The organism is Dyadobacter sp. CECT 9275 (genome assembly GCF_907164905.1).
GTDB lineage: Bacteria > Bacteroidota > Bacteroidia > Cytophagales > Spirosomataceae > Dyadobacter > Dyadobacter helix.
In genome coordinates, this window is record NZ_CAJRAF010000002.1 from 3,287,277 (window position 1) to 3,344,947 (window position 57,671).

Annotated in this window: 53 protein-coding genes (2 of these 53 cut by a window edge); 19 read left to right on the forward strand and 34 right to left on the reverse strand. The window is 45.6% G+C overall.

The window, feature by feature from the left end; genetic code table 11:
• Nucleotides 1-2,544 carry the 5' portion of a protein translocase subunit SecDF gene (gene secDF, locus KOE27_RS21300; RefSeq protein ID WP_215240806.1) on the reverse strand. Its footprint begins 429 nt before the window's first position, so the window shows 2,544 of its 2,973 coding nt (coding positions 1-2,544); its start codon is at nt 2,542-2,544; the stop codon falls past the left edge of the window.
• Nucleotides 2,545-2,716: 172 nt separating this feature from the next.
• On the reverse strand, nt 2,717-3,088 hold the full coding sequence (locus KOE27_RS21305) for a hypothetical protein (protein WP_215240807.1): 372 nt from the start codon (nt 3,086-3,088) through the stop codon (nt 2,717-2,719).
• 303 nt (nt 3,089-3,391) lie between these two features.
• Between KOE27_RS21305 and KOE27_RS21310 the strand changes: the two genes are divergently transcribed.
• Nucleotides 3,392-4,798 carry a sensor histidine kinase gene (locus tag KOE27_RS21310; RefSeq protein ID WP_215240808.1) on the forward strand — a complete coding sequence of 469 codons (1,407 nt, stop codon included), beginning with the start codon at nt 3,392-3,394 and terminating at the stop codon, nt 4,796-4,798.
• Between the two features lie 13 nt (nt 4,799-4,811).
• Here KOE27_RS21310 and KOE27_RS21315 read toward each other — a convergent pair whose 3' ends face one another.
• The 7 genes from KOE27_RS21315 to KOE27_RS21345 form a co-directional block, all read right to left on the reverse strand.
• Nucleotides 4,812-5,930 (reverse strand): DmpA family aminopeptidase, encoded by a 1,119-nt coding sequence (locus KOE27_RS21315; RefSeq protein WP_215240809.1) that lies wholly within the window; start codon nt 5,928-5,930, stop codon nt 4,812-4,814.
• A 155-nt stretch (nt 5,931-6,085) separates the two neighbouring features.
• Nucleotides 6,086-7,009, reverse strand: coding sequence for a DUF4249 domain-containing protein (locus KOE27_RS21320; protein WP_215240810.1), 924 nt, complete (start codon nt 7,007-7,009; stop codon nt 6,086-6,088).
• Between the two features lie 70 nt (nt 7,010-7,079).
• On the reverse strand, nt 7,080-9,455 hold the full coding sequence (locus KOE27_RS21325; protein ID WP_215240811.1) for a TonB-dependent receptor: 2,376 nt from the start codon (nt 9,453-9,455) through the stop codon (nt 7,080-7,082).
• Nucleotides 9,456-9,711: 256 nt separating this feature from the next.
• Entirely contained in the window at nt 9,712-10,203 is a 492-nt protein-coding gene (gene folK, locus KOE27_RS21330; RefSeq protein ID WP_215240812.1) for a 2-amino-4-hydroxy-6-hydroxymethyldihydropteridine diphosphokinase, read from the reverse strand.
• A 91-nt stretch (nt 10,204-10,294) separates the two neighbouring features.
• Nucleotides 10,295-10,534: a 50S ribosomal protein L28 gene (rpmB, locus tag KOE27_RS21335; RefSeq protein WP_215240813.1), complete on the reverse strand. Its 240-nt coding sequence runs from the start codon at nt 10,532-10,534 to the stop codon at nt 10,295-10,297.
• Nucleotides 10,535-10,638: 104 nt separating this feature from the next.
• Nucleotides 10,639-11,325, reverse strand: a complete 687-nt coding sequence (locus tag KOE27_RS21340) for a response regulator transcription factor (RefSeq protein WP_215240814.1) — start codon at nt 11,323-11,325, stop codon at nt 10,639-10,641.
• A gap of 38 nt (nt 11,326-11,363) precedes the next feature.
• Entirely contained in the window at nt 11,364-12,635 is a 1,272-nt protein-coding gene (locus KOE27_RS21345) for a sensor histidine kinase (protein WP_215240815.1), read from the reverse strand.
• Nucleotides 12,636-12,818: 183 nt separating this feature from the next.
• On the opposite strand from KOE27_RS21345, the gene KOE27_RS21350 reads away from it, so the two are divergent.
• Entirely contained in the window at nt 12,819-13,799 is a 981-nt protein-coding gene (locus KOE27_RS21350; RefSeq protein WP_215240816.1) for a matrixin family metalloprotease, read from the forward strand.
• Between the two features lie 9 nt (nt 13,800-13,808).
• Nucleotides 13,809-16,601, forward strand: a complete 2,793-nt coding sequence (locus tag KOE27_RS21355; protein ID WP_215240817.1) for a CHAT domain-containing protein — start codon at nt 13,809-13,811, stop codon at nt 16,599-16,601.
• Between the two features lie 7 nt (nt 16,602-16,608).
• Here KOE27_RS21355 and KOE27_RS21360 read toward each other — a convergent pair whose 3' ends face one another.
• The 5 genes from KOE27_RS21360 to KOE27_RS21380 form a co-directional block, all read right to left on the reverse strand.
• Nucleotides 16,609-16,767 carry a hypothetical protein gene (locus KOE27_RS21360; RefSeq protein ID WP_215240818.1) on the reverse strand — a complete coding sequence of 53 codons (159 nt, stop codon included), beginning with the start codon at nt 16,765-16,767 and terminating at the stop codon, nt 16,609-16,611.
• A 157-nt stretch (nt 16,768-16,924) separates the two neighbouring features.
• Entirely contained in the window at nt 16,925-17,083 is a 159-nt protein-coding gene (locus KOE27_RS21365; protein WP_215240819.1) for a hypothetical protein, read from the reverse strand.
• 157 nt (nt 17,084-17,240) lie between these two features.
• A complete protein-coding gene (locus KOE27_RS21370; RefSeq protein WP_215240820.1) occupies nt 17,241-17,399 on the reverse strand; it encodes a hypothetical protein in 159 nt (52 codons plus the stop codon).
• A 158-nt stretch (nt 17,400-17,557) separates the two neighbouring features.
• On the reverse strand, nt 17,558-17,716 hold the full coding sequence (locus KOE27_RS21375; RefSeq protein ID WP_215240821.1) for a hypothetical protein: 159 nt from the start codon (nt 17,714-17,716) through the stop codon (nt 17,558-17,560).
• 157 nt (nt 17,717-17,873) lie between these two features.
• Entirely contained in the window at nt 17,874-18,032 is a 159-nt protein-coding gene (locus KOE27_RS21380) for a hypothetical protein (RefSeq protein ID WP_215240822.1), read from the reverse strand.
• Between the two features lie 159 nt (nt 18,033-18,191).
• Here KOE27_RS21380 and KOE27_RS21385 point away from each other — a divergent pair, with 159 nt between their 5' ends.
• The 7 genes from KOE27_RS21385 to KOE27_RS21415 all read left to right on the forward strand — a co-directional run bounded on the left by KOE27_RS21385 (nt 18,192) and on the right by KOE27_RS21415 (nt 24,106).
• Nucleotides 18,192-18,779: an RNA polymerase sigma factor gene (locus tag KOE27_RS21385; protein ID WP_215240823.1), complete on the forward strand. Its 588-nt coding sequence runs from the start codon at nt 18,192-18,194 to the stop codon at nt 18,777-18,779.
• Between the two features lie 49 nt (nt 18,780-18,828).
• Nucleotides 18,829-19,509 (forward strand): outer membrane protein assembly factor BamD, encoded by a 681-nt coding sequence (locus KOE27_RS21390; RefSeq protein ID WP_215240824.1) that lies wholly within the window; start codon nt 18,829-18,831, stop codon nt 19,507-19,509.
• 50 nt (nt 19,510-19,559) lie between these two features.
• Nucleotides 19,560-20,810 (forward strand): sigma-70 RNA polymerase sigma factor region 4 domain-containing protein, encoded by a 1,251-nt coding sequence (locus KOE27_RS21395; RefSeq protein ID WP_215240825.1) that lies wholly within the window; start codon nt 19,560-19,562, stop codon nt 20,808-20,810.
• Nucleotides 20,756-21,406, forward strand: a complete 651-nt coding sequence (locus tag KOE27_RS21400; protein WP_215240826.1) for a hypothetical protein — start codon at nt 20,756-20,758, stop codon at nt 21,404-21,406. Before KOE27_RS21395 ends, KOE27_RS21400 begins: the two co-directional genes overlap by 55 nt.
• 33 nt (nt 21,407-21,439) lie before the next feature.
• A complete protein-coding gene (locus tag KOE27_RS21405) occupies nt 21,440-22,849 on the forward strand; it encodes a M48 family metalloprotease (RefSeq protein ID WP_215240827.1) in 1,410 nt (469 codons plus the stop codon).
• A 236-nt stretch (nt 22,850-23,085) separates the two neighbouring features.
• Entirely contained in the window at nt 23,086-23,520 is a 435-nt protein-coding gene (locus tag KOE27_RS21410) for a lipocalin family protein (protein ID WP_215240828.1), read from the forward strand.
• 55 nt (nt 23,521-23,575) lie between these two features.
• The gene (locus KOE27_RS21415) at nt 23,576-24,106 is read left to right on the forward strand and encodes a hypothetical protein (protein WP_215240829.1); all 531 of its coding nucleotides are present in this window, start codon (nt 23,576-23,578) and stop codon (nt 24,104-24,106) included.
• Nucleotides 24,107-24,208: 102 nt separating this feature from the next.
• Here the strand turns inward: KOE27_RS21415 and KOE27_RS21420 are convergent, their stop codons facing one another.
• Nucleotides 24,209-25,066, reverse strand: coding sequence for an N-acetylglucosamine kinase (locus tag KOE27_RS21420; RefSeq protein ID WP_215240830.1), 858 nt, complete (start codon nt 25,064-25,066; stop codon nt 24,209-24,211).
• A 54-nt stretch (nt 25,067-25,120) separates the two neighbouring features.
• On the reverse strand, nt 25,121-25,378 hold the full coding sequence (locus KOE27_RS21425; RefSeq protein ID WP_215240831.1) for a cytochrome b5 domain-containing protein: 258 nt from the start codon (nt 25,376-25,378) through the stop codon (nt 25,121-25,123).
• Nucleotides 25,379-25,509: 131 nt separating this feature from the next.
• Here KOE27_RS21425 and KOE27_RS21430 point away from each other — a divergent pair, with 131 nt between their 5' ends.
• Both KOE27_RS21430 and thiL read left to right on the forward strand, forming a co-directional pair.
• Nucleotides 25,510-25,965: a hypothetical protein gene (locus tag KOE27_RS21430; protein WP_215240832.1), complete on the forward strand. Its 456-nt coding sequence runs from the start codon at nt 25,510-25,512 to the stop codon at nt 25,963-25,965.
• Nucleotides 25,966-26,081: 116 nt separating this feature from the next.
• Nucleotides 26,082-27,113 carry a thiamine-phosphate kinase gene (thiL, locus tag KOE27_RS21435; RefSeq protein ID WP_215240833.1) on the forward strand — a complete coding sequence of 344 codons (1,032 nt, stop codon included), beginning with the start codon at nt 26,082-26,084 and terminating at the stop codon, nt 27,111-27,113.
• 114 nt (nt 27,114-27,227) lie between these two features.
• On the opposite strand, the gene KOE27_RS21440 is transcribed toward thiL, so the two are convergent.
• The gene (locus tag KOE27_RS21440; protein WP_215240834.1) at nt 27,228-28,718 is read right to left on the reverse strand and encodes a hypothetical protein; all 1,491 of its coding nucleotides are present in this window, start codon (nt 28,716-28,718) and stop codon (nt 27,228-27,230) included.
• Between the two features lie 286 nt (nt 28,719-29,004).
• Between KOE27_RS21440 and KOE27_RS21445 the strand changes: the two genes are divergently transcribed.
• Nucleotides 29,005-29,847 (forward strand): hypothetical protein, encoded by an 843-nt coding sequence (locus tag KOE27_RS21445; RefSeq protein ID WP_215240835.1) that lies wholly within the window; start codon nt 29,005-29,007, stop codon nt 29,845-29,847.
• An 89-nt stretch (nt 29,848-29,936) separates the two neighbouring features.
• On the opposite strand, the gene KOE27_RS21450 is transcribed toward KOE27_RS21445, so the two are convergent.
• Complete coding sequence (locus tag KOE27_RS21450; protein ID WP_215240836.1) at nt 29,937-30,767, reverse strand: aminotransferase class IV; 831 nt, start codon at nt 30,765-30,767, stop codon at nt 29,937-29,939.
• 224 nt (nt 30,768-30,991) lie between these two features.
• Between KOE27_RS21450 and KOE27_RS21455 the strand changes: the two genes are divergently transcribed.
• Together KOE27_RS21455 and KOE27_RS21460 are read left to right on the forward strand one after the other, a co-directional pair.
• Nucleotides 30,992-31,966, forward strand: a complete 975-nt coding sequence (locus tag KOE27_RS21455) for a polyprenyl synthetase family protein (protein WP_215240837.1) — start codon at nt 30,992-30,994, stop codon at nt 31,964-31,966.
• 56 nt (nt 31,967-32,022) lie between these two features.
• On the forward strand, nt 32,023-32,652 hold the full coding sequence (locus KOE27_RS21460; protein ID WP_215240838.1) for a rhomboid family intramembrane serine protease: 630 nt from the start codon (nt 32,023-32,025) through the stop codon (nt 32,650-32,652).
• A 59-nt stretch (nt 32,653-32,711) separates the two neighbouring features.
• Here KOE27_RS21460 and KOE27_RS21465 read toward each other — a convergent pair whose 3' ends face one another.
• The 3 genes from KOE27_RS21465 to secA all read right to left on the reverse strand — a co-directional run bounded on the left by KOE27_RS21465 (nt 32,712) and on the right by secA (nt 37,173).
• Nucleotides 32,712-32,912 (reverse strand): hypothetical protein, encoded by a 201-nt coding sequence (locus KOE27_RS21465; protein WP_215240839.1) that lies wholly within the window; start codon nt 32,910-32,912, stop codon nt 32,712-32,714.
• A 73-nt stretch (nt 32,913-32,985) separates the two neighbouring features.
• On the reverse strand, nt 32,986-33,648 hold the full coding sequence (locus KOE27_RS21470; protein WP_215240840.1) for a phosphatidylserine decarboxylase family protein: 663 nt from the start codon (nt 33,646-33,648) through the stop codon (nt 32,986-32,988).
• Nucleotides 33,649-33,837: 189 nt separating this feature from the next.
• Nucleotides 33,838-37,173, reverse strand: coding sequence for a preprotein translocase subunit SecA (gene secA / locus KOE27_RS21475; protein WP_215240841.1), 3,336 nt, complete (start codon nt 37,171-37,173; stop codon nt 33,838-33,840).
• A gap of 393 nt (nt 37,174-37,566) precedes the next feature.
• Here secA and KOE27_RS21480 point away from each other — a divergent pair, with 393 nt between their 5' ends.
• A complete protein-coding gene (locus KOE27_RS21480; RefSeq protein ID WP_215240842.1) occupies nt 37,567-38,001 on the forward strand; it encodes a DoxX family protein in 435 nt (144 codons plus the stop codon).
• An 11-nt stretch (nt 38,002-38,012) separates the two neighbouring features.
• Here KOE27_RS21480 and KOE27_RS21485 read toward each other — a convergent pair whose 3' ends face one another.
• The 11 genes from KOE27_RS21485 to KOE27_RS21535 all read right to left on the reverse strand — a co-directional run bounded on the left by KOE27_RS21485 (nt 38,013) and on the right by KOE27_RS21535 (nt 53,840).
• Nucleotides 38,013-38,885 (reverse strand): AraC family transcriptional regulator, encoded by an 873-nt coding sequence (locus tag KOE27_RS21485; RefSeq protein WP_215240843.1) that lies wholly within the window; start codon nt 38,883-38,885, stop codon nt 38,013-38,015.
• A 129-nt stretch (nt 38,886-39,014) separates the two neighbouring features.
• Nucleotides 39,015-40,202: a sialidase family protein gene (locus tag KOE27_RS21490; RefSeq protein ID WP_229252868.1), complete on the reverse strand. Its 1,188-nt coding sequence runs from the start codon at nt 40,200-40,202 to the stop codon at nt 39,015-39,017.
• 84 nt (nt 40,203-40,286) lie between these two features.
• A complete protein-coding gene (locus KOE27_RS21495) occupies nt 40,287-41,960 on the reverse strand; it encodes a SusD/RagB family nutrient-binding outer membrane lipoprotein (protein WP_215240844.1) in 1,674 nt (557 codons plus the stop codon).
• A gap of 13 nt (nt 41,961-41,973) precedes the next feature.
• A complete protein-coding gene (locus KOE27_RS21500) occupies nt 41,974-45,609 on the reverse strand; it encodes a SusC/RagA family TonB-linked outer membrane protein (protein WP_215240845.1) in 3,636 nt (1,211 codons plus the stop codon).
• A 191-nt stretch (nt 45,610-45,800) separates the two neighbouring features.
• Nucleotides 45,801-46,880 carry a FecR family protein gene (locus KOE27_RS21505; protein ID WP_215240846.1) on the reverse strand — a complete coding sequence of 360 codons (1,080 nt, stop codon included), beginning with the start codon at nt 46,878-46,880 and terminating at the stop codon, nt 45,801-45,803.
• Between the two features lie 75 nt (nt 46,881-46,955).
• A complete protein-coding gene (locus tag KOE27_RS21510) occupies nt 46,956-47,543 on the reverse strand; it encodes an RNA polymerase sigma factor (protein ID WP_215240847.1) in 588 nt (195 codons plus the stop codon).
• A 341-nt stretch (nt 47,544-47,884) separates the two neighbouring features.
• On the reverse strand, nt 47,885-48,424 hold the full coding sequence (locus KOE27_RS21515) for an RNA polymerase sigma factor (RefSeq protein WP_215240848.1): 540 nt from the start codon (nt 48,422-48,424) through the stop codon (nt 47,885-47,887).
• 38 nt (nt 48,425-48,462) lie between these two features.
• A complete protein-coding gene (locus KOE27_RS21520) occupies nt 48,463-50,463 on the reverse strand; it encodes an SUMF1/EgtB/PvdO family nonheme iron enzyme (RefSeq protein WP_215240849.1) in 2,001 nt (666 codons plus the stop codon).
• A 6-nt stretch (nt 50,464-50,469) separates the two neighbouring features.
• Nucleotides 50,470-51,441: a dihydrodipicolinate synthase family protein gene (locus KOE27_RS21525; protein WP_215240850.1), complete on the reverse strand. Its 972-nt coding sequence runs from the start codon at nt 51,439-51,441 to the stop codon at nt 50,470-50,472.
• A gap of 66 nt (nt 51,442-51,507) precedes the next feature.
• Nucleotides 51,508-53,100: a sodium:solute symporter gene (locus KOE27_RS21530; protein ID WP_215240851.1), complete on the reverse strand. Its 1,593-nt coding sequence runs from the start codon at nt 53,098-53,100 to the stop codon at nt 51,508-51,510.
• Between the two features lie 125 nt (nt 53,101-53,225).
• On the reverse strand, nt 53,226-53,840 hold the full coding sequence (locus KOE27_RS21535; RefSeq protein ID WP_229252870.1) for a VTT domain-containing protein: 615 nt from the start codon (nt 53,838-53,840) through the stop codon (nt 53,226-53,228).
• A gap of 323 nt (nt 53,841-54,163) precedes the next feature.
• Between KOE27_RS21535 and KOE27_RS21540 the strand changes: the two genes are divergently transcribed.
• Nucleotides 54,164-54,514, forward strand: a complete 351-nt coding sequence (locus KOE27_RS21540; protein WP_215240853.1) for a DUF3127 domain-containing protein — start codon at nt 54,164-54,166, stop codon at nt 54,512-54,514.
• Nucleotides 54,515-54,620: 106 nt separating this feature from the next.
• Here the strand turns inward: KOE27_RS21540 and KOE27_RS21545 are convergent, their stop codons facing one another.
• A complete protein-coding gene (locus tag KOE27_RS21545) occupies nt 54,621-55,277 on the reverse strand; it encodes an AlbA family DNA-binding domain-containing protein (RefSeq protein WP_215240854.1) in 657 nt (218 codons plus the stop codon).
• Between the two features lie 255 nt (nt 55,278-55,532).
• Nucleotides 55,533-55,754: a DUF2795 domain-containing protein gene (locus tag KOE27_RS21550; RefSeq protein WP_013927448.1), complete on the reverse strand. Its 222-nt coding sequence runs from the start codon at nt 55,752-55,754 to the stop codon at nt 55,533-55,535.
• A gap of 401 nt (nt 55,755-56,155) precedes the next feature.
• Here KOE27_RS21550 and KOE27_RS21555 point away from each other — a divergent pair, with 401 nt between their 5' ends.
• Entirely contained in the window at nt 56,156-56,887 is a 732-nt protein-coding gene (locus KOE27_RS21555) for a copper homeostasis protein CutC (protein WP_215240855.1), read from the forward strand.
• Between the two features lie 153 nt (nt 56,888-57,040).
• A protein-coding gene (locus KOE27_RS21560; protein ID WP_215240856.1) for a penicillin acylase family protein crosses the window boundary here: on the forward strand, nt 57,041-57,671 show its 5' portion. It continues 1,826 nt past the right edge of the window; 631 of the gene's 2,457 nt are visible here — the first part of the coding sequence; the start codon lies at nt 57,041-57,043; the stop codon falls past the right edge of the window.

Here is a 57,671-nt window from a genome sequence, read left to right on the forward strand (position 1 = left end):
AGAATAAATGGCCAGGATAATGACCACGTCGTGGAACAGTGACATCACCGCACCGTAGCTAAATGCCAGTCTTTTAAAACGGATAAAGATATACGCAAAGTTAGCAGCAAGAGCCAGGAGAATTGCATACACGGCAGAAATCATGGTATCATAAGCCATTGTAGGACCTACTTTGCTGTAACTTACGATTTTGGCCTTATTGTCTTTCATTTTGGAAGCACCTTCCAGTACCTTGGCCTGAGCCTGCTGGTCTGCATCCGGAGAAGTATTATCAATCAGATAGGCCGTTGTAATCTTTACCTGATCTGACCCGCCAAAAGTTTTTACTTCGGGGGTTGATTCCAGCGCATCGCTCAAAGCAGAACGCAGTTGGTCTGTCTCTACCGCTTTTTCAAAACGCACAACGTAAGAACGTCCTCCTTTGAAATCAATACCCAGCCCAAATCCTTTAAAAATAAAGGAACCGATCCCAATCACGATGATCACGGTTGAAATAATGTAAAAACGGCGTCTCTGGGATACAAAATCAAAATGGTTATCCTTAAACCAGTTTTTGGTAAGAGCCGAATAAAACGCAAATGTTTTGCCTTTCGCTACCTGTGCCTCAAGGAATAAACGAGTAATGAAAATAGCAGAAAAAAGCGAGGTGACCAAACCGATTACCAGCGTGGTGGCAAAACCCAGAACCAGCCCTGTTCCGAAAATCCAGAGAATAACCCCTGTTAAAAGTGTAGTTACGTTGGAGTCAATGATGGCGGTCAGCGAATGTTTAAAACCATCGGTCACAGCGAGTTTGAAAGGTTTACCCTCATTAATCTCAGCTTTAATCCCTTCATAAATGAGTACGTTTGCATCCACGGCCATACCAATGGTCAGTACGATACCTGCAATACCTGACAGTGTTAATACAAAGCTCATCGAAGCCATTACCCCCAAAAGAAGGAACAGGTTCATCAAAAGGGTAATATCTGCGATCCAGCCTGCACGCGCATAATAGGCAACCATGAAAACCAGAACGATGATCAGACCCACAATCGAAGATACCACACCGTCCCGGATAGCCTCTGCTCCAAGGGTGGAACCAACTACAGCTTCTTCAACGATATTGGTGGGGGCGGGTAACTTACCCGCCTTCAATACGTTGGACATATCTTTTGTTTCTTCCACCGTGAAATTACCTGTAATACTTGAGTTTCCGTTTGGAATCTCGCCCTGTACGGTCGGAGCAGTATAAACCAGGTTGTCAATAATAATAGCTACAGGGCGGTTGATACTTCTGGCAGTTAACGAGCGCCATTTACGAGCTCCTTCACCGTTCATACGCATGGTTACTTCCGGACGTCCGCGGTCGTCGTAGTCGTGATTAGCATCAACGATCACATCACCTTCCATGGCAGCCTGGCCACCTTGTTTTTTGATAAAATATAACGGGAGAATTAATTGTCCGTTTGCGGCTTCAGTACCTTTACGATCCCACATGAATACCAGATCGGCAGGAAAAAGCGTACGCACTTCCGGACGTGCCAGTATTTTATTAGCTCTTGCGGTATCTTTCAGATATACCCCCAAACCTTGCGGCATTGGAACAAAAAGGCTGGTGAGGGCTGCACTTTGAGCCGCAATAGCTGAACTATCCTTTTTGGTAGAATCGCTTTTTTGCGCAAGCTGTTCCGCCAAGCTGGTAGCTGCCGCTTTTTTGGTTGTATCAGCTGCCGTAGCCGGCGCTGCAGAAGCGGTTGCTTTCGCAGCTGCTTTCTGGCTTGCCTCCTCTTTGGAAAGAAATGCACCTAATCCTTCAATGGCAGGGGCCAGTTCGTTGGTCAGATATACCTCGCAGAACTCAAGTTTTGCAGCACCCGATAATAGGCGACGTACACGCTCAGGGTTTTCTACACCCGGTAATTCCACCAGAATACGGTTGGTATTGGGCAAGCGCTGAATGTTGGGGTTGGTCACACCAAACTTGTCAATACGTGCCTGTGTGATCTGAAACGCACGGTCAATGGCTCCGCTTACTTCTGTTTTCAACATTTTGGTCACCTCCGAGTCAGACGAATTGCTGCTGATCTTTCCGCGGTTTGCACTGGTTGAAAAAACACTCGCCAGGCTGGTATTGGGCGCTGCTTCTTTGTAAGCCTTCACGAACAAGTCAACATAAGAGCTGCTGCTGGACTTCTGTGCTTCGCTTGCATCTTTTATGGCCTTCTGGAAAGCAGCACTGCGGGCGTTTCCACCTGCCATCCCTTTCAGGATATCCACTGGTGACACTTCAAGTACCACGTGCATACCTCCTTGCAGGTCGAGCCCCAAGGTAAGTTCACGTTCCATTACTTCCTGCAGGGTTTGGCCCAGGTAAACATCTTCACGCCAGAGCGAATCAATGTAAGCCTGCTTTTTAGCCTGGTCTACCTGGCCATTAGCATTGGTAGCATACGCCTCCGCTTTCCCTTTGATATTTCTGGATACAAAGGTGAAAGAAAGGTAATAGATACTGATAAGGGCAAACACAATGGTTAAGCCGATTATTCCATTCTTATTAGTCATTGGGTAATTATAAAAGTTATTACTGAATTCATTATCAATTATTTAAATTTTCATTACAGTCTGTTAAACTGAAATTAAAAACCATAAATAAAAAGCGGGTTAAATCCCTTGGAGAAGCAAATCAATGCAATTTTCGCGTCTGCATACCGCAAACCAAAAACCGCCAACCCGATTAGGGGGCGTTGGTGACTATGTAGGAGCCAAATATCCTGCAGAAGGAAGAAACCAGAAAATACGGTTCCTCAAAAGTAATGAAGGCAGCAGCCGGATCTGAAATTAATTGCCACAACGGCTCCGGCAAAATATAAAATCCCTGAAAAAAATCGAAGGAAAGTGCCGGTGTAATGACGGCATCCAGTGATAATGAACTGATAACGGCGCCCTGGCTTCCCTTTTCACCAGAAGCATCTCCTGCATCCGAAGCATGGAAATCAGGCCCGGAAACCTGTTTTTCCTGACCATAAACTTCCTTTAAAGACCATGTTTTTACTCCAGCTACCATTAAAAGCATGGTTGCCATGAGTAAAGTGATGGTTCTATTCATTAAAGTTTGGGCCTTCACTGATCTGATTTAGGTTTCAAATGAACGGCAAATTTTAAAGTAAAATATTACAATCGCAAATGGATTTTTTATAAAGACCTGGTTTTGAAGAAATATTAAGAAAATATTGCGGTCCGTCCGTAAGCTTACTGCGAGCGGGCTGGCTTTCAGTAGAATCCCTGAGCATTTGTTTCCGATATAAAAACGGTATAATCATGAGGAAAATACCCTTTCATATTCATACATGCATTCCTTATCTTTATTCTCTCAAGGACGGACCCCTATAAAAGGAAATAATAACCCACCATGCATTTTGTGCTAAACTATTACAGCCTGCGTCTTTTCTTTGACGGAATGCTGGTCATGATGCTGTTTTACGTACTCATCACCTATTACTGGCAAAGAAAACGTGTGCTCATTTTTTACGCACTTTACATCATTTCCATGCTCGTATACATGACGCTGGATGATACCTTCTACTATCATTTTGACAATGATTCTCCCAAAAACATTGTAGATGCCTACGATTTTGCACTGGGTACGTCTCAATATCTTTCGCTTTACCTGTATGGGCAGTTTGCGATACTCTTCATGGACCTGCGCGACAACGATCCACTTTGTGTCCGCATTATCGGTGCCATCGCGGTATTGTCAGTAGTGAGTGTGGCTATGGATTTCTATTATTTTTTTGTCAACAACAATATAGATCATTACATTTTTGAACGCTGCAAGGAAGTATTAAGATATGTTTTTGCTGCACTTGGCCTGGCGGTTATCTACAGGGTCCTACGCCTGAGAACCCGCGTGGTTTCATTCTTCGTGCTGGGCACCATGTGTTATATCACCGGAATGATCGTTGCCATTTTTCTGCTAAAACTGGATTCCTGGACTGCCAGGGATATCAGTAAACCGTTTTCCTTTCCCATGATTCCTACGGAAATTGGAATGATACTGGAAACCATCTGTTTTACGATAGGTATCTCCTGGATCAACCGACGTACGGAGATGGAAAAATTCCAATACCACGAAGAACTGATCGGTCAGCTTCGGCAAAACGAGGAAAAGCAGCTGAAACTTCAGTTGATCCGGAATGATATTGCCCGCGACCTGCACGATGAAATAGGTTCTGACGTTAGTGGGATCAAGCTCTTAAGCACGGTGGCTTCCAGGCAAATTGAAAGTGAACCACAGGAGGCCCGATCAACCCTTAAAATGATCGGAGACCGGGCTAATATCATTATGTCAGCAATGCGCGAGATTGTCTGGAGCCTGAACTCTGACCCGGAATCTGAGGATACCCTTAGTCTTCGCCTGATGGAAACCACCGAGTATGTATTCCGCCCCAGTAACCTTACCGTGCACACAGATATCCCTGAATCCATACCGCTGTGGTCCATGCTTCCGCATTATCGACGCGACCTGTTACTGATTTACAAGGAGGCTCTGCACAATGTGGTGAAACATGCCAGCGCCGAAAATGTATATATTCATGTAGGCATATCCCCTGATTACCTTGAGCTGAGCATCAAAGACGATGGTGTGGGTTTCGACAGCAGTCTGAAACAGCTTGGTAACGGATTAAAAAATATCCAGCAGCGCACAAGCAAATTGAATGGGGAAGTCCGGATAACGTCCGCTCCCGGCCAGGGAACACGGCTCTCCATTCGTTTTCCTGTAACAACGGATATTCCGGTGAACAATCCCGCTCACTGATAGGGAGGACAGGTCAGTTTAACCTGCCGTATTTCTTCATAATCTGGAGTACCTGGTCTTCCGGTAACTCTTCCACTTTACTTCCATTGAAACCTGTTGACGTTTTGGCCATAAAAAGTGAATTGATAATCGCTTCTTCGGTAGCTTCAATCACAGCCATAAACAAAGGAGAAACATAATCATTATGCAGCAAGGTAGCTCCGCTGGTTGCCTGTTGGGTTTCATGTAAAACCCGGTTGACAGTGGAAAACGCCAGTACATAGTCTCCGCTTCCGTTTTCAGCAATACCGCCTGTTTTTCCAAGCCCGAGCATGGCCCTTTTGGCGAGCCTTTTCAGGTTACGCGCGTCCAGCGGTGCATCCGTCGCTACCACAATCATGCAGGAACCCGCCGCCGACTTGTCCAGATTATCCTTGAACGCATATTTCCCTAGCACTTCTCCAACCGGCACACCGTCCACCTGCAGCACTCCCCCAAAGTTGGACTGCACCAGTACGCCAACCGTATACCCTCCCAGATTCTGCGGCAGCTTCCTTGATGAGGTACCTATGCCCCCTTTCCATCCAAAACAAACGGTACCTGTGCCCGCACCCACGTTTCCTTCTTCCACTTTTCCGTCAGACGCTTGCGCGAGCGCATTTAATACATGTTCCTTTTTTATGTAGCGTCCGCGGATATCATTGAGTGTACCATCATTGGTTTCGCCCACCACGGCATTAACAGATCTCACATTTTCGTTACCGCCCTGTCCAAGCGTCCAGTCGATCAGTCCGTCGGCGGCGGTTGGTACACTCAGGGTATTCGTAAGAACAATGGGGGTTTCCATTGTGCCGAGTTCTTCTATCTGTGTTGAACCGGTCAGTTTTCCAAAACCGTTTCCGACATATACGGCGGCGGGGACTTTTTGCTGAAAAATGTTCCCTCCGTGCTGTAAAATTGCAGTGACGCCGGTCCGCACGTCTGCTCCTTCATAGAGGGTTATCTGCCCCACCCTCACCCCTTCCACATCGGTGATGGCATTGCCTGCTCCCGTCGGGAGTACACCTATCTTTATTCCCGCTTCCCTGGGACGTTGCTGCGCCATAACCAGGTAGGGTAAGCTGCTTAACAACAATATACTTAACACTTTCATGAAGGAGCGTTTTTTGCAGCGAAAAAACGAAAAGTTTGATAAATTATTCACATAACGAAAGCCCGAGGAATAAAATATTTTACCCTGAAACAAAAAACCGGCATTCCCCTGAGATGTGGTCAGGAAAATGCCGGAAAAGGCCCTTATTTTCTTGATCAGTCTTCTTCCGGACGTGCTTTGGCCGGATCAATCACCGTTTCCTTCCGGCTCACGGCAGAGGCTCCAAAGTACCCCAGGGCTTTGGGGCCGTTGGCATTCGTATTCACCACGTTGGACTTGATATTAGAGTTAGGCGTGGCAAACAACCCTCCGTTACTGGCCTGCTCCCGTACCAGTTTCAAAAACTCAAATGCCTCATTGGTAATGCTGTGTAATTCCACCCCAACTGAATTTCCGGCGGAATAAAGTGAATCTACCGTAATCGACTGCCGCAGGGGAAGTATAAATATAAGCCCGTCCGAAGGTGCCCCTGACCCGAAAGCCGCATCGTACGCAATAGAAATATTCACCGGATTGTTTGCACTTACTTTCCCGCTCACCACCGGCTTAATCCAGTAGGTATCTCCTTCTCCTACGAAATCACGTGCGTAAAATTCAGCAATAAATCCTTTTTTGGGACCTTTATCCGGCTCAAAGGGGTAGGTTTCGTGCTGGTATACCACCGAATCCACGGTTGGTACCCGTTTGATCTGGTTAAAAGCCGTATAGGTATCATCCCCATTTTTGATGCTAAGGGTGTAGGTTCTTCCAATATGCCCCAGGGTATCCGCACCATTCCAGACATACTTCCCGTCGGCACCACTGTAGGGAAATTCATATTTGTTTCCTAGATTGTCCGTGACAGTAACCTCTGCGTTTAGAACAGGCTTCGCCGCACCATTATCAAAATAATCTGCTGACCACGTCAGGCGGATCGTCTGTGCGCCGGGCTGGTTGGTAATCCAGCCATCCACAACCATCTGGGAAGGGCCATTGGCTGTTTTCAGATCGATTACATCTTCGCAACTCATGAGCGACATCAATGTGGATAACAATACGAGACTGTAAACCAACGATTTAAATATATTTTGAATAACCATTTTCATGTGATAGTTTCTGAATAAATGACTGGTTTTTCGCTTGTGACAAACAGGCGATCTGGTGAGTCGATTAAAACTTAAAGTTATAGGTTACAGAAGGGATCATGCTGCCGATCACAGAATAGCGTACCGCCTCTGTTTTCAGTGCATTATCTTCATTTACACGGGTATATACCGAAAAGGGATTCCTCCTGTTGTAAACATTATAGACCGAGAATACCCATTCTCCTTCACCGGTTTTGAACAACTTCCGTTTGGACTTCAGCGTAGCGGCCAAGTCGAGGCGATGGTATGCCGGTATCCTGCTGTTATTTCTTTTGCCTTCATAATTGTTACCCAGTGCCCAGCCCTGAATTTCGTAACGGTTGGTAGCAAAAGTAGCCGGGGTACCGGAAGCAATTGTAAAGTTCGCAGAGAGTGTCAGCCGTTTTCTCAGTTCATAAATGGCCACGGATGTGAAATTGTGGGGCTTGTCAAACCTGGCTGGAAACCAGTCGTCATTATTAACGGTTTCCACTTGTCTCTCGGTTCTTGACAAGGTATAACTTACCCAGCCCGTCAGCTTACCTTTGTTCTTTTTAAGGTAAAATTCCGCACCATATGCTCTTCCTTTGCCAAACAGCAGGTCACCTGTAAAATACTGGTTCAGCAGCAGGTCTGAGCCCGGCACATAGTCAATCTGGTTATACAGCTTTTTGTAGTACACTTCCACAGAAGCCTCGTAGGTATTATCTTTGAAATTCTGAAACCAGCCCAAAGCCACCTGATCGGCCATCTCGGGTTTAATAATGGGCGAACTCAGCGTCCATACGTCCAGCGGGGAACTTGCTGCCGTATTGGAGAGCAAATGCAGGTACTGCGCCGTACGGTTATAACTTGCCTTGATGGAAGTAGTAGCATTCAGCCCGATATTCAGAGAAGCGCGTGGCTCCCAGTTGCCGTATGACTTGATCACATCGCCTTTACCATATTCTTTTCCAGGAAGCACAGGCAGTTTCCGCTGTCCTTTCACTTCTTCGATATAATCATATTCGGTACCTGGTCCCAGGCTGCGGAAATAACTGTAACGGATACCATATTGCAAGGATATTTTGTCCCCGAATTTTTGCTCGTTACCAATATAAAGCGCTGATTCATCAGCATACTTCGGATCAAGACTAATATCGGTTGTTTCTCCTTCGGAAATGGCTATAGCCTTGCCCGGACGGGAATCATACCGGATATATTGTCCGCCAAAAGTAAGCTGGTTGTTCGGTGTGATGTAATAGGTGAAATCGGGCTTGATACTCTTGCTGATGATCTTAGATTTCCAGTCAAATTTATCCCTGGCATTATCATCATTCACATTCTGGCCCAGAGAGTAGTCGTAATTACTATAGTAGCCAGTCAGGTTCATGAATAATTTGTTGGAAAAAATGTGATTCCAGCGCCCAGTGGCAGTAGCATTGCCCCAGCCAAAGGCGAAGTCGCCTCCACCGAAAACATCTTTACCAAAGTATCCTGATGCGAAAAAGGTATCTTTTTCTCCCAGCCGGTAATTCACTTTGGCCGTGAGATCATAAAAATTGAATTTGGAATCGCGCAGGTCTTTATTCAGAAACGGCTTGGCCAGAATGTCGATGTACGAACGCCGCGCGGCTACGATGAACGACCCTTTTCCTGCAGCAAAAGGCTGTTCATAAGTAAGGCGTGAGAATATGGAACCTATCCCACCATTGATTTCACGTTTTTTGGCATTCCCCTCTTTCATCCTGACATCCAGAATAGAGGATATCCTTCCGCCATACTGCGCCGGGATCCCGCCCTTGATCAGTTTCACGTCCTTCACCGCGTCGGGGTTAAAAACCGAGAAAAAACCAAAAAGGTGAGAGGAATTATAAACCGGTGCCTCATCCAGCAGCACCAGGTTCTGAGAGATATCCCCGCCACGAACGTTAAATCCGGAGGCTCCCTCTCCCACGGTGGTCACACCCGGTAAAAGCTGGATGCTCCTGATCAGGTCCACCTCACCAAGCAGCGCTGGCATCTTTTTGATGGTTTTCATTTCCACTTTATTCACCGACATCTCAATGCTGCGGACATTCTCATCTTCCTTCTGGGTGGAGATCGTCACCTCTTGTAGCTGATTACTTTCATCGGCCATTTCGATATTCACCGTCTGGTCTGTGGACAGGTTTACCTCTTTGATTATCTTTTGATATCCAATGTAACTGTAAACCACATTGTACTGGCCTGCCGGAAGTGTGAGGGAATAAAATCCGTAGGTATTGGTGGTCACGCCCGTTTCCGTCTCGCGGACATACACCGAAACACCAATGAGGCCTTCTCCGTTTGCAAGGTCTTTTACAAACCCGCTGATCGTCTGTTTGGTCTGGGCATCTGCGGTAAGGCTCATGATCATCATCAAAGCCAGCATCAATGCTCCTTTTAACTTTTCATTTTTCATGCTAAAAAAATTTTTTTTCATCTGTACTATGTGTGGTGTTGGTATATCCGTTAGCAACTCGTTTAACGACTGTCTGACAACTCAGCCGACGTTTACCCTTATGTGTTTTCAGAAATATTGTAAAACCAATATTAAACAGCTGTACAAAACAAGCAATTACGCACCAAATCCTGTACAAAAAAGTGACGAACCTCTGTAAAACAGGAATGAATGGAATGAACGAATACGGGAACGTAATATCCGGAGTAGTACTTTTTTATGAAAGTTTCATAACCTCCCCGTCGTCCGTGCATGTGGACAACAACTCTGCACTGGTTTTTTTGAAAAGAGGGTGTAAAAAATCAGAGGCAATTTCGGAAAGAGGAACCAAAGTAAAGCGCCTTTCATGAAGCCTGGGATGAGGTACCGTCAGCCGCGCGCCTGCCAGCACAAAGTCGTTATAATACAGTATGTCAATGTCTATAACCCGTGCGCCCCATTTTTCATACCGAATCCTGCCCAGCTCGTGCTCTGCTTCCAGTACAATCCGGAGTACCTCTTCCGGCTGCAATGCTGTATTTACCTCCAGTACCTGGTTCATAAAAGCAGGCTGGTCCGTTACACCCCAGGGAGAGGTCTCATAAACCGATGATGCCCGGACAATCTCGCCCACACGTTTTCCGATGAGCAGCCGGGCGGCCTGCAGCACCTGGGAACGTTCGCCCAGATTGGATCCCAGCAAAAGATATACCGAATTTGAGCGAGCCATAAAGTTTTAACCTGATGAGACCTGGAAGAAGCAAGCAAAAAAAGGGACCACCCAAACCGGGAAGTCCCTTTCCAATAAATTCGTAAATTTCTTAGAATGTAAGCGTGCCTTTGTCGTATGCTTTCTGAATAGTAGCTTCGATACCATTCTTGTTGATTGTACGAAGTGCAGAAGCAGCTACTCTTAACGTAACCCATTCTCCGGTTGAAGGAAGGAAGAAACGTTTCTTTTGCAAATTCGGGAAGAATTTACGTTTTACTTTATTGTTAGCGTGAGAAACATTATTTCCAACGCGTGTTCTTTTTCCAGTAATTTGACAAACCTTAGCCATGACCTTACAATTTTTCCAAATGAGGGTGCAAAGATGCGTAATTATTTTTTTATGAGCAAATAAGCGTAAAATATATTTTAAAATTTTGTTACAAAACACCCTGTTCACCACCGCATCCGGAACCCTACGCCGTGAATATTATCAATTTTGATGGCCGGGTCAGCGGATAAATATTTGCGCAACCTTGAAATGAACACGTCCAGGCTCCTGCCCATGAAATAATCGTCATCACCCCAGATCGCCTTCAGCAGGTCATCGCGGCGGATCACCTGGCCGGGGCGGTCGGACAGATATTTCAGTACCTCCGCCTCCCTGAAGGTCAGATTTTGCAGCACCCCATTCCCCGACAAGGTAAGTTTTTGAAAATCAAAATCGTAAATTCCCACTTTCCCCGGCTCAATCTTTGACGCCGCAGGGGTGGCAGAGGTACTTCTCCTCAAAAAAACCTCGATCCGTAGCCTCAGTTCCTCAATACTGAAGGGTTTGGTAATGTAATCGTCACCCCCAAGTTTGAGTCCTTTGATCTTATCCTCCTGCAGTGAGCGCGCCGTCAGGAACAGAATGGGTACCAGCGCATCCTGTTTCCGGATCTGTTCAGCCAGGGTAAAACCGTCCATTTTGGGCAGCATAATATCCAGCACACAGATATCAAAATGCTCTTTCCCAAATAATTCCAGGGCTTCGGCACCGTCTGCGGCATGAATGATGTCGTAATCAAATTGTTCCAGATTATCTTTGGTAGCGAAAGCGAGGTTAGGATCATCCTCAACGTATAATATTTTCTTTTTCAAGTTTGTCCGGTTTTAAAGCGAATGTATGTGTTATCTGTTTACTTAAAACTTCTGCCCCGGTCTGCTTTTCCCTGCGGGATACGTATCTTAAAGCTGCTTCCCTTTCCCAGAGCGCTGTCCAGGGTCAGTTTCCAGTGATGCGCCAGGATGATCTGCTTCACATAACTCAGGCCAATACCGAATCCTTTGACATTGTGCACGTCGCCATAAGGTATCCTGAAAAACTGGTTAAATATTTTTTTCTGGTATTCGGGGGCTATACCAATACCTTCGTCCTGCACGCACACCACTAGCGCACGGCCCTCATTGCTGGTTCTGACGATCACATGCGGGATATCTTCCGAGTATTTCAGGGCATTATCGATCAGGTTGTTCATCATACAGCGAAAGTGGAACGGATCCGCTTCAATAAACGGGTCGCTCGTTTCGCTGGTGAAGTTCACCTTCTCGTCGTAAGGCAACAGTACCGAACGAATCACTTCGTCCACATCAAACCATTCCTTTTGCAGATGTAAGGCATTTTGTTCGGCCTTTGCGGTGGAAAGTACCATTTCTACCTGCCCCTGCAGCCGCCTGATCTCTTCCTGAACAATACTTACATACCGGCTGTGCCTTTCGGGCTGGCTGGTAATGATGTCCGAATTCAGCACGTCGGCGGCAATTCTGATGGTTGAAATGGGCGTCTGTAGTTCGTGCGTCATGTTATTCACAAAATCCTTTTGCACTTCCGACAGCTGTTTCTGGCGGAGTATTACAAAAAGTGCGTAGGCAAAAAGCGATACCGCCACCAGTACCAGCGCCGACGACCCGATGGCGTTGTTGATACTTCCGGCAAAATAGGCCTCCTGCTCGGGAAATCTTACGCCGAAGTAATAGGGATACTTGTCGGTTTTGATCCAGTCGGAGGTCGGGGCGGAGGTTTTGTCATTATTTTTGGTACTTAACGACATCCCGTACCGCATCCTGTTGGTGGTACAGTCATAAATTCCGATCTCAAAATCAGTGATAAGGTTGTGTTTCTGGAAGCTCTCCTTGATGAAATGTTCGAGTAACTCGGGCTGTGTGGTGGAGTTGGTGTTCACCAGAAAATATTCCGGGGAAAGCTGTTCAACCGGGTTCACTGTCTGCATCACGCCATTCACTTTTGCCAGCTGGCCTGCCACATCCTGCAATGCAACATGGGCGTTCTGGTTAAACTGCCTGCGACGTAGTTCAAGCGCCTGCTTCACCCAGAATATCTGTGTGATCACCACGCCGATAATCAGCAGGGCAGAGAAAACGGTAAGCCATTGAATGGTTCTGCGGGGCATTAAAAACGCAATTTTATTTAGGTAAAGTTAACCGTTTTTATTTTCCGGGACTGCAGCGTGGTTTTTGATCAACAGATACTACGCTCCGTCGGCAATATTATTCTCCTTTAGTACACTTAAATTTATTAGACAAAAAGATTTTTTTCTGCCATATTTATATCGCCCTTATTACTCAGCCCTTATATGAAAAATTTCTTCCTGTTCTTTTCCACGGCTCTTTTCGTCTGGGCCTGCAGTACCGTTCCCGATCCCGCTTCCAAGGTATACTATATCACCGAAACCACCACGACACGCCAGCCATCCGGAATTTGTGCTTTCAGATACAAAATTACCAATTCCTATTCCAGGCTCGACAACCAGAGTCAGCAGAATGCCGTAAGGGCAGCTTTTGATCTCTGGCAAAAAGGAAACCCTAACCTGCTGTTCCTGCAAAAGCAAGATGGCCTTACTACAGAAATCGCCATCCGGTTTGCCGAGCCCTCCGAAATACCACAGGGCACCCAGAAAGCGCCGATCGGCTTGGTCCGCGGAAATATCCCGACCATCTCAGCACTGAAAGTGGACAACAATAATTATACCATCTTACTGGATGCCAGTTTCCCTTGGGATACGCATGCCATTACCCGGGCGCTTTCGTTCCACATCGGAAAATTTCTGGGCCTGGAAATTTCTCCGGAAAACGGCTCCATGATGAACCCTGTCTACCTGAAGGAAACCATCCGGTTGTCCGATGCCGACTCTGTCAAAATTAACGCGTTGTACAGCCTGCCATGTACCAGTGGCTGTAACAATTTTCTTCCGCTGTCCTTACCGGTAAATGATATCATCACCAAAAGTATCCGATTAGACAAACAGGGGAAAATAGCCATCAGCGCATCGGGGCGTATGGTCATTGGTTTCTGGCTCGGATGGAGCACGCCAGCGGGTCTGGAAAATGGCCTTTTCAGCGTTCCCATCGGTGATTACAGCCTCGACAGATCCATCAACCACGCCGCGCTCATCTACAGAATCAACAATGAAACGAAATGGAGATATTGCGGCACGGCCTGTGAATTCTCAACAGATGGGGTGAGCCAATGCATTGATGTCACACTGGCTATCAACGACAACAAACCGAGCGACAACGACGGCGCTTACGATGTTACCGTTAATTACAAACCCTGAGTTTCCGGCATGAAAAACTTGATGCTGCTGTTCATCGTGGCCTGGGCCTGCTGCATCCAGGCAGGTTATGCCCAGACAACGGTATATCTGCAAAACTGGCTGGAGGGTGAAAAACATGCTATTAATGGGGAATTCGCCGAAAGCATGAAGTATTACCAAAAAGCCTACCAGGCCGTGGCGAAAACAGACCCTGTCCGCGCGGCCAATGTCTGCAACGACATGAGCAGCGCCTCCTATGGAGATGGCCTCTACGACCAGGCGCTGCGTTATTGTTACCGTGGACTGGCACATACCAAAAACCGGGCTTCCGTACCCGATTCCATTTTTTTTAAACTGTACTCCAGCCTTGGCACAATGTACAATGAAATGGAGCACCGTGATTCTTCATATTTCTATTTTCAATCTGCCGATGCAGTCTTAGATCGTACACCAATAGTTGAAAATCAAATACCAATATATGTTTTGCATCACTATTTGCATCAGGGTCGAGCCTTTTGGAAATTTCATAGATACCATCAAAGCATAATCTACTTTTCCAAAGCCAAATCTCTCTGCCAGAATCACAAACTGACAAATGATTTGCAATATGTTGAAAGTAGCCTTGCTGAGGTTTATGATTTACTTGGACAACCACAAAAATCCCTAGTTTTCAGAATATCAGCAATTAACCACATTTCTTCTAATAATGACGAGTTAGAAAAACTATACACTGGTATCGGGTATACCTACCAACAACTTAATCAAATAGACAGCGCATTAATTTGGCTAAAACGAGCGAGAAACGTTTCAATTTCACAAAGTTTGGAAAATAAAGCTGTAAAAAAACAAGATATTCGCCTGCTTCTCCTCCTAGGACATTGCCATTCCAGTATTGATGATTTTAAGAACGCTGAGTATTTTTTAGACCTGGCGGAGTCTCAATTGGCTACAACTACTGGCAATTCTGCATGGGTAAGGGCAAACATAAATATAGAAAAAGGAAGAAATTCTCTTAAACGAAAAAACTACAACACTGCAGCTCTTTATTTTGAGAACGCCTTTCAGAATACATGCTATAATCGTGATATCACTAATTTTTTTAATTTAATTCTCCCAGAAATTGGATTAAATGCATTATACCTGAAAGGCTATACTTATCATCAAAAATTTAATACTTCCGGTCAAATCACAGATCTTCTATTAGCTTATGAAACCTTCAAGAAACTAATAATTCTAAAAAAAACTGCATACCAGGAAGGCATAAATGATGCCGAGGAAAGATATACATTATCCAAAGAAGGCATAAATATATTTTCCGAGGCCATTCCGATAGCTTATACACTTTATCAAATTAAAAAATCTCCGAAAATCCTGAACCAACTTTTTGAATGGTTTGAACAGGCCAATACCTCCTACCTGAACGACGCCATCAGCAACAAGAATTTGACGAGAGAAAATCTCCCGGCAGCCTTACAAGCCGAAGAGCAAAAAATACTTAAGGAAAAGGCCCGGCTGATCGAAAAATCGGATCCCTCCTCAGCAGAATATCAGGAAAAACTGAACGAGCTAAGACTCAGATGGTACAAATTCAGCCAGAAATTAAATAAGTCGAATAAAACATCGGCCCTTTCGATCCGCCCTAAAGAAATTCAAAATCAGCTGGACCCCGGAGCTGCCTTCATCTCCTATAAATGGTACGGAGATCATATTTACACTTTTATAATTACCCGGGATACCTCCCGCCTGGAGGTTTTACCGGTTAATGCCAAACGATTACAAAACAATCTGGACCATTTAGAAGGACAACTACGTCACAATCCGGGTTTTGGGAAATATTCAGGGACCGAAGCTGCTATTGACTGTTACCGGCTATTGGTTGAACCCTTAAAAAAATGGGTTTCAGGTAAGAACCGGCTGATCATAGCCCGGGACTGGCGGTTTAATTTTTTACCTTTTGAATTACTTGAGACCGGTAAAAAAACACATGACTACCTCACACGGCAGTATGCCTTTTCCTATACCTATTCCGCTGCGTATTTCTGGCAGCATCCGTCACTGGCACAAAAATCAGGACAGTCGGCCACGCGTTCCAGCCTGATTGTCGCACCCTTTATAAACCAGTTAACAACGGAAGTCACAAAAGGCTGGGCACCTGTGGCCGACCTGGATGACCTGGACGACATGGGAGGGGAAAAACTGTGGGCGGAAGGAGCAACCAAACAGGCATTTTTAGACAAGGTGCAGGGGCAGCATGTGCTGCAGCTGGCCACGCATGCCCGGTCGGCAGACAACAACCCCGACGACTCCTTCATACAGTTTTATCCCGGCGGAGACAGCCGCCTGTATCTGAGCGAAATATATGCTCTTCCGTTGCAGGACACCCGTCTGGTTATTCTGAGCGCCTGCTCAGGAGGAGAGGGTATGAGCAAAAAAGGAGAAGGCAATATTTCCCTGGCACATGGTATGGTGCAAGCCGGCTGCCCCTCGGTGATCAGTACCATTTGGGAGGCCAATAATGAAGTAACCGCTTTCCTGACTAAAACAACATACCAATACTTAAAAAAGGGAATACCCGTAGACCTGGCCTTACAGCGTGCGCGAACTGATTTTTTTGATGATCCCGTGCTTAAAAAATTCATGCACCCTTATTACTGGGCCAATCTGACGCTCATTGGTAATTATGATCCTGTTTTTAACACGGGAACCGGATACCTGTGGTTTGGAATTGCGGGAGTGATCCTGATTTTAGCAATGATGTTATATATGATGAGCAAACGCTCCGGTAATAAAAAAAGTGGCCATACCGAACCGGATGACCACTGATCAATAATCAGGGATGACAGTTAGAGCCACCGCCGCAGTTGGATTTTGGTGGCTGGTCTGCATCTCCCTCAACCGATCGGGTGACCGTATTTTCAGGAGAAACACCTTGTTCGCTGCAGGAAGTGGCCAGAACCAACAGTAACATAAAACCAAGTAACGTTTTCATAATTAGGTATGGTTTACGGAACCTCCACCAGTGGAAGTTCCGCAAATAAGATACCAGGTTAGACTTTGAGATACCAGATCTTTACCAAATTGTTAGTAAGCGGTCAGATAATAAAAAAAGTGGTCATCCCGAAAACAGGATGACTACTGATCAATAATCAAGGGTGGCAGTTAGGTCTGCCACTGCAGTTGCCCTTTGGAGGCTGGTCAGGATCTTCTTCAACCAATCGGGTGACGGTATTTTCAGGAGAAATACCTTGTTCGCTGCAGGAAGTAGCCAAAACTAATAGTAACATAAAACCAAGTAACGTTTTCATAATTAGGTATGGTTTACAGAACCTCCTCCAGTGGAAGCTCCGCAAATAAGATACCAGGTTAGACTTTGAGATACCAGATCTTTGGCAAATTGTTAGTAAGCGGTCAGATACTAAAAAAAGTGGTCATCCGGAAAACCGGATGACCACTGATCAATAATCAAGGATGGCAGTTAGGACCACCGCCGCAATTATTTTTCGGTGGCTGGTCAGGATCTTCTTCCACTGATCGGGTGACCGTGTTTTCTGGAGAAACACCTTGTTCGCTGCAGGAAGTAGCCAGAACCAACAGTAACATGAAACCAAGTAACGTTTTCATAATAAGGTATGGTTTACAGAACCTCCTCCGGTGGAAGTTCCGCAAATAAGATACCAGATTAGACTTTGAGATACCAGATCTTTACCAAATTGTTAGTAAGCGGTCAGATACTAAAAAAAAGTGGTCATCCGGTTTTCCGGATGACCACTGATCCATAATCAAGGATGGCAATTAGGACCACCACTGCAGTTAGATTTCGGTGGCTGGTCTGCATCACCTTCTACTGATCGGGTGATCGTATTGTCAGGGGAAACACCTTGTTCACTGCAGGAAGTAGCCAGAACCAACAGTAACATAAAACCAAGTAACGTTTTCATAATAAGGTATGGTTTACAGAACCTCCTCCAGTGGAAGTTCCGCAAATAAGATACCAGGTTAGACTTTGAGATACCAGATTTTTGGCAAATTGTTAGTAAGCGGTCAGATACTAAAAAAAGTGGTCATCCGGGAAACTGGATGACCACCAACAAACAATTACGGGTTACAGTTAGAGCCCCCGCCGCAGTTTGACTTCGGAGGCTGGTCAGGATCACCTTCAACCGATCGGGTGACCGTGTTTTCTGGAGAAACACCTTGTTCGCTGCAGGAAGTAGCCAGAACCAACAGTAACATGAAACCAAGTAACGTTTTCATAATAAAAAAGTTTAGAAGAAACTCCCCCCGTTGGAAGTTCTGGCCGTTAAGGGGAAGGCTACATTCACATTTCCCCCGGTTCAGGAAAAAAAATTTCCGGCGGTGTTACTTTTTTTGGAGCAAGAGGAATAAACAGTTCAAACAGGCACTGCTCAGCACATGAAGCTTTTTACAGACCGAGAAATCGTTGATGCAATATTTTCAAAAGAATCCAGGGCAGTGAATGCCGCTACCGAACAGGTGTACAAGCAAAACCAGAAGAGGATTACCCAGTTTGTGTGTACCAACGGAGGAACCAAAACGGATGCGGAAGATCTGTTTCAGGATCTGACGATCATATTTTTAAACAATGTATGGAATGAGAAATTCTCTCTTCGCGACAATGCCCAGATCAGCACCTATCTGTACAGTATAGCGGAAAACCTGTGGTATAAAAAAATCCGCAGCTCAACCTCTGCACTTAGGCGCGAAAAGAACTACATGGACGACTTTCTCGCAGCCGCACCCGACCAGGACAGTCCTGTGCAGCAGGTGATTGCAAAGGAAGAGGAAAACTGGAGCCATGTCATATTCAATAAGCTCCGGACCGAAGCACAGGATGTATTGAAAGCATATTATGACGAAAAACTGAGCATGAGCGAGATAGCGATTCGCCTGGAATATACCAATGCAGATACCGCCAAAAACCGGAAATACCGGGCCATGGAGGAATTGAAAAAGCTTATTAAAAAATTCAGACCGGAGTAGTTCCCTGCCTGATTCACCGGTGTCACAACACTAAAAATCAACGATACCCATGAGAAGACCAACCGACAAAACAGAAGAGCAGGAATGGATAGAACGTTATCTTGAGGGCAAAATGTCCGAAGATGAACGCAAACACTTCGAAACAGAATTAGCAAAGGACATTAACCTGTCAATGGACACCCAACAATTAAAACAAGCCCACCGCCTCATGAAAGAGGCTTTTCTGGAAGAACAGGCACTGGCTACCGTCAGGCGCCTGCAGGCTGCCAGCCGCTCCCGCGAAAAAATCATTTACTGGAGCAGGTACCTCGCAGCGGCATCGGTAAGCGGCATTATTTTTGTCACCTATCTTTCTTTAAGTATGCCCCGGTTTCCTGACTCGGAAAACGATTTCACGGTGGTCCGCGGGGCCAACACCACCACCATGCCGCTCAACCAGCGGGCCGTTTTCGATCAGTTTTTTGAAGGACAAGCACACATTGCCGAAGGGCAGTACATCCTGGCAGTCAGGAATTTTGAAACCGTATTGCAGTCCAGCGACCTGAGACCTTATTTTAAAGAAGCCGCCCAGTGGCATCTGGCGGTAGCCTATCTGAAAAGCGGGGATATCTCCCGTGCCGAAAATCTTTACCAAAGATTTGATCATTGTACCGACTGCGAATATACGGTGGGCACAATGAACCGCTGGAAAATATGGTGGCAAATCCGCTGGAAAAAGTTGCTGCCATAAGACTTTTATTAGTAACTTAATGTCTCAATTAATAACCTTCCTGTGCCGTCATGAAATTACCGTGGAACAGTTCCTCAAAGAACCTGATTCAACTGTTTCAAGCTACTGAAAAACCCACTGTAAACCAGATGGTAAGCCTGATTTCCGAATTTTTCGGAAAGGCGGTTTCCGGAGAAGTCAGGCAAATGGGCATTGATTCCCGTGATCACGAGCTGCTGCTCTACCGCGAAACCATGACTGAGCTTGCGGCATTGCTCAGAAACCAATATCATCTCTGGGAAAACTGGACCAGAAAAGAGGTGGACCGGCGTATCCCGGATATTGTAACTGCCACCGACTGGAAATTACGCATTCCTGGTTACCGTTATTCTCGGGAAGAAACGGGTACCTTGGGCAAACAGGGCATGGCGATCATCAGAGCCTTGCCTGAGTCTCTGAGCGTATGCCTGAAAGACCGCAAGGAGACGGTCAGAAAAACCCTTGTCAGGAAATATGCCACCAAAACCGAGGATGCTCAAGCGGTTTCCGAACGCACCCTTCGATGTGTCATCACCCTCAAACGTCACCAGGGCTGGGGAAAAAACACCATTTTTACCTGGAGCAAAGACAGGGAACTAAACCTGAAGTATACCCTGGTAGAAACCTATCTGTATGAGCAGCTCGCCTTATACTCCTTTGTTTTTAAGGAGGACAACAGGGCCGTTTTTATGGAGGATATCCGTTATAAGTTAAAACAATATCTGATCAACAAGCTTTCTTCGCATCACCAGCGGGCTGAAATTGCGGAAGAAATCATACAGGAAATTCTTATTTCTTTCTTTGATAAAAAAGCCGGGTATGCCGCCCACCCCGAAAAGTTTTATGTAGATACCCGGCTCCATACCTATTTTATCAAACTGATTAAGGACAGCCGGAAACTCCGGAAGTACCAGGGCGAAGTGGATGACAACACCGAAGACCTTCCTTTTGATGAGCAATTTTTTTCCAGACAGGGCCATGAGGTATCCGCCAGTGAGATCATGGAGATCCTCCACCAGTGCCGGCTCTTGCTGGATGATAGCTGCAGGGAATTTTTTGAGCTCAGGTATTCCGAAAATTTTGCAGAACCGCTTAACTATGAGGCAATGGCCGACATACTGGACCAAACGCCCAAAAAAGTGGAGAAACTTGCCGGGAAATGTAATGAAACTTTAAAAACTTCGATCATTGAAAAATCTATTGAAAAGGGGATCGTGTTGAAAAAATCATGGACGACTACCAAAAAGAAAGACTTATCCGCGCCGCAAGAACCGGAAAACTGACGGAAGAGGAGTACCAACTGTATTACCAGCTGCTGGAAGAAAATCCCTCCCTTGCCCGTGACCTGGAATGGGAAGGGTTTATGGATGAGCACATGCCCTCTGCCGAAGATGCCGAGCTCTACGAAGCTACTGCCCGGCTCACCATGCCCGAAGAAACCCGGGAAGTATTTCCTATTGGTTACCGGTGGGCGGCTGCGGTCGTTTTGCTGATCATAGGAGGCTGGCTTGTCTTTCAGTTTATCACTGATACCACAGGCCCTGAACTGGCATCGTCTGGCTTTCTGCGCTTTTACAGCGGGGATACCAGGCCCGACAGCCAGCTGGGCTACGCAGAAGGCGATGGGCCGGTTGGCAGGCGTGGCTTAAAAATATGGAGAAACAGCAGGCAGCAGGACCTTGTAAATTACCAGTTTTGTAATGATACCCTACAGTTGTTCTTTCAGGATCTGGAGGATACGCTTCTGATTCAGAAAAGTTACCGGCTTGTCTACAAGACAGACTCCGCAGCTTTCAGCATGGTATCCGACAAGTATCCTGTGGTGGTGCTTGAAAACTGTACCGATAAACCTAAAACCCTCATCCCCGCCAGGCAGTGATTAATTCCACTGCACCCGCTTATCTTACCATTTATGAAAATACCTTTACTGACCCTGTCACTCCTTTTCTGTGTAACCACCACCTCTTTCTCCCAGAGCATGCTTCCGTGCAACTGCAATGCCCTGAATGAAATCCCAAAAAATTACATGGCCGAAAAACAGGCCACTGAGTTGCTGAACACGTATATTGATCAGCTCTGGAAATATTCGAAGATCAGGAAGATACGTGACCCGTTTGTTGTCAAGGAAGCACTTTGTCCGTATGCCTTAACCGATATCTGCCTCACCAAGCTCCCTGATGGTACTGCGGAGAACGTCCGCCTGATTCTGTACAGTAAAGAGTTTCTTGAAGACCTGAATAAAGCAGGACAAACGGCTTCTTATGTAGACCGCCATGTATTACTGCATGAACTGGGGCATCACGTATTAGGCCATCATAAAAATTCCAAAAGTATGGAAGCGCTTCTGTCAATCTACAAGCAGTCGGCCCCGGATCCTAAGGAATGGAGAAAATACGGAGCAGCCAACCCCATGGCCCAGGAACTTGAGGCTGATATATATGCCGTCTGGGCGTTGTCAAAGCTCGAAAAGGGTTTTACCGTGCAGCAACTGGTGAGCCAGTTCAATACACAGATACTCAATCAGAAGGATAAGGAAGCCATCGCCGCAAACCATAGCGACCACCCTCTTTTCCGTGACCGTATCGAGACCATGCGGAAGTTTGAGGCGCAGATGCTCCGGGCGCAAAGTAAGGTGGTGCCCCGGAAATACTTTTCGGATATTGCCAGCAGTGCCTATCTGGACCTGTGGCCCGACGCACCAGTAATAGACATTGCCCTGAACGCCGGTATCGCCCTGGGCGGTATCACGGATTTTTCCTATGACGGAGAAAAAACGGATGGCTTTTTGTATCCGCCAAAAACGTTGAAAAGTATTTCAAATTACCATGCAGGTTTATCCATCACCCGGTTCCGGTGGGACAGGCATTGGCAACGTCATGTGGATATACAGTGGTCCAGGCATAAATATGGTACCACGGTACAAGGCGGTAGCGAAGAGCAGCTGATCGAAAAGTTTCAGGTGGATTACCTGACCGTCGCTCCAAGAATGACCTGGAACAGTGCTACCGGCGGTAAAAAAGGTTCGTTCCAGGCACTTCGTGTGGGTTTAATAGCAGGGTTTGGTTTCAATTTCAGGATCCCCGCCGGGAAAATAAGTTATACCAATTACATCTCTGATGTGCCCACTCCCAAATCCAGGTTTACCCTCGGCCCAAAGGCGGTTGTTGGCGTATCACTTTTAAAGAAGACATTTTTACCAAAAGGTGCCAATATCCTTTTCAGCTACGATCCGCAATGGATACGCCTGGATACCCCCGTGAAAACCTGTGTGATATCTCATAATTTGGAATGTACTCTACAATACTCAATTTTTCGCCACTGAGGTAATCCGATACGCATCCGAGAAGCCGGTTTCCTGTCAGGAGCCCGGCTTTTTTCTTGACCAACAAAATCCTGATTGATAGCGAGTTGCTAGATACTCCCTATTTTTTTCAAAAAAAGATCTGTTTTACCCGTTACCTATGCTCAGGTACCGCGATTAATACTCAGAAAGCGCTGCTGAGGGAGTAGTTGCTTCAACGTAAAACTTTATACTCCACTTTATTAATCACTCACCTCATGAAATTTTTAAACACCAGATTATTCATCCTCCTTGTGTTATTAGGTGGAATGATGACTTCCTGCAGCAAAGATTCAGATGACGTAGGACCTGCATTAACAGGGAAATGGATCATTAAAAGTATAAACTACAAGACGTACGTCGGCAACACGCTCGACGAGGAAGAAACAGAAGACTACTCAGGGGTGGCTTACCTTGAGTTCAAAACGAATGGTACCTTCGTTGCTAAAGACGAAGACGGGTCTGTAGACGAATTCGAATACACGTACAATGCATCCGCTCAGGAGGTCCGTGTTACGGATGACGATGAAGTAACTGTGTTGAAAATACAGGAGCTTACTTCTTCTTCACTGATCATCTATTCCGAAGATTCCGCAACAAGTTCCGGTGTAACCTACAAAGCCCGCGTCACATTCTCCTGCAGACGTGCCTGATCATCATTTTATTCATAAAACTTAAAAGTAACTCCATTTATCCAATTAAATTCTCATGAAAAAGTTTATCATTTTATCCGTCTCACTATTCAGTCTATTATTAGTTACACAGGCCAAAGCACAGGTTTTCGAGAAAGGTACTAAGCTGATAGATGCTGGTTTCGAATTCCAGGAATCGTTTGAAGAAACCGTTATCCCTGTTTTCGGAGCTTTTGAAATAGGCGTAACAGACGACATAGGCGTGGGCGCCAAAATGCGCTTCTGGTCCAAACACGATGTGAATAGTCTGGTGATCCAGGCTACGGGCGCCTATCACTTCGGCAGGTTTATACCGGTAGAAAAGCTTGATGTTTTTGGTAGCCTCGGGTTGGGTGTCAACCGGATCTGGGTATCAGACTATGCCGAATATTCAGCCAGTTCTTTTATGATCAGCCCGCAGATTGGAGCACGTTATTTCTTTACCGAAAAATTTGGTGTAACCGCGAAACTTGGTGTCGACAGTTACAGGTACGACGACGGTTACTATGACTACGGCTCACGTTACACCGATGTCAACCTTGCACTAGGTGTATCCTTTAAATTTTAATCCCCCCGAATTCGATTGAGAAGTAATTTTTTATCGTAATAAAAGTTCAGACACATGGAGGACATTGTTCTCCATGTTGTTTTTTATGGTGGTATCTGATTTTTAGTTCATGGTATGATAATCGGTTAAACCTTCCAGGGGTGATTTCACGATCCTGCCGGGTATCAGGCCCTCTTCCAGTAAAACCCTTTTGAGGATATCCTGGTAAAAGAAAGCAACCGAGCCCGTAAAATGAACCTGATACAGCGCCGCATCCCTGTGCTTTTTGATATACTTTTTTACAAAAAGGGTGAAAGCCTGCGTAACCAGTTCCTGTAAAAACGGGTGTTCGATATGGCTCGCGATAAACCGGGAGAAGCCCGCAAAATACCGGTTTGGGAACGGCTGGCGATAGGTTTTGTCCAGAACCGCCAGCCGGTTGACCTCCGGATAGGTATTGGCAAACTGCGTATATAGCTCGTCCGGCATTTCCTGCTGAAGGTATTGTACCACCAGGGTTTTACCCAGATAAGATCCGCTGCCTTCGTCGCCCAGGAAAAATCCCAGCGACCCGATTGAATGGGTGATATGTACCCCGTCAAACAAAGCATTGTTGGCCCCGGTACCAAGTATACAGGCCAGGCCGGGCTTGTGCCCGCACAGCCCTCGTGCCGCACCCAGCATGTCCGAAGCCACTTCAATAATTTCCGCCGCCGGTATGCATTCACTTAGTGCATCATACACCGGTTTCCCCGATTTCGCATCCGCACAGCCCGCTCCATAAAAATGAATCTCGCCCACTTCGCCTGTCAGCCGTGGTAAAACTTCTGTTTCTAAAATTTTAACAATATCTCCCGTCGACTGGTAAAAAGGATTCATTCCTGCGGAGGCAAGCATTGTCCTGCTCCCCTGAACATCCGTAAGTATCCAGTCGGTTTTAGTGGATCCGCTGTCTGCAATGAGTATGCTCGTATTTTTCAAGATCAGTGTTCTTTTGTCCGGCACTGCTGTTGCAACCGGTAAAACGATAAAATATTAAACCTTATCCGAACTGTTCACCAGTCGGCCCACAATATTAAAACGTTCGAAAACTTTTTCCGTATGCGGGGCATCGCCAAGTTCACGTGTCAGATCCTGTCCCGCCCAGTGCTCGTAATGATGCCCGTTACGCCAAAGCCTTGATGGGCCTACATCGTAAATCATTCCCTTATAAGCACACCAGATTTCTTCCCTGTCCTGCCCGTTACGCAGCGCTAGCTGAGATCTGGAGTACTCTTTGACCTTTTCCTGCATTTATTCCCGGGTAATTATCTTAAATTATGATCAATCCTGCTTCAAATTAAGATGAACTTATGATAATATTTTGACATTAAGACTAAAAAGTATGAACTTGGCGTTTAGTTTGAACAATGACTACTACAAATATGAGAAAAAGCTACGCTGTAATTTGGTGTGCTGTATTATCCATAACCCTGCTGGCTTCAGGTTGCAAGAAAAAGGTAAAACCACTTTCTGAAAGAATTGCAAAGACCTGGACCGCTGAATCCGTCGATCATGCTACAACAGTGGTTTACACCCGCGGCGGGTCTGCCAACTCATGGCCAGGCTACTCTGATTTCCGCCTCATCCTGACCACCGCTTCCGGTGTGAATTCCGCTACGCTTACCGAATGGAATAAAGATAGTTTCACAGGAACCTGGGAATTGGAAGGAGATACCAAGCTGATCCTGAAAAATCTTGTTCCGGTACCAACAGGTACTTCGGGGACTATAGAATTTACCATCAATTCAATTGATGACAGCAAGCTGGTCATTACGAGACTATCTACAAGCAAAAAAACAGGTGATACCATTAATAAGTATACCCTTTCAAACCCCTGATAAGCAGCAGGATTCCCAGTAATTTTGAACTAACTTATCCGGAATATCATTATCCATGACGAAGCCATTTCCTGTGAAGAAGTGGCTTCGTTCTCTTTTAGGCTCATTAAAATAATATGGCAGATACAAGAACGGAGATCAACAGCCTGGGTGAATTCGGCCTGATCCAAAGAATCAATAAAAAAATAAAAACAAATTTGCCAGACACCATTACCGGTATTGGTGACGACTCCGCCGTCATTGACCTTGGTGACGAATTTGGCCTGCTTTCCACAGATATACTGTTGGAAGGCGTTCATTTTGATCTGACATTTTTCCCGCTCAAGCACCTGGGATATAAAGCCATCGCCATCAATGTATCAGACATTGCAGCTATGAACGGTACTCCGCGGCAGGTGACCGTGGCGATTGCATTAAGCAACCGTTTTTCGGTAGAGGCAGTTGATGAGCTCTACGAAGGCATACACGCCGCCTGTAAAGATTTTAATGTGGACCTTGTAGGAGGTGACACAACTTCTTCCCGCTCGGGACTGTTAATTTCCGTCAGTGTTTTTGGCAGAGTAAAAAAAGATAAAATCACCTACCGCCACGGTGCCAGGCCCAACGATCTGTTATGCGTCACCGGCGACCTGGGAGGTGCCTATATGGGTCTTCAGCTGTTGGAAAGAGAGAAACAGGTTTTCATGGCCAACCCTCAAATGCAGCCCGAACTGGAAGGAAAGGATTATGTGATCCAGCGCCAGCTAAGACCCGAGGCCCGGATGGATGTCATTTATGAGCTTGCAGAAGCAGGAGTACTGCCCACCTCAATGATTGACCTGTCCGACGGCCTGGCCTCTGATCTGTTGCATATTTGTGCCCAGTCTGGCGTGGGTGCAATCGTTTTCGAGGAAAAACTACCGATTGACGAACAAACCTATATCGCTGCCACAGAGCTTAATCTGGGACCAGTAACGGCTGCCCTGAACGGAGGCGAAGATTACGAGCTGCTGTTCACCGTTCCGCAGGTTTCCTACGACCTCATAAAAAACAATCCGAAGATTAGCTTCATTGGATACATCACTGATAAAAAGAATGAGGTACTACTGCATACCAATGCAGACAACAGGATACCGATCACGGCACAGGGCTGGAACAGAGAAAATTAAAGTAGGTGTATATCTCAGAAGTAATTTTAAAGGTACCATCCAGAACACAGCGACTTCCGATGGTACCTTTTTCCTGACTTTGTGTCTTGAATAAATATGGAGAAAGCTCATTCCCTATTCACTGTCCGACAATTTCTTTAGGTTATTGGCAATACTGATCAGTGCTCTTATCATCTCGGCCAAAACGCGGCTTGAGATAATAACAAAAAAACCAACGACCGGCCATACAAAGATCAGTGCAAAACTCCCACCGGTCAGAAAACCTAATCCCATACTCCGCCCAAGGTTGTCTGCATTTTCTCCCAGAAATATCGTCCCTATCAGCGCAGCACCTGTGCCAATGATAGCCACCATGGTACCGTAAGATTCTCCCATTGTTTGCACAAAATGGCTGAATACGGGCGTTGCAACGAACTCGTCGGTACTCTTTGCCGAACCTTCCACCTTATCTTTCCTTTCCCACCACAGCTGAAAATTGACCCACGCAGCCAGCGAAGCAATGGCAAACACCAGCAAAAAAGCAAACGTGAACTTGAAGGGCATGCCAAAAATATTATTACTTAAACCGGCATAAAGAATAAGCAGGGGAATCAGCAGGCTGATCATTGCATTAAGGACATAGAGCCAGTAAAATGGCTTCCGGAAAAATTCTCCGCTGTCGATAAACCTGAGATAGGGATGTATAAAACCAAAGAAAAGGGCATGTTTCTGCTCTGCATCTCCCATCATACTCCCTAATTTTTCGGTGGCTTGCCGAAAGCGAAAGCGTTCCGTTGAAAGTTTTAAAGTTGAAAGTTTTAACCCGGCAACAGTCGTTTTAAGACTTTTCACGGCTACTTTAAAGGTTTCGGGATTACTTAGCTGCGCAGGGAGAGTAAATGCGCCCTGTCTGATTTCATAACGATGGACAAGTACCAGGTAACCCTGTGCCAGCAGTATCACAACACCAAAATAAAACCCGAAAGTTAAAAAATCAAATACGCTGGGAGTGGGTACGGTCAGAGAAGGATTAATGATTTCCGAGCTTGTTCTCATGGCGGTCTGCATATTGGAAACCACTGAAAACAGACTTTCTTCATTCAAAAAACTGATAATAAATAACCCTGCAAATGCCATATAGGTCCATAACAGCCATTGCCAATTAAGCCCGAGTGCAAAAATTACGGTAAGTGCCAAAGCAGCTATCACGAGTAAGACTCCAAGATCTCCGGAGACCAGTTTAAACTGTACCGTCTGCTCCACAACATCAGGGACCGATACGTTGGTATTGGCGAGGTTGCCGTAGGGAATAAACAAGCTGATCAGCAAAAGTACCGACACCAACACGCCAGGATAATTGTAAATCGTTTTTGCGGCTGGCGCAGGTACTTGTGGTGTGGAAGGCGGAGCATCCGAGGACGCAGGTATTTTAAATGTATTTTCACTGATTACAGAAACAATCTGACGTGCGAGGTTATTCTCCGGCACAAAGTTTATGCTTTGCCCGGCCTGAGGAATGACATTGTTAAAGCAGTCGGTCTTCGTAAAATAGTAACGGTTGTCGTCCGCGCCGCGTATCAGGCCCGAATCCTGAACGGGATCATAAAATAATACAGTTCCTTGCATAACAGAGAAGTTTTTCGTGGATATTAGAAGCGGCAATGGCAGATGAATCTGAAAAAAGTGAATCAAACTAATTGGAACCAGGGGTTCAAAATATTCTAGAAATCTGCTTCAACAATATATTCATTTATATCGGTTCTTCCTCGGGATTTAGCGGATCTGAGTAAAATTTACCAGGATGGTGCCCATCATGCAGCAGGAATATTACAGGATATCACGCAACCTCCGAAGGAGCGTCTTCGTACTTGTCAGTAAATAATTCATCTCTAACAAAATCTGACAAATCCACATGACATTTTTAACATTCACCCGCCGGCTCGCCATACTTGGCCTGCTGTTAACTGTTGGAATTTCCTGTTCCAAAGACGATGACGACACAACGGTGCTGCCCAGTGTTGATATCATGGAATCAACCACCTCTTTGGGTAAAGTATTAACCGATGGCTACGGAAAAACGCTGTATTTCTTTTCAAAAGATGCTGCCGGTGCGTCGGTCTGTACCGGTACTTGCCTGGACAACTGGCCGGTTTTCTCTGTGTCAACTTTAAGGCTGGGAACAGGACTTAATTCCGCTGACTTTGGCACTATCACACGCGCCGACAATAAAACACAGGTTACGTACAAAGGCTGGCCGCTTTATTACTTTAAGAATGATGCTGCCGCCGGAGATGTAAAAGGAGAAGGCGTGGGCACCATTTGGTATGCAGCTAAAACTACGTACTCCATTATGCTGGCCAATGCACAGCTTGTTGGTAACGATGGCAAATCTTATAAAGCCGACCATACCGAAGGAACAGCGGAAACCCAGTTTTTCGTAGATGATATGGGCAGAACGTTATATGCCTTTAACAAAGACAAGAAGAATAAAAACAATTTCACCAAATCCGATTTCAGTAATGATGGTACCTGGCCCATTTACACCACTGAAATAAAAGAGGTGCCTTCTACTTTGGATAAATCCCTTTTTGCGGTCATAGATGTTTATGGAAAAAAACAGCTAACCTACCGCGGCTGGCCATTGTACTATTTTGGCTCCGACAACAAGGTAAGGGGTGCAACAAAGGGTGTAAGTGTACCATCTCCAGGCGTTTGGCCCATTGTCCAAAAGGATTCGCCCAACGCTCCTGAATAAATGATCTTATTGTGGGGTAATGCGGAAAGGTGGCTTCCAGTCTGGAGGCCGCCTTTCTTTTGACTGTACCATTCCGCTGCCACAACCTGTTAGCTGCCCCAGCCCGCAATGAGTTTTTCAAATAACCCCTGTAAAAATAGCGTATGCTTTCCGGCAAGTCCGGAACCCACCGTGTGGTCACCAATCCCAACCACGGGCATCACCCATTTGGTAGTGCTGGTCGTAAAAATTTCATCGGCATTCATTATCTCATCCAGTAACACCGGTCTTATTTCGGTCTCGAAATAAGGCTCGGCCAATTCCAAGACTACCTTCCTGGTGATACCATTCAGGATATTACGATCAGAGGTAATCAGCTTGTTTCCTTTAAAAAGGAAAATATTACTCCGCGTCAGCTCGCTGACCTCCCCGTCTTTATGAAACAACAGATCCGCCGCTGACTGGTGCCTCATTTCATCTGCCATCAAAATCATGTGCACATAGTTGGTCGTTTTCACTTCTGGCAGATCGCGGACATATTCATAAGGCAATACCTTTATCCCTTTCAGCCTTCCGGCCGGGTAATCCTGCGGCAGAGGTTCGGCCCGGATGATAAAATTAGGTTTGATCACATGGACGCTATCCGGAGCATAACCTCCCGTGAGTATAAACCTGAAAGCAATATCAGCTTCTCCGGACAGCGCAAACAAGTCTGCCAGGATTTTACTGGTTTCCTCCTGTGTAACGGGCAAATCAAGTTTCATCAACCGCGCCGAATTCGCAAAACGGTTCCAGTAATCATCCCAGCGGAAAGGAATCCCGTTGTAGGTCCTGAAATAATCAAACAGACCAAAACCACGGAGCAGGCCAAGGTCATTGGTTTGCAGCAAAGGCTGGGCAACAGGTACTATTTCTCCGTTAAAAAATTGGTAAAATGCCATTTGTATTGTCTTATTAACCGTTTGCATAAAGATAAATATTCTTTAAAAGGGGTGGTCAAATATTCTCAAAGGAAATTACGCCCCCTTTTAACATCAGTTACAACCATTTACAACTTCCCTTTGAGTTTCTCGCCAGTATTTAGGTACTTTGCATACTTCCCAAATGTTCCGGAAGTAGTACGCTGCCCTCCTGACAGGAAATGCAGAATTGAATTTGCCTTCTGATGATAAAAATTGAGCAACTGCTAGAAACACTGAAAACCGAATTTGCCAGCCATAGTTACGGTACATCTCCCGCCGAACTCTATGATCCTATCCGGTACATTATGTCACTCGGCGGCAAACGCTTTCGTCCCTTGCTGACGCTCCTCTCCGCATCTCTTTATACCGATGACTGGCAGCACGCCTTAAAACCGGCCATGGCCGTTGAAGTTTTCCATAATTTCACGCTGATGCATGATGATATTATGGACAACGCGCCGCTCCGGAGAGGCAAACCCACTGTTCATGAAAAATGGAATCCGAACACGGCTATTCTCTCGGGCGATGTAATGCTGATCAAAGCCTACGAGCTACTGATACATGTCCCTGAAAGTCAGCTACGTAATGTAATTGAACGTTTCAACACCACCGCTGCGGAGGTGTGTGAAGGCCAGCAACTTGATATGAATTTTGAAACCCGCTGGGATGTTACCGAGGAACAGTATCTGGAAATGATCCGGCTTAAAACTTCTGTAGTACTGGGTATGTCGCTGGAACTGGGAGGAATTATAGGCGAAGCCGACGCGGCTGAAAAAGCACTGCTCTACAAGGCCGGAGAGAGTATGGGGCTCGGATTTCAGCTGAAAGACGACCTGCTGGATGTGTATGGCGATCCTGAGAAATTCGGGAAACAGGTAGGCGGTGATATTATTTCCAATAAAAAAACTTTCCTGCTGATAGAAGCACTTGCAAAAGCCTCTGGAGAAATACGAAACGAACTGGATCGGTGGATTTCCGCAGAAACTTTCAACAAGGAAGAAAAAGTAGAGGCCGTAAAAAATATTTACAACAAGCTGGGTATTTATGAGATCACTGAAAATAAAATAAAAGCGTATTTTAAAACAGGAATTTCAAATCTGGAAAATCTTAACGTACCCTCAGAACGGAAGGATATCCTGCTTGCATTTGTACATCAGCTGGTGGAGCGGGAACACTAATGTAAACCCCAACTGCATACTAAGCTAACTATTTCATTTTAGACCAAAAGAAATTTATGTCAATCACCCTCATACTTGTATTACTCACCGGCGGTATAAGCTATTACGCTTTCAACAATTACAGCTTTATGGACAAAATGCTTCTGAACCCTTACCGGGTGATGAAGAAAAACGAATATTACCGCTTTCTGACGTCCGGCTTTGTGCATGCGGATTTCGGCCACCTGATCTTCAACATGTTAAGTTTATGGTTTGTGGGTGAAGGAATCGAAAGACTTTTTGCGATGCTGTTCGGAGCAAACGGCTCTTTTTACTATCTCTTTTTGTATCTGGTGGGTATCATTGTGTCGGACATACCCACCTTTATGAAACATCGCAACAATTCCAATTATAATTCCCTGGGTGCCTCTGGCGGTGTTTCTGCAGTTTTGTTCGCTGCTATATTATACGCCCCTCTGATGGATATCTATCTGTATTTCTTCATTCAGCTGAAGGCATTCATATTCGGGATATTGTTCCTGGGTTATTCGTTATTTGAAGCCCGCCGCGGAACCAGTTATGTCAACCATAGCGCTCACCTGTATGGAGCCATTTTCGGGATGGTTTTTATGGCCGTGGTATATCCGGATGCAGTTCCCGGATTTTTCCAGCAGATCGGTGACTGGATATCGGGCTTTGCAAGATAAAAACGCCTATGTCCATAATCCTAATGAACACTTTCTTTATCAAAGGCCATAAGCTCTGCCTAATTATCCTTTCTGATGACAAGTCCCTTTCCCTGCGGAAATTTGAGCGGTTTCCCGTCATTCAATTCTATTGACAGGTGAATGAGAGACAATAGCTCCGTGAATTTTTGAGAAGACGATTTTGCCAGATAATGTGCCTCTCTCTCCCGTTTGATCTGATCACGGGATAACGAAGAATCGTACAGTTTAAGCTCTCCCATTTAAGTTTAAAGATAGCCATTAGAAAGTTTCAGCATATCGAACAACTTTTGAAAAGTTGTTCAATATAAATCTTCAAGCCTTCAGTTCAGCCAGTACTGTAATACTTCCAACCGTTTTATCCTGAAGGTTAACCTTTATATCCGCATCCAGCGGAACAAAGATATCCACGCGTGACCCGAATTTGATAAAACCCATTTCGGTACTCTGTTCCACTTTATCGCCTTCCTTGACATACCAGCGTATCCGCCGCGCCGCTGCACCGGCTATCTGGCGAAAAAGCACATCTATACCTTCCTTATTTCTGATTACCACAGTGGTTCTTTCATTATCCGTGCTGGACTTCGGGTGCCAGGCTACCAGATACAGACCGGGGTGATATTTGAAATACTGAATAACACCACTGATGGGGTTCCAGTTGATATGCACATTAAGCGGAGACATGAATATGCTGATCTGCCGCCGGGGGCCTTTGAAGTATTCGGTTTCCACCACTTCTTCTATCACCACCACCCTGCCATCACAGGGTGCAACAATCTGCGTATCACTTTTATGAACGACACGGCTCGGTACGCGAAAAAATTGTACTACAAGCAAGAAAACAATAATGCTGGCAATCAACGTTATTCTGGGTATCCAGTATCCATCCGGAAGAAGATAATTGATACCTGCATTAATCAGTAGCAACACAATTGCGGTGACCGCCATGATGGTATATCCCTCTCTGTGTAATGTCATTTTTTGGGGGGGGTGATGTTAAGTCCGTTTATTCTAAAGTATACAAATATCGTATAAATACTGATTTACACACAAGCAAGAGCCCTGCCTGTCCATTTGGATAAGCAGGGCTCCTGGCTTATAAAAGCAAATCGCAAATGACAACTTGTTCAGTACGAAGCTCATTACAGCCCATGCTTTTGTGAAATTTTATTCAATCACTACGCACTCGCCATTTTTAACTTCCTGTTCTACCTTTTTAAATTTCACATCGCGCAGGATCCTTCCATCCCGGTACTGAACCGACACTTTCTGGTTACGGTCCGCAATTTTTATGGTTCGTACCGGCTGCGCTTTGGTAGTTGACTCCATTGAAGCCGCAAACTCGTTGCCGTCCTGCTCAAAATCTTCCTCACGGTTGGTATGTAATACAGGCGCCGGGGTGGGCCTGCGAACCTGCTGGGGAACGGCAGTTGGCGGGGCCGCTTCTTCCTGAGGGATATCAGCCTTCATGAGGAAGGATATCATATCAAAATTCACTTTACTGAGGAAGCGTTTGAACAATTCAACCGATTCAAATTTATAGATCAGCAAAGGATCTTTCTGTTCAAATACTGCATTTTGCACCGACTGCTTCAGATCATCCATTTCGCGGAGGTGTTCCTTCCATTCCTGGTCGATCAGAGAAAGCACAATGGCTTTTTCCATTTCGCGGGTGATTTCCTTTCCGTTATTTTCCAGCGCTTTTTTAAGATTAACCACTACGCCGGTTTGTTTCAGCCCATCGCTGAAAGGAATCATAATTTCGGTAACCGTAGCACCTCTGTCGGCAAATATGGACCTAAGTATCGGCAGCGCCTTTTCAGAAATCGCCTGATTTTTATCCTGATATTGCTTTTCCGCCGCTTCATATAACTTCTGGGCACGGGTACTTACGTTCAGCGAACCGAACTCCGATTCACTGAAAGGCAACTCCATCCCCAGGTTTGTAATCACGGCAAGTTCCAGCTCAGGATACGTCTCTCCATTGGTAACGATTTCCTCGCACACATCAAAAAGGGTATTGGCAATATCAACCGCCAAACGGTCACCGAACAGCGCATTTCTGCGGCGGGTGTAAATGGCATCACGCTGGTAGTTCATCACGTCGTCATATTCAAGCAGACGCTTACGCATACCAAAGTTATTTTCCTCCACTTTTTTCTGAGCACGTTCAATAGACTTGGTGATCATACCGCTCTGAATCACTTCTCCTTCTTCAAGGCCCATGCGGTCCATCACCTTTGCCATCCGGTCTGAGCCGAAAAGGCGCATCAGGTTATCTTCCAGTGAAACAAAAAACTGAGAAGAACCCGGATCACCCTGCCGTCCTGAACGCCCTCTTAACTGACGGTCTACCCTGCGGCTCTCATGACGCTCAGTACCAATAATGGCCAGACCACCCGCCGCTTTGGACTCGGCAGTAAGCTTGATATCCGTTCCCCGGCCAGCCATGTTGGTTGCTATGGTAACCGTCCCTGGCTTACCCGCTTCTGCAACCACTTCTGCTTCGCGCTGATGTTGTTTGGCATTCAGTACCTGATGCTGGATTTTTCTGAGTGTTAGCATCCGGCTGATGATCTCCGAATTTTCAACGGAAGTAGTACCCACCAAAACCGGCCTGCCGCCTTCCACCAGTTCTACGATTTCATCTGTAACCGCATTATATTTTTCACGAACCGACCGATATACCTTATCCTCCTGGTCCTTACGCGTAATACCAACGTTGGTAGGAATAGATACCACATCCAGTTTGTAGATTTCCCAGAATTCACCTGCTTCCGTTTCCGCAGTACCGGTCATACCGGCGAGTTTATGATACATCCGGAAATAGTTCTGCAAAGTGACGGTGGCATAGGTTTGCGTAGCATCTTCCACCCTCACGTTTTCCTTCGCTTCAATGGCTTGGTGGAGCCCGTCAGAATACCGGCGACCGTCCATGATACGCCCCGTTTGCTCATCTACAATTTTAACCTTTCCGTCCATGATCACATACTCCACGTCTTTTTCAAACAGGGTATATGCTTTTAACAACTGGTTAACCGTATGGATACGTGCCGTTTTAACAGAATAATCCCTGATCAGCGCTTCTTTCTGAAGGACACGTTCCTGCTCGCTTAGGGAAGTATCTTTTTCAATCGCATCCAGATCAACCGCAATGTCGGGTAGTATGAAGAAGTTGGTTTCTTCGGATTCCCCCGTCAGGAAGTCGATACCTTTTTCTGTTAATTCAATGCTGTTATGACGTTCATCAATCGTAAAGTAAAGCGGAGCGTCAGCAACCGGCATCAGTTTCTGATTTTCGGCCAGGTGGATGGATTCAGACTCCTGCATCAACGCCTTTATACCAGGCTCACTGAGGTACTTGATCAGAGGCTTATATTTAGGCATACCCCGGTGTGCCCTGAAAAGGGAAAGCGCCCCTTCCTTTTTGTCTCCGGCAACAATCTTTTTCTTGGCGTCATTCAAAAGGTCCATCGCCAGCTTTTTCTGAGCTTCAACGATCCTCGATACCCGTGGCTTCAGTTCCAGATATTCCTGTTCATCTCCGCGTGGTACCGGCCCGCTGATAATCAATGGCGTACGTGCGTCATCTATTAAAACGGAGTCAACCTCATCCACCATAGCGTAATGATGTTTGCGCTGAACCAGCTCTTCCGGTGTACGTGACATATTGTCACGCAGGTAATCAAAACCAAACTCATTATTGGTACCATAGGTAAGGTCTGCCTTGTAGGCATTTCGGCGGGCTACCGTATTGGGCTGGTGCCTGTCGATACAATCCACACGCATACCGTGGAATTCAAACAGCGGGGCATTCCATTCAGCATCACGCTTGGCCAGATAGTCGTTCACAGTCACAATATGAACCCCTTGTCCTGCAAGTGCATTCAGGAAAGCCGGCAACGTAGCCACCAGGGTTTTACCTTCACCTGTTGCCATCTCAGAAATTTTACCCTGATGCAAAACAACTCCGCCTATGAGCTGCACATCGTAATGAAGCATATTCCACTTAATAGGCTGGCCAATTACGTCCCAGGTACTGTTCCAGTAAGCGGTGTCGCCTTCTATGGTTACGTGTGATTTTTTTGCGGCTACTTCCCGGTCAAAATAATTGGCCGTTACTTCCAGACGATCATTATCCTTAAATCTCCGGGCAGTATCCTTTACAATGGCAAAGGCCGTTGGAAGAATTTCCAGGAGGATTTTTTCCAGCTCTTTGTCTCTTTCCAGAACGAGTGCATCTATTTTCTTAAAAATCGTTTCCTTCACATCCACATTGGGTTCGTTGGCTGCTTCCGCCTTTAAGGCATCTATCTGATCATCAATAGATTTCAGTTCAGAAGCAATTTGCTGTTTCAGCCCTTCCGACTTGCCCCGAAGTTCGTCGTTGGATAAGGAAGCCAATTTTGAATATTCCGCATTAATCCTCTCAACATAAGGAGTAAGCTCCTTTAAATCCCGTTCCGATTTTGTGCCGAAAAGCTTAGAAAAAAATTTAAACATGATCTTTCTATATAGATTTTAAAATCGTCTTTTACTGTAAAAAATACTGCGCCTGAAACAATTCATGTGCCAGATTGTCAGCAAAACTATCATTTTCAAGAACAAAGGTAATTTATTACGAATAGTTATCAGCACTCAGAACGATAATCCTAATATAACTCTAATGTTTTCTTAACATTTCAAACAGGATTTCCAGCAACCGGCCGGGCAGTGTGCCGGGCCATCTTTCCAATAGCGGATCGCATTTTGCAAAATGCGGCATTCAGGAAATGGCCTTTAAACCAAAAAAAGCGGGGTGATCAGCAGGAAAAAAACAAAATAAAATAACTCAATTTTTTCAAGGAATAATCTATTATTTTATATAACTTTCTGAAAACCAAACCATATTAAGTTATGAACATGATGGACCGAATCGGACATTGGGGCGACACGCACCATCCCGCCTGGCTGGATATGCTCCGCATTGTTTTGGGCATACTCCTATTTGTGAAAGGTATCAGCTTCATCAGTGATACCACAAAACTCTCGCAACTCATTTCAGGTCTGGACATTCGTCTCTGGACCGTAACGGCTGTTCATTACGTAGCATTTGCGCATATCTTCGGAGGATTTCTGATCGCGATGGGCTGCCTCACCAGGCTTTCTTCCCTCATTCAGATACCTATCCTGATCACCGCTGTGTTCTTTGTCAATATACGAATGGGATTTTCCTATCTGAACTCGGAGCTATGGCTCTCTATGGCCACCCTGCTTCTGGTACTTACTTTTGCAGTGGTAGGTTCGGGGCGTTTTTCAGTGGACGAGTATATGCGCACCCACGACAGGTAACGCGGGAAATGTCAGATAAGCTCGGGTGTGGTTTTCAGATACTTCTTTTTATATTCCATCGGCGTCATATCCGTCACCTTTTTGAAATGCCGGTAAAAGTTGGAGACGTTATTGAAACCACACTCAAAGCATATCACCTCCGTGGCAAGCCTGTCCTCGATCAGGAAACGGCAGGCATGGCTGATGCGTATCTCAACAAGGAAGTCGTTGTAGGTTTTTTTTGTCATCATTTTGAAATAACGGCAAAATGAGGTGATGCCCAGATTGGCGATAGAGGCCACATCCTGTAAGTTAATATCACTTTTATAATTGGCCAGCGTGTAGGCGTATATCTTATTAAGCCTCAGCGTCTCGGAATCATTGGATTTATAAAAGGCATGAGCCGATGCGATACTCTCCGTTTCGTCTGTTTCCGCGAGGATTTTAAGTATGGACAAAAGGGCAATCAGCCTGTCCAGATTTTGTGCATCCACCGCATGGTGCATGAGCCCGATGACCTTCTCCCTGGCCGTCCCGTTGATCACCAGTCCCTTCTTTGCCTTTTCGAAGAGCTTGGGAATAAGATAAGCCTCCGGCAAAAGCAAAAGATCACTCCCGAGGCAATCCGGCAAAAAGTGAATAATGATCACTTCAACATGCGCCCGGTCCGAAGCTTCCTCCACGCGCCAGGTATGCGGCAGGTTCTGCCCCAGGAGGATCAGTTCCCCGTCCGAAAAATTACTGATATTGTCACCAATAAAACGTACCCCCCTGCCTTTGACCAGGTAATGCAGTTCCAGTTCGGGATGATAGTGCCATACCGTACCAAAACTTGATTCCTTCTCATGCCTGATGCTGAAGGAAGTCTGAGATTTGATCGGTACCCGATGGAAATGAGGTTTCATGTGAATTTGTAATTGGGCAAATTTAAACTGCAGTACATTTTAAAAGCACCGCAACCGATTTTTCTATCCATTTCCCCTTATTCAAAAAAATAACCGGGTAATTTCTGACACCGTCCCTGGAAGAACAGCTTATTTCCTGAAATTTTTAATTCTGTGAAAAGTAAGGAAATTAGCGTCGTGGTTATTGTGTGCACCACCCAGCCCATCGTCATAAGCCGTGCGGGAAAGGAAAATAATATCCTTCTTATCAAACATAAAATCGACGTACTGAAATCCGTGATTCACGACATCGGGGTGTTCCAGCACTATTTTATGAAAATCCCAGTTTATTAAATCCTTCGAGCTGAACAACGCCTGCGTATTGCGGATGCTTGCCGGGTTTTTCCCCGTGTGGGTTGCCTTCACGGCGTCAGGTATATAGTTCACCAGCGACCAATAGCGCTTTGACTTAGGATCATAACGTATGGTAAACTTTTTACTGCCACCGGGAAAATCAATAAATCCCCTATTCCGATCAAAAGATGCTGTCTTTCCATCGTCACTTATTTTAACAAAGGCCGCTTTCTCGCGAAGTGTGGACCGGTCGTCCACGCGCAGGACATCCCAGACCTGTCCCTGAGGGTCCACCACCGCATTGCCTTCTATCCAGGCTCCAAAATGCCCGTTAAGCATGGTGGAATCGTAGGGAAGAACGTTGGAACTGGTCCAGTTGGCGGCTTTCATCGGATCTGCCTCAAGGGGGATAGACATCATAAAAGCGCCATACCTTTTTCCCCATTTTTTTACCGTTCCCATGGCATCTTCCATAGCCCTCCAGAGCCTTCCGTTATGTTCAATGAATGACATGGGCGCGCAATGATATTCTCCTGCCAGCAGTAGTCCGCTTTCTCCATTTGAAGGTTCTGTCCAGGTAACGCCGTTATCCTCAGACTTGCGTATGATTACATTTCCGTGGTGCTTGCTGGTACCCATAAAATACAACCCACCCCGGTGCACGAAAAGCTTGGACCAGAATTGCCCGTTGATGGTCGATATTTCTTTCCACGATTTCCCTTTATCCGACGAGCTGTAAATCTTAGATACCGGACTCACAAACTCTTTTGATTGAGGCCCGAAAAGGTCATGCGAAGCAAGATAGTCTCCATTCTTTAAAACACATATACTTGGCGAGCCAATATAAAGACCTGATGAGGCAGGGCTGTGAGCGACTATACTACCCGGAACTTTGGAAAAGTCGGGGGTCTGTGCTTTTAAAGGCTGATAAAAAAACAAAAGCAAAACGGCGTAAATGCCAGACAACCGGATCATTGTATTCATATCTGAAAAAATAAAGCGTGTTACATGTGTATACCGACTAAACGATGTACACACATAACACGCATGTGGGCTATTCTGTTTGTATTACCAGGGCTTGGATGTTCCCTGGATCAACCACATTTTGGCATAGTGATGATCTTTGCTTTGACCCGCAGGTATGTAATTAGTGGTCCCCAGTCTGTCCACAGCCGCATTGTAATTCACGATGTAGGCAGGATCCAGGTTCGGTGACGGATACATATAACGTATCGGCAATGCAGGTCCATACTGTGCAACGGGTCCGGTTTTCAAGGCAGGGTACCCTGTACGTCTCCAGTCAAACCAGGACTGAACGCTGAACCAGGATGATATCCATTTTTGCTCCAGGATGCGCTCCTGTTTGTTGGCTGCACCGGCATAGGCCACTGATGTTTGGGCATAATACGTATCGAAATTGAATGTGGCCGCAGTAAGAGCTCCCTCTTTGTCCATCGAAGCACGTACCGCCTTTTTGTAGTGATCCTCCGCATCTGTGACACCAAAACCACCCAGCAAGGCAGCCTCCGCCAGAATAAACTCAACCTCAGGGTAATTCATGAGGTTCATGCTGACATATGGATCAACGTTTTTACGGTACCTGTCATGAATGAACGAGATATAAGGATTTTGCTCGTTGGGATATACACCCGTATCATTTCCTTTGTTGTAAACAATACCCTGGGTAATCGGAAGGCCAACAGGCAGCCCCACATACAGGGACGTATCCGCGCTGGAAGCAACTGCGGGTACGTATACCACCGAATAGGTTTCGCCAAACATGTTGGTGAACGACTTGGTTGTTACCTCTTTAACGTTTGCATCCCACTTGCGGCGAACAGGGTTGGCCCAGCGCTGCAGCCTTGGGTCTTTGAGGGAAATCAGCTTATCAACCAGCGGTTTTGCCGGTTTGGTTAACCAGTTGAAAGTAGCTGATGCCAAAGGACCTCCCGGAAATGAGTTGTCTGCATTTGTTCCCAGGTATGCAATAGCGGCATCATCTGCTTTGCTTGTGAATGCACCGGCACTTGCTTCTTTGAACTCCGTTTCGAGGTTGATACCCAATGCACTCATTTCTGCTTTTTTATCGGCAAGGCGCAACGCATATCTTAATCGAAGCGAATTCGCGAATTTTTTCCATTTTGCACCATCACCTTTGTACATCACGTCAGCAGTTGCGCTCACCGCGTCTTTGGCGGTAAGGCTGCTCAGCAAAGTATTGGCCGTTTTCAGGTCGGTTAGGATGCCTTTAAAAACCTCCGCCTGGCTGTCGTATTTCGGAAAAAAAGTACCTGAACTTGCTTTCAGTGCATCAGTATAGGGTACGTCACCATATAAATCCGTCAATAAGCCGAACACAAGAGACTTCATCGTCAGCGCAATCGCCTGAAACATTTTATTGTCGTCCCTTACGCCGTTATCATAAATGATCTGGTTGTTACGGAGAATGTCGTAATATCCGTTCCAGCCCTCGGCAGTCCAGGCATACTGGTTGGTTACTGCCGCGCCTTCATTCGTCCCAGCCTGCATGTACTGCATGGCAGCAGCGATGTTCGATCCATTACGGCCAAGATTGGCAAACGTTTTTCCTGTGTTAACAAGGGTATACGTCAGAATGTAGTTGGACGATATATTCTCCGCACTATTGGGGTTTTTATTCAGGTCGGTCAGATCCTCACAGGCAGACAGAAACAAGCCCAATGTTACGAGCAGGGTGATGTATATTGATTTGGTAGCTTTCATATCGTATTGCAATTTAGAAATCAACATTTAATTTAAAGCCCAATGAACCGGTGTATGGCAATACGTTATAATATTCTACGCCCTGTGTCCATCCGGTGCCATTAGACCTGAAAGCCCTTTCCGGATCCAGCCCTTTGATACCTGCTTTGGTCCACATGAAAAGGTTGTTACCTACCACACCGATGGATATGTTCTGTAGTTTCATACGGCTTACAATGGATCTTGGTAGGTGGTAAGTCACCGACACCTCACGCAGTTTTACGTAAGTAGCACTGTAAAGGTTTTTGCTTGGGAACGGACGGTTGGCGTAGCGATAAGCGCTGAACGGATCCAGCCATTTGCTGCCAGGGCCCCCGAGGTTTTCAGTATAGACCACATTTCCTGAGGCATCTTTTGAAGACAATACGCCCGGGTTCAAACTTGCATCCTGTAACCTTCTGCTTGCTTCCACGCTTCCTTCGGGCCAGGGCAATCCACCGTTTTCAGCATTTCTGCCGCCAATCCAGCTTCCAAGATATTTGTCCGGATTTTCTTTGATCTGATCCACGAGGCTTCTGCTTGGGTCGTAGGATTCTCCGGTGATCGTTTCCTCCAGCTGGCCGTTGTTGCCCAGGAACATCATGGTGTTGGAATAAAACTGACCTCCCTGGCGCCAGTCCACACTTGCATACAAAGAGAAATTCTTATATGTAATGCTCGGCTGGAAACCCATCAGGAACTTGTTGTTGAAGTTACCGATCTTCTTGAGATGGCTTACATCATTATCCGTTTGGTAAAGCCCTCCGCTGGTCACGATAGGATAGCCATAGTACTGAGATGCCTGGTCCTGAACTCTAAGGATGGGTGCTTCAAAGATATCCCCGATTTGTCCGCCTTCGTAGGTCCGCAGCAGCGCTCCGGTGTATGAGGCAAACTCGAAATATTTGATACCTTCCGCAAGTTTGGTGATATAGGTTCTGTTACGCGTCAGCGTGATGTTCATATCCCAGGAGAAATTTTCTCTCTTGATAGGCGTGGCTGAGATACCCAGCTCAAAACCCTTACTTTCTACAAGACCTGCATTGATCTGCTTGTTGCTGGCACCAGATTCAATGGGAACTCCGATCGACAATACCTGGTTTTTGTTACCTCTTTTGTAATAAGTCGCTTCCAGGCCCAGGCGATTCTGCAAGAATTTAAGATCCACCCCGATTTCCTCAGACGTTGCTATTTCAGGTTTAAGATTCTGGTTGGTTAAAGTACCTCCCATATACATGCTTTTGGCTGCGCCCCAGTCTGTTGGCGAAGTTGAAAACGCCTGGCTGTACGCGTAAGGGTTTACATCATTACCTACCTGAGCATATCCGGCCCGTATTTTGGCAAAGGTAAACCACCTTGGCAGCTCAACCATTTCGGACAGCAACACACTCAAAGAAGCCGATGGATAAAAATAAGAGTTGTTTCCCTTAGGTAGTGTACTGGTCCAGTCGTTACGAGCGGTGAGATCCAGATAAACCATATCCTTGAAACCCACAGATGCCGATCCATATACGCCGTACATTCTTTTCTCTCCTAAATAGCTGTTGTAGGTAACCGCACCTGGAGCACCATTGCTGATATTGTACAGTCCCGGAACAACCAGCGCAGATGCAGTATTGTTCAGGCTTCGGTTGTACCGATCCAGCCTGTTCACACCTGCAAAAGCATTGATACTCCAGAGTTCACTAAAGTTTTTTCTGTAATTAAGGATCAAATCCATGTTTGACTCCTTATTGTAATTGTTTGTAAGCTGGTAAGCTCCGTTCACTGCTTCAAAGTTATTCCAGGCCTTTTTTGCCTCCAGGATTTCTTCATAAGAATCTCTTGAATAACGTGCTGTAACAGAAAAATCCTTGGATACTTCGTAGTCTAGCTGCAATTTACTTACTACCCGGTCACGTTTGAAACCGGTTGGGTTTTCATACACCAGGTAAAAGGGGTTATTTTGCTTATCCTTGTATTTTCTTTGTGCGATACCCTCCTGTCCGGGAAGCCAGTAATCTCTCAGGTCGTTGATATTAACCTGTGCTCCTGTTTCATAAACGCTTCTTACGGCATCGTTACGGCTCTGGTCGATCATCGGTCTGTTGTCCGAACCTGATTCAGTAATATTAACATTCACCGATGCACGCAGTTTGCTGGTAAGATTGTACATGGTGTTCAAAGCAAGCGTCAGACGCGACAGATCCGTATTGGGAATAATTCCCTTGTTGGTCATATTACCAGCGGATAACCTGAAATTACCCTTGTCGTAATTTCCGTTGATGGAAACGTTGTTGGTATTGGTTACGCCGGTCTGGAAGAAATCCTTAAAACGGTTGGGATAGGAAACCAGCGGCACCTTCTGGCCGTTGCTGTTCCAAAGTGCCCATTGTTCGCCTTTATCCAAAGCAGCCCCCCAGCTTTCGTTTTCAGGTTCTTCCAGGATATGCGCACCTGTTTTTCCGGATCCGAATTTGTTCTGAACCTGCACATACTGCATAGGAATATCCAGTACCACTGCTGTATTCAGAGAAACGCCTATACCCTTTTTACCGGCAGCACCCGACTTGGTTGTGATCAGTACTACCCCGTTACCTGCTCTGGAACCATACAACGCAGCGGCGCTGGCTCCTTTCAGGATAGATACGTTGGCTATATCGTTCGGGTTAATATCCGAGATAGAGTTCCCCATATCCGCTCCGGCAAAACCGTTTGCAATTTTATTGGCCACCGGCACACCGTCAATGACGAAAAGCGGCTGGTTGTCCCCATTCAGCGAACCGCCGCCGCGGATCACCATACTAACTGTTGAACCTACGCCGCCACCCATCTGCGAGATCTGCACACCGGCTACTTTACCTGCCATGGAATTCAGTACGTTGTTCTGCGGAGTCTGGGTTAAGGAGGCCCCTTCCAATGTACCTACTGAATATCCCAGTGATCTTTTTTCACGTTTGATTCCCAACGCCGTTACCACTGCTTCTTTCAGGGTTTCTACACTTTCTACCAGGTTTACATCAATGTTGGTCTGGCTACCTACTACTACATCCTGCGAGTTGAACCCAATGTAAGAAAAGGTAAGTACCGCATTTGGGCCAGGAACTTCTATCGAATAATTACCTGATACATCCGTCGTTGTACCCATTTGAGTACCTTTGATGAGTACATTCACCCCCGGCAAAGTTGCTCCGTCTTTAGAGGAAGTTACCTTCCCCTTGACAACCTGGGCATTTTGTTCCAGCAGATTGATGTTGAGCAAACCGTTATCCACCGGCCCCATCGATACATTTAAAGGTGACAGTACCACCTGCTTGCCAATAATCCGGTATTTGATCTTCATGGGTACCAGCAAACCGTCCAGTACATCGGCCAGTCTTTCATTGGAGACCTCCATGCTGTACTTTTTGCTATCTGCCAGAAGTTTAGGACGATAGGTAAATTTGATATCAGCCTGTTTTTCTATACCCGTCAGGATCGTAATAACACTCTGGTTCTGAACTTTCAGACTGATCTTCCGATTCAAAAGTTCCTGTGCATCCGCCACCCGTGCGAACGAAGCACTGGCAAAAATCACCGCTATACATACCTGAAGAAGAGATATTCTCATGAGGTGATATAGGAATTCCTGGTTCAGTATTTGTTTTTTCATTAGTTTTGATCTGTTCTTGTTTTGAGAAAAGCAATAACCATCCTTTCATCCGCCGAAATCGGATGTCGTTTGATAAGAACGGTAAAGGAATTTGTGAAAGCCGATAACGCCGGAATCGTTATCGGCTTTTTTTGTATTTAGATTTTTATTTATCCATAGGTCAAAGGTTTACGATTTTAAGGGTTTAGGAATCAATTACACTTCGTGCCGGAAATAATTACCTGCGCGTCCACCACTTTGTATTCTGCTTCAATGGCTTCACATATTACGTCCAGCCTTTCGAAAAGGGTTTCGTTGCTAAGTGATGTAGTCAGCCGGCAGGCTGCCAGCATTTCCTTGTCATATATAATATCCACTCCGTATGCCTTCCGAAGCGCTTCAAAAATATCTGTAACAGGTGCATTGGAAAATGAAAACAGCATCAACTCGCTTTCCGACACGATCACCTGCGGCCTGCTTACCAACGACCGGCTGATGGTTGCCTGCTTTCTCGAAAAAACAGCCTGCTGGTTGGGGATTAGGGTAACTACATTCGACTTCCTGTCTTCATTGTCGCTGAAAACCGACACCTTGCCCGTTTTTACGGCCACCACTACTTTTACATCCCGCTCAAAGGCCGTCACCCTGAAACTTGTTCCCAGTACCTTTGTGATCAACCCGTTGGCATAAACCAGAAAAGGCTTAGCCGGATTTCTGGTCACTTCAAAAAATGCTTCTCCGGATAAAAAAACCTCTCTTTCGCGGCCATTAAACGCTTTGCCATAACTGAGCCGGCTATCTTTTGACATCGTTACTTTACTTCCGTCAGGCAGCAGTACCACAAGCGGCACTGTCTCTGTATTCGTAACTTCTTCCAAATCTCCCTTTGCCCTTTTTACCAATTCGGAATAAGTACCGGGTTTCCCATCATTTGTCTTCTGAAACTGATACCATAGCATACCCATGATCAGTATCACCGACGCCGCCGTCAGCAACCTGGCCAGGTTACGCCTGAAAAAATTATTTCTTACGCTTTCTCTCTCTGTTATCGCAAGCTCAATTTCAGTCCAGATATCCTCCACATCCTTCCTTTCTGCTGGCAATTTGGAAGCCTCCGAAAGTTGCAAAACCACTTGTCGCGCCTGCTCAATCACCTCTCTCTGATAGGGATAGCGACTGATCACATCCTGCCACACCGCATGATATTCGGTATGAAAAAGCTTCGCCCAGTCAATGAAGTTCTCATCCTTGACAAAGTCTTCCACAGTATAAGTCGCATATTTTCTTAGCATAATAATACCCTTCTGACCCCTAAATCAGATTAAAACAAGTTTGTACTCATTTTTTGTAAAAAAAATGATATTTATTTAAATGATGGGAAGCAGGAGCATGATCCAGCCCGCCAATTCGAAGTAAGAGCGTAACTGGCTGATGGCCCGGTGCAGCAGATTACGAACCGACTGATTGTTCAGCTGCATCAGATCGGCAATTTCTTCCAGGCTGAAATTGTGTTGATATCGAAAAGCGATGACTTCCTGCTGCCGTTTGGAGAGCTGCTCAATGCCTCTCCGGAGCCGGGAAATTTGTTCCTGGTCACTTTCGAACTTCATCAGGTAATGTTCAAACGGAAAATCCCCGATGACATTTTCAAGCACACTTTCCTGCTGCTGAATGGATACCTCGGGATGTTTTTCCATATTCCGGACAATCCGGTTTCGCAGGGAGCGGAAGAGGTAAAACTTCACGGAATCGGTTTCCGACAAATTTTCACGATGGACCCATAAATGCAGAAAAAGGTCCTGTATGCTATCTTTTATGAGTTGCCGGTTTGAGGTAACGCGGTATCCATAACTCAATAATTCTTCAATGTATAAATTATAAATTCGGGCAAACGCTTCCCTGTCGCCTTGCTGAAAGGTGTTCCACAAGAGCATATCCGAAGCCGTTGTTTTCAAATTTATCTAATGAGGATTAGTGGTTGTTATTCAAATCAGCCTGTATCAGGTTCCGCGCTGACAAGGGCTAAATATAGGGCTTCCTGCTGGCATAGTATCTATGGATACCAATGGCTAACAATTATTTAAAATTCCCACACGCAAAGAATGACTTAAAATAATAATTTTTTGATAAATATTAAGTCAAACTATGCAAAATTTTAATTTAACTCCAGATAGTTCTATTTTAAAAATTGCATAATCCTATTTTGAGTGCGAGCACCTTATACGAATGATCAAATCAGGATAAAAATTTTATCCTGATTTGATCCAGGTATTCAATCCGATTGTGATTTTAGGGTTTAAATATTTGCCAGCATTACTTTCTGACGTAATATCTGCTTTGCCTTGATGAGCTGATTCTTTACCGTGTTGGTTGAAATATTAAGAAAACTTGCGATTTCCTTATATGATTTCCCTTCTTCCACGTTCAGCTTAAAAATCTGTTTTCTCTTCTCCGAAAGAGAGTTCACAGCATTCTGAACAAACTGGATATAAGCTTCTTTTTCATCCGCTTCATCATCCGTCCAGGTTTTCATGCGGTCAAGGTATCTCTGCCGGGAAATATTATCCTTTTCAAGCTTTTTGAACTGATCAAAGATCTGGTTCCGGAGGCTTACAAAAAGGTAGGACTGAAAGCTGTGATCAGGTTTGATCTGAACGCGCCTGTCCCAGATTTTGGCAAAAACGTCCTGCGTAATGTTTTCTGCTTCTTCTTCGTCTTTTAACAAAGTGGTACAGAACTTGAGGGCGGGGGAGCGAAAGTGGACATAAAGCTGGGTAAATGCCGCTTCATCGCCTTGGGTCACCCGATAAAGGATTTGTTCATTTGGAAAATTCATAGGGTTAAGGAATATAGGATTGTACTAATATCAATGCATTACTGAGAATTCAACCAGCTAAGGTTGAAGCGATAGTGTATGCTACTGCTCATCAGATGTATCAGGTTATCAGGCGATTGGGTCAAAGCCAGATAACCTCTAGGTTCCGCGTGTGACTTATCCATTTCAAAAGCCCCCGTCCAGGCGCCGCCATTCAGATACCTATCCTTTCCATCGGTAATCAGCTTTTTTACCGGCCAGGTTTTGCCCTCATCAAATGAAAGAGCGGCAAACATGCCATAACCTTTGAAAGAACTTCCGTCTTTCCTGGTAAACAACATTCCAATTTTCTTTTCATCCACTTCCTCAGGATGATGCGTAAAAGATACCAACAGCAACGGCCCTTCATTAAGCCTGTAAAGTATCAGACGCTGTCCTCCGGCAATCAGCGGAAATTCAGACGCCGAATAGGTCCAGCTTTTGCCCTTGTCTGCAGAGATACTCATGGGCATTCGTTTTTCTCCTTTATCCCCGGCACTAATGTTATTTCCCCGTCCGAAGGCGAGCAGCTTTCCGTCTTTCAGCTCCACCACTCCTGCATGGATTCCGGCAATGACGCCGCCTGTTTTCCCTTCCTCAAATTCGGGGACGTCGGTACCCGTATAGGGATTGTACCATGTTTTTCCCTGATCCTTACTGATGTGGATGGCTGTCCCTCCATTGGAGCTGGGATCAGCATCACCCGCCTGAACGAGCCAACCCTCTTTGGTCTGAAACATTCCTGCAATTACCTGATTTCTAACCTGATGTGCAGGGTCAGCCATGGACGGTGCCGACCACGTGGCGCCATTATCTTTGCTTGTTCTGAGTACCATAGCGAGGTTTTTCCAGTCGCCATCCGTCTCTACCCCGTTCATATGATAGACCGTGCCCTTCCCGTCATGAAACAATGAACTGCCCGTCATATTTCGGTCCGGTACTTTAAAAAACTCAGACGGCATATCCCATTTACGCTGCCCCGCCCTTAACCTGCTTGCCAGTATGGTCATTTCTCTCCCTGATTCCTGATTAGTTGAAAACCAGGCGGCCAGCAGATCGCCATTGGGTAACCAAGCCACAGCAGGACAATGGTTGTGATGGAAAAACGGTACCTCATCAGGGCATTCGGGCTTGAATACATACCTGATCGGTTCCATAAAAACAGGCTGAGTATCCGAAACCTTTGTCCATTGAAACCCTTTTTGAGAAACACCACGGAAGACCGCCGTTGGCTCCACAGCCGGCAGAGGGTTGCCAGCCGGGATATCTCCCTCTACTACCCTGAAACCCAGCTGAAAATGCTTGTCCTCGGGTATCATCCCTAATCGGTTGGCAGACCTGAGATACGCTACGGGAGTGCCATGACTTCCTCCCCGGGTTACTCTGAACAGGCCGCTTTTTCTTCCTGTCGGATCCGTCCTGTCTCCTTCGCCATAAGGCCCGTACCAGTCAGCACACCATTCCTCCACGTTTCCGTGCATATCATACAGACCAAAACTGTTAGGCTTGAACTGCCCTACTTTCAAAGAAACAATTACCGGATCCCGATCTGTTTTTTGCGATTTATGGTCAGTTTTAGGAAAGAAGCGCCCGCTCCAAAAATCAGTCACAGTACCGGCCCTACAGGCATATTCCCATTCTGCTTCGGTTGGCAGACGATATTTCTTTCCTTCCTTCTTACTCAGCCAGTCACAAAATGCCTGTGCCTCTTTATAATTTACAAAAATGACCGCTTCGTCATCCTCTTTGGAAAACCCATCTTTGCCCCTTAATGCTTTGTGGGAAGGATCAAACAGCTCATACTGAGCGTTGGTCACCTCTGTTACCGCCATCCGGAACGGTTTTGAAATGGTTACTCTGTGAACCGGTTTTTCGTCTGCAGTTTCTCCTTCTCCTTCAGCCCCCATGTAAAAACGGCCTGCAGGAATTTCAGCAAAACGCATGCCCACCGTGTTGGTTTGCTGGGCCCACGCCTGCGGAATAATCAAAATAGCTGCGAATGCTGTCCTTAGCCAATTCATATTCTATTATTTTACTAACTGCTTAGTAAGTATACTGGTAATTCCCAACTCGTTATGTAACACTTCAAGGTCTTCCAGCAGCCGATCCATACCTTCCTGAAGTTCAGGCGTGAACACACCCACATCTCTCCTGGTATAAGTTGAGATTGGGAAACCTCTTTTCTTCAGACTGTATTTAGCGTTGATGGGGTATGCCGCATGCACGGGGTCCATGGTGTCAACAAAAAACTGCTGCACACGTTCCACTTCTTTTTTCTTAGTTTCGTCGTTGTAGTGCTCGCAGATCCATACCACCAATTCAGGAAAAATATTGCCCTGAATACAGGAAAGTCCCGCTGCTCCTGCACTTAAAGAAGAAACTGCGTTAACCATATAGGCATCATAAAGCCCGAAATTATAATCTTTTCCGACGGTAATTCTGCGTAATACTTCCGCATCATCCAGGCAGGTATCCTTGTGGTAAACGATTCTGCCCGTTGGCAAAAGCTCTTTCAGAATATCAGAAGTGATACATCTTTTGTATGGAACGGGGCACTCATAAAACCCTAAGGGTATATCATCAGTCAGCGAAATCAGCTCTTTAGCTCTTTCAACAAAAACATTATCATCCTCATTTTCCTCAGCAATCAGGCCCGTAATCACGATCACCGCCTGTATTCCGGTAGCATATATACGTTTAACAAATTTTGCTTGTTCGCTGATCGGCCCACCGAAAGTTCCCGTAGCCACAACCGGCACTCGGCCTGCTGCCTGCTCAACAACCGTTTTTGTAATCGCAAGTCTTTCATCTTCCGTCAGCTCATACATTTCGCTGGAAAGACAATTTGCAAACAGACCTGCCGATCCGGCTTCAATGTAAAGTTCCGTAAGTGTTTTCAATCCTTCGTAATCAATTTCACCAGTTTCCAGAAAAGGAGTAAGCATTACAGGAATAAAACCCTTTGGTAAGGCAATAGAGGAGGGGTTAGACATAGCCATTTTGTGTCAGTTTAAATTCAGAAACTATTTGGATCGTTGAGAGAAAATTTGGTTTATAAAACCCGCTTAGCTGTGCCCGACAACTTCCTGGGCCTCATCCGGCAGCGTTTTGCCTTTTCCTTTAATTTTTGTTAATAATATCCCGATCAGAAAAATGGACAGGGTCCCCACAACCATGATCATATTCTGATGAAGAGGGTTACGTAAATATGCGTATTCACCTGAAAGCTTGGGTGAGAAGGTCATCCACACAATCACCAGTACTCCGATGATGGTGGCCGTAAGCGCTTCGGTATTTTTTGTATTTTTTGAAATAATTCCCAGCAGAAATAATCCCAGCATTCCTCCAGCAAATATTCCAGAGAGTAACCACCAGATATCCAGTACACTCTTCACGCCGATCATGGCAATACCTGTGACCATTCCCAGTAAACCAAAACCCGTTGTGGCTATATAGAGCAAGCGCATGCTTTGTTTTTCCGAAAGATCCGACTTGATGTAACGCTGATAAATATCTACTGAAAAAACAGTTGCCGAAGCATTCATACCCGAACTGATGGTACTCATGGCGGCAGACATAATGGCCGCGATGATTAACCCTAACAACCCCACAGGAACCTTGGTAACCATGAAGTTAGGCATTACCTTATCGCCATAATCCGCTGGTGTAAGCGTTGCCGCCAACTGTCTGATGGCCTCGGGTGTACCTCCTGGAAGCCTTTCTGCTGCGGCCGTCATTTTTATGACCTGCAGAAGCTCGGGGTTACTCTGATAGTAGGCATACAGGCAGGTTCCCAGTACAAAAAAGATAAGAGATACCGGCAAATAAAGATACACACACAACCAGATGGAACTCGCTGCTTCTTTCACCGAGCCGGTAGTATGATACCTCTGAACGTAGTTCTGATCCATTCCGAAATTATTCAGGTTCATGAAAAAACCATAGAATAGTATCACCCAAAAAGACGACTGGACAAAATCCGGAGCAAATGTTCCCAGGCTGAATTTATCCTCCGCCACACCCATGTCAATAATTTTTGAAACACCGCCATCCAGGCCTGATACCACCAGATAAAGGATTACAAACGCTCCGATGGTTTTGATCACCCCCTGTACCACTTCCGTCCAGATCACCGCTTCCATTCCTCCCATCACCGTGTAGAGTACAATACATATACCAACCACGATCATGATCGTCGACATAGGATAACCCGTCAGAGCCTGTAAGCTCAGTGCAATACCAAAAAAGATGGATCCCATCCTGGCCAGCTGGGTAAGCAAGAAACAGGCTACGGCGTAAGTTCTTGCCCAGGGACCAAAACGATGCTCGAGATGCGTATAAGCCGACACCTCTCCGGTACCTCTGTAAAAAGGTATGAAATATTTGGTGGCAAACCACGCCGCCAGCGGCATCGACAAACTAAACACAAAGCTGTTCCAGTTACTTCCGAAAGCTTTACCCGGAACACCTAAAAAAGTGTTACTGCTCAGGAACGTTGCATAAATTGAAATCCCGATTGCCCAGCCCGGGATTTTCCCCGAAGCTTTGGTGAACTGGTCAGCACTGGTATTCTTTCTGGAAAAATAGATACCAACAGCCACCATCCCTACCAGATAAGCAATAACGATAATAAGGTCAATAAGAGGTAAGGATTTCATTCTACTTTTTTAGTATTTATAACTTTATTACAAATAAACAGGATAAAGTAAATGTGTTTGTGACGATTTATTACCTTTTATTGTACGATATTATCATTATGATATTTTACCACAGAGAATCATTGTCAATTCCCGACAGCATTTCTGCTGCGAAAGAAGTAACCCATACCGACTGTTGAAGCACTTATCAAAAGAATGAGTAAAACCTTGGATCCGAGTCCTTCATTAGGATGTTCCAGCAGATAACGGATATCCTGTGCCTCATAACCGACCCAAACTGCCAGTATTGTCCTGGGAATCATGCCTAATGTCCCGCCTGCAAGTACTTGCTTCAATCTTGCTCCTGCAATAGCAAAGAACAAATTGGTTACTGCAAAGGGCAATATGGGCGAAAGCTTGGCAAAAAAAATCAGCCGCAGTTCTTGCGCGCGAAACCGCTTTAGTAAAATTCCAACCTTGGGATACACTGCCAGCAGATAATTCCGGGTTTTCCCGGGGTTTAGAAACCGCGCAAGAAAGTACACGATACAGATGGCCCCGAGGTTCAACATAAATAGCAAAGGCAATGCCACCCATCCGAGAAAATAACCATAGACCATGGCCAGAAATGTAGGAGGCGTCAGCGCCAGGGCCGATGTAACGGTTAGCAGGACGGTGACCAGTACCCAGAAGGGAAAGGTCCATTCCCGCAGCATGTTTTCATGGCCGATTGCCCAGGCAGTGAGCAACGATGTTGTCATCAAGGGTATTATTGTCATGAGTATACTTATGACAAAAGGCAGGGAAAGGTGCTTGGGTGATGACGATGGTATCAAACTGGATAGATGCTAGCGGTTTCGGTCCTAATTGTGCAACGCCTTCGGCTGGTAAAAGGTTTTCAGCCTGTTTATCTTTTATACTTTATTATAGGGCAGACCATACCCTGGGCTGAGTACTAAATGTAAGATCCGGTTGAACAGACGGCCTGGGTATTACAACCGGATGATCTTCCGGTTTTTTGATTTCGAATGCCAAAATCTTTACTTTTGATGTTGTTTTAAGCAACTACTAATTCAAAAATTATATGGAATTAACAGGAACCGTTATCGCTTTGCTTCCAGAGGTATCCGGACAGGGAAAAAATGGAACATGGCGCAAGCAGGAATTCATTCTTGAAATCCCCTCTCAGTACCCTAAAAAAGTTTGTATTTCATTATGGGGAGATAAAATTGACCAGGCGGGACTCAGAGTCAATGATAGCGTAACGGCTTCAATTGATATTGAAAGCCGGGAGTACAATTCCCGGTGGTATACAGAAGTGAAAGCATGGAAACTGGATAAAGCCGGCTCAAGCCAGCCGTCCGGCTCCGGCAACACTGCATTGCCTCCTGTAACCTCTTTTTCTGAGGACGAATCGGATGATCTTCCGTTTTAAAGTTATTCCTTAATGCTACCGTACAATCCTGCGATTTTACGGTAGCATTATTCTTTTTTCGATAATGAGCTCTACCAGCTTTTAACTTTCAAGTGTTAACTTAAAACTAACTGGTACGGTAAGCCATTGACATCGTAAACTGATCCAGCATTTCGTGCGGGTGAACTTCCAGAACCCTTGCAAGCACCATTACCACCAACGTATTGGATGCAATTTTCCTGGGAATTCCCGCAAAGGCTGCAAAAAGGTCCACTGTTACGGTTTGTTTTTTGTCAAGAAGCTCCATGAGCTTCTGCTCTTTGTCGCCGTACTGGAACCTTACATCTCTTTCCCCTCTTCCACGGCGCATGATCTCTTTCATTTCCCTGCTGGCTTGAATTGACTTGTCTTCTACACGGATGTAAGCTCTTCTGTCACCAGTAAGTTCATCTATAACATAATGCGGTTTGTCAACACTGCGCGGAATTGTGAGTACCAGTACATCCCTTTCCGGGCTTACGGGTACTCTTTCCTTTCGAAAGCTGATCTTAGGATAAATGTATTTGTCAATTGCGCGCGTGAGTGAAAACTCATCTTCGTCGGCATCTTTTAAACCTTTGATTGTCTTGTCGTCTCCCACTCCTATGAAGAGTTTTCCGCCACCGGTGTTGGCAAAAGCGACAATTTCGCGGACAATCTTTTCCGGATGACTGGATTTCAGCTTGAATTCCGAGTGTTCACCCTCTCCTTTTTTGACCAATTCTTTCAGTAATCGAAGTTCCATTTTCGTAATGGATAGAAACCTGAGTTATGATAAAAACTTTACTTTTTATTCGCTCTCTTTCTCTTCTTTCTTAACGCTTTTAAGATACATTCCTTTTGTGAAATATAAAAAATCTCAGCGCGTCTGTTTGCCTGGTTTTAGGTTTAAACTATTCCATTTCCTTATATATCTACCATTCAGCGTATTAAGTAACGCTGCATTTTTCACAGGAGGGCTCTTCTAAAAAAGAAGCGGCACCGATGGCACCGCTTCCTGTCAATATTCGTCTTCGTTAAAAAAGAAATCATCTTTGGTCGGATAGTCCGGCCAGATTTCCTCAATACTTTCATACGGCTGTCCGTCATCTTCAAGTTCCTGTAGGTTTTCAACTACTTCCAACGGAGCGCCTGTTCTAATTGCAAAGTCAATTAGCTCGTCTTTAGTGGCTGGCCAGGGAGCATCTTCAAGATATGACGCAAGTTCGAGAGTCCAGTACATATTTTTTTCGCCTATTAAAGAGTTACTTACTGTTTTAAGGATTGCAAAAGTAAAAAAATTTGCATCTTTTAATAGTTTCTAACAAAAAAAAATAAAAATAATTGTTTTTACCAAATCTTGATTTAATTTTTTTATATAACACACTAAAAATCAACAATTTAATTCATAATATTTTCTACTGTCAAACCTCTTGGAAAGCAGCACACTGCCTGATTGCTATGAGCAAGATTTACTCTGCACGAAATACCCATAATACCCCCTGAAGCAAGTGCTTTGAATCCGTTTTGCATCACAATTTCCGCAAAGCGCCTAAAACGACGATTGGTTGTTTACTCCAAATTTTTTCTTTCATCTTTGTACCGAACCTTTTGTAAATTTCGGTCATACAAATAAATAAAGATATGAATATAGAAGTTTGTGCCTATTCCCTTGAATCATGTATTAATGCACAGGCGGGCGGTGCAGGCAGAATAGAGCTTTGCGGTGGACTGGGCGAGGGAGGCACAACCCCAAGCGCCGGGCTCATCGAGGTAGTTCGTGAGCACATACAAATTCAGCTTTTTGTGATGATAAGGCCCCGTGGCGGTGATTTTGTCTATGATTTCTTTGAACACGAAGTCATGAAAAAGGATATTCTGCTTGCAAAAAAACTGGGTGCCGATGGTGTGGTACTGGGTGTTCTGCAGGCCGACGGGCAGGTAGACGTGGAGAGAACAAAAGCGCTGGTCGACTACGCCAGTCCTATGAAAGTAACATTTCACCGTGCTTTTGATATTACTCCCGATCCGTTGAAAGCGCTTAGTGCAATCATTGAAACCGGTGCAGAGCGCATACTTACCTCGGGCCAGAAACCTACGGCTGCTGAGGGCATAGCGCTCCTGGAAAAACTGGCGCGAGCCGCCGGTGATAAAATTGAGATTATGGCTGGTGGCGGTGTTAACCACCTTAATGCTGCTGCCTTTAAAGCCGCCGGAGTACCCGCCCTGCACCTGACCGCCAAGGCATTCCGCCCGGGGCGTCAGAAATTTTTCCCGGAGGGTATATCAATGGCTGGCGAAATCCCCGATGAGCGTTCGGTTATGTATAGTGACCTTGGCCTCATTGAAGCCATTGTACAAGTAGTTTCCGAATAGCCATTACCTTTTATATCCTATACGAACCACCGGTTCCTGCTGATACCCTAATGACTTGTTTATCCCAACGGTTATGAAAAATATCCAAATCCGAGTTTAAATATTTACCACACACTACTGATCTTTCGACAAACCCGCTAGCCTCCCTGAATCATGAAACTGGTAAAAGCTTTGTCTTCCGTCATTGTAGCGGGATTATTACTATACGCGCTCAACCGCCCATGGGGCCCCGTTCCTGCGCTGGGCAGTTTTCTGAGTCCGTTCACGGGCTTCTGGCAGAATTGGGAAAAACCATATAAAACCGGCGAAGAAATTGTTCTGAGCCTGGATAGTCTTCGGGATGAGGTCACCATAAGGTTTGACGATACGGGTGTGCCACATATTTTTGCCAAAAACAATTTTGACCTCTTTTACGCCCAGGGATATGTGACTGCCAAAGACAGACTCTGGCAGATGGACCTTCAGACAAGGGCGGCCTCGGGCAGGCTCTCGGAAGTACTAGGGCCCGCTACCCTCGACATGGACAGACAGAGCCGGTTATTGGGAATGGGATACGGAGCCGAAGCCAACATTAAACTTGCGATGACAGATCCCCGCACCAGGGAAGCGCTGCTGGGTTACACTGCGGGTGTCAATGCCTATATACGCCAGTTGGCACCTCAGGACTTTCCGGTTGAATACAAGCTGCTTGGCTACCAGCCCGAACCCTGGAAACCGATCAATACGATGTACATGCTGGAACAGATGACATTGACCCTGGCGGGCCGCTCCAACGACCTGAACA

Coding starts and splice junctions, on each gene's coding strand:
- KOE27_RS21305 (WP_215240807.1), bottom strand. CDS start 3,088: ATGAATAGAACCATCACTTTACTCATGGCAACCATGCTTTTAATGGTA.
- KOE27_RS21310 (WP_215240808.1), top strand. CDS start 3,392: ATGCATTTTGTGCTAAACTATTACAGCCTGCGTCTTTTCTTTGACGGA.
- KOE27_RS21315 (WP_215240809.1), bottom strand. CDS start 5,930: ATGAAAGTGTTAAGTATATTGTTGTTAAGCAGCTTACCCTACCTGGTT.
- KOE27_RS21320 (WP_215240810.1), bottom strand. CDS start 7,009: ATGGTTATTCAAAATATATTTAAATCGTTGGTTTACAGTCTCGTATTG.
- KOE27_RS21325 (WP_215240811.1), bottom strand. CDS start 9,455: ATGAAAAATGAAAAGTTAAAAGGAGCATTGATGCTGGCTTTGATGATG.
- folK (WP_215240812.1), bottom strand. CDS start 10,203: ATGGCTCGCTCAAATTCGGTATATCTTTTGCTGGGATCCAATCTGGGC.
- rpmB (WP_215240813.1), bottom strand. CDS start 10,534: ATGGCTAAGGTTTGTCAAATTACTGGAAAAAGAACACGCGTTGGAAAT.
- KOE27_RS21345 (WP_215240815.1), bottom strand. CDS start 12,635: ATGCCCCGCAGAACCATTCAATGGCTTACCGTTTTCTCTGCCCTGCTG.
- KOE27_RS21350 (WP_215240816.1), top strand. CDS start 12,819: ATGAAAAATTTCTTCCTGTTCTTTTCCACGGCTCTTTTCGTCTGGGCC.
- KOE27_RS21355 (WP_215240817.1), top strand. CDS start 13,809: ATGAAAAACTTGATGCTGCTGTTCATCGTGGCCTGGGCCTGCTGCATC.
- KOE27_RS21360 (WP_215240818.1), bottom strand. CDS start 16,767: ATGAAAACGTTACTTGGTTTTATGTTACTGTTGGTTCTGGCCACTTCC.
- KOE27_RS21365 (WP_215240819.1), bottom strand. CDS start 17,083: ATGAAAACGTTACTTGGTTTTATGTTACTATTAGTTTTGGCTACTTCC.
- KOE27_RS21370 (WP_215240820.1), bottom strand. CDS start 17,399: ATGAAAACGTTACTTGGTTTCATGTTACTGTTGGTTCTGGCTACTTCC.
- KOE27_RS21375 (WP_215240821.1), bottom strand. CDS start 17,716: ATGAAAACGTTACTTGGTTTTATGTTACTGTTGGTTCTGGCTACTTCC.
- KOE27_RS21380 (WP_215240822.1), bottom strand. CDS start 18,032: ATGAAAACGTTACTTGGTTTCATGTTACTGTTGGTTCTGGCTACTTCC.
- KOE27_RS21385 (WP_215240823.1), top strand. CDS start 18,192: ATGAAGCTTTTTACAGACCGAGAAATCGTTGATGCAATATTTTCAAAA.
- KOE27_RS21390 (WP_215240824.1), top strand. CDS start 18,829: ATGAGAAGACCAACCGACAAAACAGAAGAGCAGGAATGGATAGAACGT.
- KOE27_RS21395 (WP_215240825.1), top strand. CDS start 19,560: ATGAAATTACCGTGGAACAGTTCCTCAAAGAACCTGATTCAACTGTTT.
- KOE27_RS21400 (WP_215240826.1), top strand. CDS start 20,756: ATGGACGACTACCAAAAAGAAAGACTTATCCGCGCCGCAAGAACCGGA.
- KOE27_RS21405 (WP_215240827.1), top strand. CDS start 21,440: ATGAAAATACCTTTACTGACCCTGTCACTCCTTTTCTGTGTAACCACC.
- KOE27_RS21410 (WP_215240828.1), top strand. CDS start 23,086: ATGAAATTTTTAAACACCAGATTATTCATCCTCCTTGTGTTATTAGGT.
- KOE27_RS21415 (WP_215240829.1), top strand. CDS start 23,576: ATGAAAAAGTTTATCATTTTATCCGTCTCACTATTCAGTCTATTATTA.
- KOE27_RS21425 (WP_215240831.1), bottom strand. CDS start 25,378: ATGCAGGAAAAGGTCAAAGAGTACTCCAGATCTCAGCTAGCGCTGCGT.
- KOE27_RS21430 (WP_215240832.1), top strand. CDS start 25,510: ATGAGAAAAAGCTACGCTGTAATTTGGTGTGCTGTATTATCCATAACC.
- thiL (WP_215240833.1), top strand. CDS start 26,082: ATGGCAGATACAAGAACGGAGATCAACAGCCTGGGTGAATTCGGCCTG.
- KOE27_RS21440 (WP_215240834.1), bottom strand. CDS start 28,718: ATGCAAGGAACTGTATTATTTTATGATCCCGTTCAGGATTCGGGCCTG.
- KOE27_RS21445 (WP_215240835.1), top strand. CDS start 29,005: ATGACATTTTTAACATTCACCCGCCGGCTCGCCATACTTGGCCTGCTG.
- KOE27_RS21450 (WP_215240836.1), bottom strand. CDS start 30,767: ATGGCATTTTACCAATTTTTTAACGGAGAAATAGTACCTGTTGCCCAG.
- KOE27_RS21455 (WP_215240837.1), top strand. CDS start 30,992: ATGATAAAAATTGAGCAACTGCTAGAAACACTGAAAACCGAATTTGCC.
- KOE27_RS21460 (WP_215240838.1), top strand. CDS start 32,023: ATGTCAATCACCCTCATACTTGTATTACTCACCGGCGGTATAAGCTAT.
- KOE27_RS21465 (WP_215240839.1), bottom strand. CDS start 32,912: ATGGGAGAGCTTAAACTGTACGATTCTTCGTTATCCCGTGATCAGATC.
- KOE27_RS21470 (WP_215240840.1), bottom strand. CDS start 33,648: ATGACATTACACAGAGAGGGATATACCATCATGGCGGTCACCGCAATT.
- secA (WP_215240841.1), bottom strand. CDS start 37,173: ATGTTTAAATTTTTTTCTAAGCTTTTCGGCACAAAATCGGAACGGGAT.
- KOE27_RS21480 (WP_215240842.1), top strand. CDS start 37,567: ATGAACATGATGGACCGAATCGGACATTGGGGCGACACGCACCATCCC.
- KOE27_RS21485 (WP_215240843.1), bottom strand. CDS start 38,885: ATGAAACCTCATTTCCATCGGGTACCGATCAAATCTCAGACTTCCTTC.
- KOE27_RS21490 (WP_229252868.1), bottom strand. CDS start 40,202: ATGAATACAATGATCCGGTTGTCTGGCATTTACGCCGTTTTGCTTTTG.
- KOE27_RS21495 (WP_215240844.1), bottom strand. CDS start 41,960: ATGAAAGCTACCAAATCAATATACATCACCCTGCTCGTAACATTGGGC.
- KOE27_RS21500 (WP_215240845.1), bottom strand. CDS start 45,609: ATGAAAAAACAAATACTGAACCAGGAATTCCTATATCACCTCATGAGA.
- KOE27_RS21505 (WP_215240846.1), bottom strand. CDS start 46,880: ATGCTAAGAAAATATGCGACTTATACTGTGGAAGACTTTGTCAAGGAT.
- KOE27_RS21515 (WP_215240848.1), bottom strand. CDS start 48,424: ATGAATTTTCCAAATGAACAAATCCTTTATCGGGTGACCCAAGGCGAT.
- KOE27_RS21520 (WP_215240849.1), bottom strand. CDS start 50,463: ATGAATTGGCTAAGGACAGCATTCGCAGCTATTTTGATTATTCCGCAG.
- KOE27_RS21525 (WP_215240850.1), bottom strand. CDS start 51,441: ATGGCTATGTCTAACCCCTCCTCTATTGCCTTACCAAAGGGTTTTATT.
- KOE27_RS21530 (WP_215240851.1), bottom strand. CDS start 53,100: ATGAAATCCTTACCTCTTATTGACCTTATTATCGTTATTGCTTATCTG.
- KOE27_RS21535 (WP_229252870.1), bottom strand. CDS start 53,840: ATGACAACATCGTTGCTCACTGCCTGGGCAATCGGCCATGAAAACATG.
- KOE27_RS21540 (WP_215240853.1), top strand. CDS start 54,164: ATGGAATTAACAGGAACCGTTATCGCTTTGCTTCCAGAGGTATCCGGA.
- KOE27_RS21545 (WP_215240854.1), bottom strand. CDS start 55,277: ATGGAACTTCGATTACTGAAAGAATTGGTCAAAAAAGGAGAGGGTGAA.
- KOE27_RS21550 (WP_013927448.1), bottom strand. CDS start 55,754: ATGTACTGGACTCTCGAACTTGCGTCATATCTTGAAGATGCTCCCTGG.
- KOE27_RS21555 (WP_215240855.1), top strand. CDS start 56,156: ATGAATATAGAAGTTTGTGCCTATTCCCTTGAATCATGTATTAATGCA.